This window comes from Paenibacillus sp. 7541, assembly GCF_002276395.1.
GTDB classification, from domain to species: domain Bacteria; phylum Bacillota; class Bacilli; order Paenibacillales; family Paenibacillaceae; genus Paenibacillus_AQ; species Paenibacillus_AQ campinasensis.
Window position 1 is genome coordinate 461,372 of record NZ_NQLZ01000005.1, and the last position, 57,671, is coordinate 519,042.

Sequence of the window (57,671 nt, forward strand, 5' to 3'; positions counted from 1 at the left end):
TCGGCCAGGTTGACCATGTGGAAGCTTTGGTTGATGGTCAGACGGCTGAGCTTCAAAGGGACGAAAACTTGATCGCCCTCAAGATTCCGAAGCTTGGGGTCTATGCCGCCTATCATCTGCAGGGTAACGCGTAGGGCACAGTTGTCACAAAAAGGAGGAACTTATTCATGTCCGCTAACGAATGGTGGTGGCATCAGCCGCTTCGCATCATCCAGCCCAACATGCAGGTGAAGGACACGGCGCGGATTGACCCTGAGCGGCTGGCTAAACAACTGAAAGAGATGTGTGCCAATACGGTTGTTTTTAATGTGGGCGGGATATACGCCTGGTACAGGAGCGAGGTTCCGTTTCACCACGTGAATGAATTTCTGCCGGATCAGGGGGATCTGCTGCAGGAGATGATTGAGTGCTTTCATCGGGAGGGCTTGCGGTTTGTGGCAAGATACGATTTCAGCAAGGCGGATGACTTCGTATATCAGCATCGGCCAGAGTGGTTTGTGCGAAGCAAGGACGGAGAACCGGAGATCATCGGAGCTAAGCGGCCGGGGAATTGGTCGCTATTGATGTCCACCTGCATCAATACCGGATATCGCAACGAAGCGCTGGCTGTGCCGGTACTGCGGGAAACGCTGAATCAATATGATATCGACGGCGTTTTTTTCAATAATCCGGGTACGATTCCTTGCTTGTGCGGAAATTGCCAGGACAAATACCAGGAGCTGTACGGATATCCGATGCCGGAGGATCGGTCCGAGCTGGACCGAACCTGGGGCTCGATATGTCTTCGCCACAATATGGAGCTGCTGAACGGCACGATCAAGGAGATCCGGAAGGAGGTGCCGGTACTCGGGTATTATAATCTGTTTCATGAAAGCTTAGAGGATCGGAAGGCCGGAAGCGATCTGCTATGCACAGAGCCGCAAAATGTCCTTTCTCGCGGGTATCGCCATATCCCGGAATTTTGGAAGCCTGCGCTGAGCATTAAGCTGGGCCGGGGCAAGGCACTCGCCGCTCCGCCGCTCGGCATTGTTCATTCCTGCCCCGGAATGGACTGGAGACATACCGGAATGCCGCCGGCTGAATACGCGTTCTGGTTGGCACAAATTCCGGCATATGGGGGCCAGATTTGGCATTCGTTGACCGGAATTCCTGACACGATTACGGATAAGCGTATTCTGAGAACGGTAAAGGCTCATAACTCCCGGGAAGAGAAGCTGGCAGAAGAGATGCATGAAGCAGAAGCTCTGGCGGAGACAGCCCTGCTATGGCATTCAGGCAGGTCGGTAGGGGGCTGGGCGGACGGGCTTGTCAGCCGCCAAATTCCGTTTGACATCCTGCCGCAGGAAGAAGCCGGCCTGGTGACGTTGAAACGGTATCGCACTGTAATCGTTCCGGAATTGTATCCGATCGGCCAGAGGGAACTGTCCTCGTGGCGGGCATATGTAGAGCAAGGCGGAAACCTCATGGTGGAGGGGAGATTAAGCAGCGGCCCGTTCAGGAAGGAGCTTGCCGACCTGCTTGGCATTGAGCCTGCCATGACGGTTAGCGAGCATTTGACGGCAAGCTACCTGCGGTTCGAAGGAACCGCAAATCCGCTGCAGAAGGGGATGGAGGATACACAGCTGATTCCCCATAGGGGGCATGTTGTTTACTGCAAGCCATCCCCTGACGCTCACGTTCTGGCCACGCTGGTGCCGCCGTTTTCTCCGCTGGAAAGTGTCGGAGCTCCGCCGGAGAGAGCCTCTCTATCCGTGCCCAGAACCGATATTCCACTCGTGGTAAGGCATGAGAAGGGTCTGGGGAGTGTGCTGTTCCTAACGTTTTCGCTCAGTGAATTAATTGATGAATTTAAACTAGGAGAGCATTATCAGCTGCTGGACAATCTGATCGATTTAAGTAACCGGGGGGAACGGCTGCTGCGCGTTGCGCCGAATGCCGGACTTCAGGCTACAATATACCGCAACCGGAACGGCTTCCTGCTTCATTTTGTCAACGGAACGGGAAGAAGACCGCTAGCCCAGCCGGTTCCGCTTCATCATCTTGAGGTGAGGCTTCCTCTCTCGTTAACAGGCGGGATCGCGGAAGTGAATGGCCTGCTGGAGAACGGGAAGCTTCCCTTTACGACAGACGGCGCTGAGCTGCGGTTTACCGTGCCGCAGGTTCAAGTTTGGGAAGCTGTGAAAATCACCTGCGGGCATAAGGAACCCGAGCAGGCACGCTGACAATCGTTCGAATAGCAGGGGCACCTTAGATAGAGGCGGATAATCCTGGAAACCAAGATCAGATTCTATATATAGCAGGAGAGGGGAACAGAAGAATGACTGTACAATTGGACAACGCAAGAATCGGTTTTATCGGAACGGGCGTTATGGGAAGCAGCATGGCCAAGCATTTACAGCAGGGAGGATACAAGCTTTCCATTTATACACGGACCAAAGCGAAAGCACAGGAGCTGCTTGATCTGGGGATGGAATGGAAGGCCTCCCCGGGAGAGCTGGCTGCCGAATGCGACGTCGTGATCACGATGGTGGGTTATCCAAGTGATGTTAGAGCTCTTTATCTGGGTGAGGACAGAGTGATTGATCATGCACGGCCAGGGACATACCTCATCGATATGACAACATCAAGCCCGCTTCTGGCCAAGCAAATTTATGAATCGGCCTGCTTAAAGGGGCTGCATGCGTTGGATGCCCCTGTATCAGGGGGAGATGTTGGGGCAAGGAATGGGACGCTATCCATCATGGTGGGAGGAGATGACCAAGCGTTCAACACCGTCCTCCCGATCTTTGAACAGATGGGCAACCGCATCGTACTGCAGGGAGGTCCTGGAGCCGGTCAACACACGAAGATGGTGAATCAGATCGCCATAGCTTCCAATATGGTTGGGGTATGCGAAGCGCTTGTGTATGCTGCGGAGGCGGGTCTGGATCTGAAAAAGGTGCTGAGCAGCATTGAGACAGGCGCTGCCGGGAGCTGGTCTTTGAGCAACCTTGCCCCTAGGATCATCGAGGGAGACTTCGAGCCTGGCTTTTATGTGAAGCATTTCATCAAGGACATGGAAATTGCGCTGCAGGTGGCGGATGACATGAAGATTGAGCTTCCAGGCCTATCGCTGGCTCGTCAGTTATATGCCCGGATCGCTGAAGCCGGGTTAACCGAGAAGGGAACGCATGCGCTTTATCTGGCTTGGGATAAGAATGAAGGTGCACAAGGGGGCGAAGGAGGGCGTTATCATCCATGAGGCACTTAAAGATAGGTGCCCTAATCAAGGGTGTCTACGCGGAGGAAGTTATTCCCTATTACCTGGATCATGGCTTTGAAAGCTTTGGCATCACTTACTGGCAGACGACAGGCGACATCGATCTTAAAGAGCAAGCCAAGCGAGTTCGCGAGCTGCTGGGCGGCAGCGGAGCTGTTGTGTCCAGCCTGACGGTTTTTGGCAATCCCCTAACCGGTACCGGCGATAATGCCGACACCTTGGCAAGCTGGGAGCGCGCGATCGACCATGCCGCCGCATTCGGCTGCGACGTGGTATCCGGATTTACAGGACGGATTCCGGACGAACCGATCCCGGCTTCTTTGCCGAAGTTCAAGCAGGTATTCGGCGAGCTTGCCCGCAGGGCAGAGGATCGCGGAGTCCGCTTGGCCTTTGAAAACTGCGATATGCACGGCACATGGGACAAGGGCGACTGGAACATCGCCCACAACCCGACTGCATGGGAGCTTATGTTTGACGCGCTGCCGAATGACAACCTGGGACTGCAGTGGGAGCCGTGCCATCAGATGGTCAGCCTGATCGATCCGATTGCCCAGCTAAGGAGATGGGCATCCAAGATTTTTCATGTACACGGCAAGGATGCCACCATCGCATGGGATGTCATTCGGGAGCATGGCATCCATGGTCCTCATCCGTTTGTGTGGCACCGGACGCCTGGCTTCGGGGATACGAACTGGACGGATGTAGTGACGATACTGATGCAACAAGGCTATGAAGGCAGCATCGACATCGAAGGCAGGCATGACCCGGTCTTCAAGGACGAGCTGGAGATGAGCGCGCAGGTAAGCTCGCTTCAATATTTGAAACGATGCCGGGGCGGTGAATATGTCACGAATCCACGGATTTCATACGGCAGCGGAAAGCTGTAGCGGGGAGTGAGGCGTTTGAAATACAAGACGGTATTGGCCGGATGCGGCAGCATGGGGACACGCTGGCTGGAATACGCGCTGAAGCGAAACGATGTGGACCTCGTTGCCCTCGTGGATGTTCAGCCGGAGAAGGCCCTTGAGGCTATGCAGCGCTTCGGCCTGAAGCTGCCGGTGTATGAAGCGGTGGCCGAAGCAGTTGCTTCCGAGGGAGTCGATCTGCTGCTGGACACTTCCATCCCGGAAGCGCATGCCGCCAATGCCATTACGGCAATGGAGCATGGCGCGAACGTGATGATGGAGAAGCCGATGGCACTTTCCATGGAAGATGCCGTTCGTTTGATCAACGTGTCGGATCGTACTGGACGAAGCTGTGCAGTGATGCAAAATCGACGCTATACCAAGGAGATCAGAGCTTTGAAGGCGGAGCTTGACACCGGCCGGATCGGTCCTCCGGGCTTTGTGACAGCCGATTTTTTTCTCGGTCCGCGATTTGGCGGCTTTCGGGAAATGATGGCACACCCTCTGCTCATTGATATGGCGATCCACACGTTTGATGCAGCAAGATATTTAATCGGGTCGGATCCCATGGCCGTGTATTGTCACGAATTTAATCCGGACGGCTCCTGGTATCAGGGTAATTCGTCAGCTGTCTGCATATTCGAGTTCAGCTGCGGAGCGGTATTTTCATACAACGGAAGCTGGAGCGCGGTAGGGCATTCCACCTCCTGGGAGGGAGCATGGCGGCTTGTCGGACCCAAGGGAACGATGCTGTGGGACGGCGATCATGAGCCAGTGTATGAAGGAGCGGATGCATTGGAATCAGCCTCGGCTGCCGGGAGGCAGGGTTCGTGGTATGGGCCAGAACGAAGAGAGGCATGTCTTGACGAGATGTTTGATTCATTGAAGTCCGGCAAACGCTCGGAAACGGATATCAGTCACAATATTCACAGCTTGGCGATGACGCTGGGCGCTGTCGAAAGCGCAAAGCGGCAGGCGAAGGTATGGCTGCCTGAACTAAGCTGTATGTAGGCCGCCGGGACGGGATCATCCATTGTTGCTGATCGTTAGCTTGTGAAGCGAAAGACTAAAAACGAAAGCGACTGGCAGGCCCTAACAAGGTGCCCGTGGCCAGTCGCTTGTTCCTTTTAGACGAGAAAGAAAGAAACACCCAAAATAATATAAACCGCTAGAAGCAGCAGTCCCTCATACCAGTTGGAATCGCCGTCCTGCGTAATGGAGCGGGCGATAAACACGGCTACGCCGATCGCTAACAGCTCCAGGGTCGTAAATACGATATCCATCGTATTGCCGAGGAAGAAGCTGATAAACACAAGCACAGGGGCTACAAACAGGGCGATTTGCAGACTGCTGCCGACGGCGATCTCAACGGCCGCTCCGATTTTGTTCTTCATCGCCAGCATGATCGCTGCGCTATGCTCGGCGGCATTGCCGATGATGGCAACGAGGAAGGCGCCCACAAACAGCTCGCTGAGACCGTATTGATGGCTAATCGGCTCCAGCACCCCGACAAGCCATTCACTGACAAAGGCGACCATCACTGTTGCAATGACGAGATAAACGATCGAGCGCTTTTTGGACCAGGCCGGCTCATGCTCATGCGCAAGCGCATCTTCATCGTTGCTGTCGCTGACATCTGCCAAGTATTCCTTATGTGTAATCATGGAGAACACGAGCCACGCTAAGTAAGCGACAATCAATATGCCGGCGACAATCAGACTGAGCATCTTGATGCCTTCGGTTGTGATGGAATGGGTGTTCAGAAACACAGCCGGGATAAACAAGGCGATGATGGACAGCGTCATCAGGGAGCCGTTAAGGCTTGCCAGCGTGGCGTTGTATCTCTGGATTTTAAATTTCAGCCCGCCCATGAACAGGCTCAGCCCGAGCACCAGCAGCAGATTGCCGATGATGGAGCCGGTGATGCTCGCTTTGACCATGTCGTACAGCCCTTCTCTAATCAGCAGGATCGCAATGATCAGCTCTGCTGCGTTGCCGAAGGTGGCGTTCAGAAAGCCGCCCAGGCGCTGTCCGGCGTAGTGGGCTACGCTCTCGGTCGCCCGGCCGAGAAACCCGGCTACAAAGATGACCGCAATCGCGGACAGCAGAAATTGAACGGTTGTGTTCCAGCCGGCAAAGTGTCCGGCCGCGCTCAGCAGGAAGGTCAGGATGAGCAAGATCGGCTTCAACCGCTTTTTTATCATCGTATGCACCCCGAATCCGATGGTTTTGTAGTAATTTGTCTAAGCTTCGCTGGAGGAAGATGTCGTTCGGTACCATATCCTTCATGTAATATACCCATTTTTTTCGAAAAATTAATGATTCATCTGCGCTTGGCATTTGCTTTTTGGGCCTGTTAGGATTTACAATAACTGATAATGAGGTGAAGGAGGATATGGCATGACGGAACAACTTCAACTGGATAGCGGTTTGATTCGGATATCGGATGATGTCGTCTCGAAAATTGCCGGACTGGCGGCGCTGGAAACACCCGGAATTGCAGCCATGTCAGGCGGATTATCCGAAGGATGGGCCAAGCGGCTGAGCGGAAAGAATGTGCAAAAAGGTGTTACGGTGGAGGTAGGTCAGCTTGAGGCGGCCATCGATCTTCGGATTATCGTGCTCTATGAGACGCCGATTCATGAAGTCTGCCGTATGCTTCAGCAGAATGTCCGCGAAGCGGTGGAAAGCATGACCGGACTTCGAGTCGTCGAGGTGAATGTCAAGGTCGAGGGCGTTGCCTTCAAGGATGACATCATGGATGATGTGCCGCAAAGAACGAAATAGTCATCGGGGAGTACATACCCTTCCCGAAGCATAAAAAAAGACTACACGGATGTCCGGTAGTCTTTTTTTACTACAGATTTTACCTGTTCCTCTTTGACAGGGCGGTTGCTGTCCCTTGAAATGCTCAGCATAATGCCCATGCTCAGCATCATGACAAGCAGGGAAGAGCCGCCGTAACTGATGAACGGAAGGGTAACCCCTGTGATCGGAATCGTATTGGTGACTCCGCCGATATTAATAAAGGATTGAATCGCAATCAGTCCCATAATGCCGACCCCGGTCAATGTGCCGAACGGGTCGGAGCAGCGAAGCGCGATAATGATGCCCCGCAATATAAAATACAGATACACCAGCAGGAAGATGCAGGTGCCGATAAAGCCGAACTCCTCGCCGATGACGGAGAAGATAAAGTCGTTATAAGGGTTCGGCAGATAGTGCAGCTTCTGGATGCTCTCGCCGTAGCCCGCGCCCGTAATGCCGCCTTGGCCAATCGCGATCAAGGATTGAACGAGATTGTAGCCTGTGTTGGACTCGTCCTGGAACGGATCCAGAAACGCCTCGATTCGGCCGACCTTATAATCTTTAGATGCCTCGTCGGAGGGGCCGCTCGAATCGAACAGGGAGCCGACTCCGAGTGTAAGCACCAATCCTAGAACGACAAGGGATATACAGCCCAGAATATGCTTCAGGCTTGCTCCGCCTGCGTAGATCACCAGGCCGCACGTAGCGACCAGGATGAAGCAGGAGCCCAGATCGGGCTGCAGCATGATTAAACCTGCCACGACGCCAACGATGATCAGCACCGGGAAAAATCCGCCTTTCCATTGACGGATCCGCTCCCCTTTTTTGGATATCAGCGCGGCCAAATATACAATGGTGGCGATTTTCGCAAGCTCGGTAGGCTGGATTCCCAGGCTGAACATGTTAAACCAGCTCCGGGCGCCGTTGGTTGCCGATCCGATGATGATCAGCAAGATGAGCAGAATCAGTGTTAGGAAAAACACCGGAATAAACAATTTTTTGTATATCTTGTAATTGATGTTCATTGCGACCAGCATCACGAGCAATCCAAGAGCGGCAAATACCCCCTGCCTCTTGGTGAAATAGAGCGGGTCGTAATTAAATTTCTCGTTGAAGACGGCCAAGCTTGAGCTGGAACTGAATACCATGATCAGTCCGAATCCGACCAGCAGCAGGGTAAGAATAAGCAATTGAAAATCTGGCGTCCCTCTTTTGGTCTGGGGCTGGGGATTGGTCGTTTTCATCATAAGATGTTACCACTTACGCTTCCAGGAGAGCCTTGAGCTCCTGCAGCTTTTTGTTGGCGATGTTCATCACCGGAGACGGTGCCATCGTTTCATACTCAAGGCCGTGCGGGAATGTCGCTCTGCCCATGTATACGGCTTCAATCTTAAGGATGGTGTCCGGCTTCTCCAGCTTCCCTTCAACCACGCGGGTATTGAAGCGGAGGAAGTACTCATCGTTATTTTTTTTATCTTCAATTTTCAAATCATATGTAGCGCGGTAGTATTCCCACTGCCAACGAATAAAGCCGACCTTCTCGGCGCATTCGTCGAGATAAGCCAAATCGCTTTGCATACCGTCCAAGCCTGTATTTTCAAAAATCATGCGGCGTTAACCCCCTTAATATTCCACTAGCAAAGTTCTTTAATATGATAGTATGTTTCAGGAACTTGTGCAAGCCTGAAGCTCTTGTGAGCCTTCAATTTGCAGCCCTTTTATCCGAAGGGTGTTTTCGTGTAGGACAGATCTCTATCTTTTCTGTTAGAATAAAAGTAATTTTCCAGCCCGATCCGTTTGCTGTTTCCCGCTCCGGCAGGGGTATATATTTCATGATGCCCAAATAACTGACGGAAAAGAGGGAAGTCCGATGAATCGAATCGTGTATGATACGGAGTATTATGCGGTGGAGGAGCATGACGGGAAGGAGATCGCGGTGATTGACCATATGCCGGAATCGGCGGCGGTGGTAGTCATTCATGAAGGCTGCCTGCTCATGGTTCGCCAGCACCGGGAGGCGGTGTCAGCGTCGACATGGGAGCTGCCGGGCGGAACGATCCGGCATGACGAGGACAAGGTCACGGCTGTTCAGCGGGAGCTTGCCGAGGAGACCGGCGTGCTGTGCAATGAACTTACATATATGGGAGAGGCTTACCCTGCAGCCTCGCTGACCAATCGCAAGGTGCATTTTTATTATACTGATGACATCAAGAGAGCGGCAGAGCCGGAGCCAGACGATGGAGAGGATGTGGCTGCCATCTGGGTTCCTTTACGTGAGGCCTGTCATACGATCAAGGAGGGAGGCCAAGTGGATCAGATGGTAGGACACGGGCTGTTTCTCTCCATGCTGCATGGCTTGCTGCTGACAGACACCAGCCGATAGGCTAAAGGAAGGATGATCAGAGATGAAGGAAGCGTTCTGGGAGCAGTGGTTCCCGACAATGGTCGCCTGGCGGCGGCATCTACATAGCCATCCGGAGCTGTCTTTTCACGAGCGGGAGACGGCGGCATATGTCGCCGAACGGTTGAGGGAGATCGGCATCGAGGTGAGAACAGGCGTCGGCGGTCACGGTGTGATCGGCAGCCTCAAGGGCGGAAAGCCGGGCAAAACGGTGGTGCTTCGCGCGGATATGGACGCCCTTGCGATTCAGGATGAGAAGGATTGCGAGTATGCATCGAAGGTTCCGGGCGCCATGCATGCCTGCGGGCATGACGGCCACACCTCCATGCTGCTGGGCGCAGCGGCTTATTTTGCATCCCGGCCGGAGGAAGTGGAGGGCGAGATCCGGTTTCTGTTCCAGCCTGCGGAGGAGGTGTGCCCGGGCGGGGCCATCGAGATGATCCGGGATGGCGCGCTTGAAGGAGCTGACGTCATATACGGGCTTCACCTCTGGACCCCGCTGCCGGTCGGCCAGGTGGCGAGCGCTCCGGGGCCATTGATGGCGTCGGCGGATGAATTTTTTATCGATATCACCGGGCGCGGCGGTCACGGGGGCATGCCTCATGTCACATCAGACGCCCTTGTTGCCGGAGCGGCGCTGGTCATGCAGCTGCAGACGATTGTCAGCCGCTCGGTGGATCCGCTTCAGCCCGCGGTGGTCACCGTAGGCACGTTCCAGGCCGGCACCGCGCAGAACGTGATCGCCGGCACAAGCCGGATCACCGGCACGGTGCGCACCTTTGACGAGGAGACGCGTCTGATGGTCCGCAGGAAGATTGAGGCGATGGCGGCATCGGTAGCGGAAACCTATGGTGCGCAGGCGTCGGTATCCTATCTGATGGGCTATCCGCCGCTGGTGAATGATGAGGCGGAGACCGCACGCTTTTTCCGCATCGCACCGAAGGTGTTTGAGCCCGGCGCCATCAAGGAGTCGACCAAGTTGATGCCGGCAGAGGACTTCTCCTACTACCTTCGCGAAATCCCGGGTTGCTTCATATTTATCGGGGCGGGCAACAAGGAGAAGCAGGCGGTATATCCGCATCACCATCCGAAGTTTGATTTCGATGAGGATGCGATGCTCTATGGAGCGAGGCTGCTGACCGAGCTTGTCCGCGCTTATCAGCGTGGGGAATAAGGGAGGAGCCAGCAGCGGAAACGGTCCGGACCCGGACCGATGCATGAACCTTGGCAATTGGGAAATAATATGACATCATAACCGGAAGTTCAGATCCAGCTTAAATGGATGTGAGCTTCTTTTTTTAGCCAAGGAGGTCATCGATGTGGAACAGAAGCCTTGTATTGTCCAGCGGGACCGGACCGTGCTGCTGGAAACAGCTCACCCGTCCTTCCAGAAGGCCCGGGCAGAGCTGGCGCAATACGCCGATCTGGTCAAAAGTCCGGCCGCATACCATACATATCGCATTACCCCACTATCCTTGTGGAACGCCGCTGCCGCAGGACTGACCGCAGATCACATATGCATAAGTCTCCGGTCGCTTTCCCGGTGGGAGCTGCCTGCGGCGCTGGAGGAAGACATTCGGCGTCTCGTTGCCAGATATGGACAGCTGACGCTGAAGATGCATCCGGCGCGTGATGGCCGGCTGCTGCTTCAGAGCCGGAGTGCATCCGTCCTGGCGGAGCTGAAGGGGTATCCTTCGCTGGCCAGCAGCGGTCTCGTCATCCTAAGTGAACTGGAAGCGGAGGCGCCCTCTCGGCTAAGAGGGCTGCTGAAGCAGGAATTGACCCGGCTGGGGTACCCTGTGCTCGATCATGTCGGATATCAGGACGGGCAGTTTCTGCCGCTGGACTGGCGGGACGGGGATCGAAGCGCGTCCGGACAAAGGGAACCGGAGCGGCAGGAGCCGCTGTCGGAGCAGACGGGCACTCCCCGGGCCATATCCGCTGCGGCTTCTGCTCAATCAAGTGGGCAGAAAGGCCGCTCTGCAGAGCAAGAAGGCGCGGAGCGGGTCGACGGGATTCCGGCTGGCAGTGTAGCCGCTCCGAAAGGCAGTTTCCGGCTGCGCGACTACCAGAGGGCGGCGGTGGACGCCTTCAAGGAGTCGGGCGGTGAGGGAGGCAGCGGCGTGCTGGTCCTGCCCTGCGGAGCCGGGAAGACGATCATCGGGCTCGCTGCGATGCGCGAACTCCAGTGCGAGACGCTGATTCTGACCTCAAATGCCACGTCGGTCACACAATGGATTAGCGAACTGCTGGATAAAACGACGCTGCTGCCGGAGCAGATTGGAGAGTATACGGCCGAGCATAAGGCGGTTCGTCCGGTGACGGTGGCTACGTATCAGATTCTGACCCATCGCCACCGGAAAGAGGAGGAGCAGTTTCATATGAAGCTGTTCAACGAGCGCCGCTGGGGGCTGATCATCTATGACGAGGTTCATTTGCTGCCTGCACCGGTGTTCCGGGCTACGGCGGATATTCAGGCTACGCGGCGGCTCGGACTGACCGCGACGCTTGTGCGGGAGGATGGCCGGGAGGCGGATGTGTTCTCGCTGATCGGGCCCAAGCGATACGAGATGCCGTGGAAAGCGCTGGAGGAGCAGGGCTGGATCGCGGCTGTCCGCTGTATCGAGGTGAAGGTGCCGTTGCCGGGTCCGATCAAGGAAAGATGCCGGTACAGCGGCAAGCGGGAGCAGTACCGGCTGGCTGCCGAGAATCCAGCCAAGCTGGAGCTGATCAAAGCGCTTGTCCGGCGCCATCCAGGCGCTCAAATTCTGATTATCGGCCAATATCTGAATCAGCTGACCGCCATTGCCGAGCAGCTGCAGGTTCCGCTCATATCAGGCCAAATGCCGCAGCAGCGGCGCCATGAGCTGTATGCCTCCTTCCGCCGGGGAGAGACGCCGGTCCTGGTCGTATCCAAGGTGGCCAATTTTGCCGTTGACCTGCCTGATGCGTCCGTGGCGATTGAAGTGTCCGGGACCTTCGGCTCCCGCCAGGAAGAGGCGCAGCGGCTGGGGCGGATTCTGCGGCCGAAGAGCGGTGAGAACCGAGCCTACTTCTATACGCTCGTGTCGAGCGACAGCCGTGAGGAGATGTTTGCCATGCGGCGCCAGCTGTTCCTTGTCGAGCAGGGCTACGTCTATGAGGCGATGTCGATCCCCCTGGCTGAAGAACAGGGCCGGAAGCCAGGCCAGATTGGCGCTGCTGCGGAAAGGGAGGTATCAGGCCAGCGATGACCATACGATCAACGGATCACGAAACGATTGCCGGGCTTAAGCCAGGGCAGCGCGCTGTGCTGGATCAGATATGGCGCACATTCGCCGGCACCGGCTTTGATGATGGCAAGCTCCGTGCGCTTCAGGTACAGCGCATGAGCGGGGCTGAAGTCCGGGCGGTCTTTGCCGAGCTGCGCCAGCTTGGATGGGTCCAAGCGGTCATCAAAGCCTGGGGGGAGCGGCTGTATTACATCCCTTTCGACAGGCTGGTCCAGCTTGCGTCGCTTTACGGCGGGCTGGCGGATCGTCCGGATCTGACATCGTCTGTCAGTCTGATCCAGGAGGGAAGGGCCGGCATAGCAACAGATCTGTTCAATGCTTTGGTGTATGCGTCCTTGCATGAGCTGTCACTCACCGCCAAAGGGGTGCTGCACAAGAAGCATATCCAGCGGCTGTCGCAGGTGCTGTCCTTATCCTCTGACGATGTGAGAGGGCTTGAGCTGCCTTACGAACATATTGAAGCGTACCCCCCCCATGTGGCTGTTATGTTGGATTTGCTGCTGGCGCTGGGGCTGCTGCGGCCGGACACAGAAGCGCTTGTCCTGCACAGGCCTTCCCTGGACGCATGGCTGAAGCTGCCCCGAGCGGCGATGGAGAAGCGGCTGTTGCAGTGTCTGATGCAGCGTTATATGAAAAGTGAGCCGGAATTTCAGCACGCGGCATGGCTGCTGTGCAGTCCTCGGCTAGCGGCCGGAGTGTGGCATGCCGACACCCAGCTGCTGCAGCAGCTGGAGGAGAAGCGGCTGCTGCCTGAAGCGAACCGGAGCCGGCTGCTTCAGGCACTGAAGGCGTGGCTTCAGTGCCTGAGCGGAGCGGGCTGGCTGGATCTTGGCGAGAACGAGCGCGGAGACACGCTGTTCCGCTGGCGCATGCGGACAGGCGCACAGCTCTTGGCTGAGGATATCCCTTGGATGGAGGCGGAGGGAGAACCTGCCACGCTGATCGTACAGCCGGATTTCGAAGTGCTGATTCCGCCGGATACGCCGTACACGGTCCGGTATACGGCGGCACGGCTTGCTGAACGGGTAGCCGATGACCATATGTCGGTTTACCGTCTTTCCCGGGAAGCGCTGGCTATGGCTGCGGACGCGGACCTAAGTCCCGGCCAGGCCATTTCCTTTCTGGAGGCGCATGCTGCCGGGGGCATCCCGGACAATGTGGCTGCGGCTCTGCGGCAGTGGTCGGCGGAGATCGGGCGAACGGCCTTTATGGAGCTGACCGTGCTGGCCTGCACGACTTCGGACGAAGCGGATCTGATCGAGAATCATCCTCGGCTCAAGGACGATATCAAGCGACTCGGCCCTCTGTATTTTGCCGTCCAGGCGGACAAGGTCTCGGACATCCGCAAGCTGCTGACGGCAGCAGGACTGCCGCCAAGACGCGGCATGGCGACACTGGAAACGATGGAGCAAGCGGCTGGGATGGCGCATATGAGCCCTATCAGCCCGCCTGTCCCGGCAGTCACCGACAAATATGGCAGCGAAGCGGGGAAAGCGGGCAATGAGAGAGCAGATGACCGCCCTTCCGCGCCTTCTTCCGGTCTTATCCGCATGTCTCATCCTGCGTTGCTGTACAGGCCGGATGAGGCCGAGCCGAAGGAAGACAACAGCCCGGACCTGGCCCAGCTTCCGGTGATGTGGACGCGGGATTACCGTTCATACCATCTGTCTACGGCCAAACAAATAATGGAACAGGCGGTACAGCTGGCCCTCAAGGTCGAAATTTCGCTCGAAGGCAAGAGAAGGGAGTTTATTCCGGTACAGCTGCTGCGGAGCCCGTGGAGGGTCGCTGGCGTCCTCTACGAGCCGGATGCGGATTCCCCTGGCGCCGATGTTCAGCTTGGCGAGGGGCAATGGCAGGAGATGAGGCTGATTGTTCCATAGCAGGCATTGGATTTCCCCCTTCTTAATAGACGTGCGTTATGCTATGATAAAAGAGTCCACCCACCGGGCGGACCAATCTAATAAAGAAGCGGGATGAGTTCATGAGCGTATCGGAAATCAATACGGTCGATATGGCCGAGGTGCTCACCTATGCCTATGAATTGGGCGATATGATCAATGCTTCCGTCGAAGTGGCGGATTATCTATATTGGAAGCAGGCGGTACAGAACGATCCGGAGATTCAGGCTCTGGTCAGAAAGCTTGAGCAGAAGAAAGAGCTGTTCGAAGAGACACAGCGCTTTGGCCATTTCCATCCGAACTACCATTCGGCGAAGGAAGAAGTAAGCGCGGTCGAAGCTGAGCTGGAGGCCTTCGAGGCTGTCAAGCGCTTCAAGCTGGCCGAGAAGAATCTGGACGATCTCCTGCATACCATGTCGGAGAAAATTGCCTACTCCGTATCAGACAGCATCAAGGTTCCAGGCAATGATCCACTGCCGAAGAAGGGCTGCGGAAGCGGCGGCGGGTGTCAGTGCGGCTAGTGCATCTGGCCGGATGACCGAGACGAAAGTGAAGCGAGGGGAAGAGGATGCTGGCGGAACGCACCGGTTACATCATATGGGTAAGCGACGTTAAGGCTGCGAGAAATCTGGAGAAATACGGCAGCGTACATTATATTTCGCGCAGAATGCATTATGTCGTCATGTACGTCAATGCAGACCGTGCTGAAGAGATTATGAAGAATATCCGGAGGCTTTCCTATGTTCGCAAAATTGAACGCTCCTACCGGAATGAGATCAAGACGGAATACAGCAGCAAAGTTCCTGACAAGACCAAATATTTCGGACCGTAACCTGAACGGTTGTCTACGGTTCGCCGCGTCCCATCAGGAATGATGCCAAGCTCGCACGAGCGGCCGAAAGGCCGCTTGTTTTTTTATGCGTCATTTTTTTATCGTGTATTCACCGGTGACTGGCATAATTTGCATTCTAGCGCGATAAAATGATAGAGACACTGGATAAAAATGCAGAAGATTCTAAATTTTACTCAATTGTTCACATCATGTCATGTTTCAATCTTGTGAATATAAGTGGAATGATGTAATATGTTGGGTATATATACTTAGATATAAAGACCCATTTGGTGGAGAGTGATATTCCATGCGCGACAAAGGGACGGAGCGGTGGAGCACCTACGAGCCGTTTTATATAACACTCAATGATAAAAAGGTAGCCGACATCGTCATAACGAACCACGCGAAGAATCGATATACAGACCGGGTGAAGGGCGTTACCACATCGCATGAGGAGATTGGCTCCTGGATGTGGGAGTGCCTGAAGCAGGACCGGATTGTGCCTTACTACCGGAATGAACAGGACGTCTATCTGATCGATGACGACCTGGTCGTTGTGGCCGAATTCGCCGAACTGGAGGAAGAGCGGGATCTGATCGGAAATCCGCTGCACCGGATGATTATTATTACCTTTTTGGGACGGATGTCGGAAACGATTGAGCTTCGTGATCTGAAATCCTATTATTCCTGGCTGCGTCATTCCCGGCGGATGACGTTGATTAAGAACAGCCGCAAACGGAAATAAGGAGCCGCATCAGGGTCATCACCTAAGCGGAATTTAAGCGTAACATATAGGAATCGACATGCGAGCGAAAGCGCGGATGTCTTTTTTGAATGCGCTTGTATGGTAGAATAAACGGTATAGAGGCAGCGAGAGGGGATTGCAGTTATGAATTTTCATCAGCTACATATTTTTTACACGGTGGCGACAGCGGGAAGTTTTTCGGCGGCGGCCCAGGCGCTTCATATGAGCCAGCCTGCGGTGACGATGCAGGTTCAGGCGCTGGAGGAATACTTCGGCACCAAGCTGCTGCATCGCTCCACCAAGCATATGGAGCTGTCCGAAGCGGGGAGGACGCTGCTGCCTTTTGCGCGCAGAAGCTTGGAGCTGTCCCGGGAGACGGATGCGGCGATGGCCGCTTTTTCCAGCAGCTTGCAGGGAAGGCTTCAGCTCGGTGCCAGCCTGACGATCGGAGAATATGTGCTTCCGCGTCTGCTCGGTCCGTTCGGCCGGGAGTATCCGGATATTTCGATCATGCTGAAAGTGATGAACACCACGCAGATTTTGGATGAGATCGCCAGCCATCAGCTGAACTTCGGCCTGATCGAAGCGCCGGTGGATCATCCTGATATGATGCTTGATGCGGTGATGGAGGACGAGCTGAAGCTTATCGTTCCTGCCGATCATCCGCTTGCGCAACAGGATGGTGAGGTCATGCTGGAGGATGTGCTGGCGTATCCTTTTGTGCTGCGGGAGAAAGGTTCCGGAACCCGCCAGGTGATGGAGGATGTTCTGCATGAGCGAGGCATCGATCCCGGCAGCGTCCGCACCGTTATGGAGCTTGGAAGCACCGGCGCGGTCAAATCGGCGGTCGAGGAAGGGCTGGGGATTACGATGCTGTCCACCTCGACGGTCAAGCATGAGACGGCGCTCGGTCTGGTCAAAATGATTGATATCGCAGATGCATCCTTCAAGCGGAAGTTTTATGCCATTCAGCTGAAATCGGCGCTGCTGCCGATGTCGGCGATGACGTTTTTGTCTTATCTTCGCAAGCGGCAGTGGACTTAATAAGAGAATCAGAACAATCTATAAGAGAGGTTGCTGAGCGATGAATATACAGGATGAGATAAAACAAAGGGAATGTGATCTGCATACCCACACCCGTGCATCGGACGGGATGAACACGCCGGAAGAGAATGTGCGGCTGGCGCGGGAACGCGGCCTTGCCGCGCTAGCGATTACGGATCATGATACGGTGGCCGGGATCGAGGAAGCGCTCCTTGCCGGAGAACGTGACGGCCTGACCGTCGTTCCGGGCGTAGAGATCAGCACGATGGCTGGAGGCCAGGACATTCATGTTCTCGGCTATTATGTCGATCACCGGGATGAGACGCTGCTTGCGCGGCTGTCCGAACTTCGTCAGACCCGGGAGCGGCGCAACGACCAGATCATCGCCAACCTGCAGCAGCTCGGGATCGATATAACGATGGAAGAGGTGATCGGCGGTCTTGGCCGACCGCTCAAACCGGACGAAAGCATCGGCCGTCCGCATATCGCCGACGCGCTGGTGCGCAAAGGATATGCGGAGACGATGCGCGATGCATTCGACCGCTATCTGGCCAAGGGAGCCGCTGCCTATGCATCCCAGCCACGCATATCGCCGCAGGAAGCCTGCGCCTGGATTCGCGAGGCTGGCGGCGCCCCTGTGCTTGCCCATCCGGGGTTATATGAAGACGATGAGCTTGTGCGCAGCATCATTGAGCAGGCCAAGCCGGCCGGCATTGAAGTGTACCATTCCGATCACGGGCCGGAGGAAGAAGCACGCTACCTGGCGCTGGCCAAGGAGTTCGGCCTGATCGTTACCGCCGGATCGGATTATCACGGCGTCCGGCAGGGGCAGGTGTTTCACGGTGACATTGGCAGCCGCCGGATTTCGATAGACGTACTGGACCGGCTGCGACAAGCATGCCGAACGACCGGTCTGTAGCGGTTGGCGGCTGTTTTCGTTGTTTCCGCTAGAAGGAGAAGGCAGCTCTATCCTAGCCGCGCATCTGCTGGCGGAGCAGCCGCGAGCTGCCTGGGCGCGAAGGCAGGGACGAAGCCTTTTGAAATACAACGTCCCATTGGAACATAACGAACAGACGTGGAATGCACAGGCGTGAAACGCACAGACATGGAATACACAGACGTGGAATGCACAGGCGTGAAACGCACAGACATGGAATACACAGACGTGGAATACACAGACGTGGAATACACAGACGTGGAACGAAACAAACAGCCCGGACAAGGTCAGAGCCTTGCCGGGCTGTTTGTTGTGGGGACGCAAGATTTGAACTATAAGCCTGGAACACGCTAGCATATTCTCTCGCTATATAAGACAAGCGCAGCATTTACCCGAGTGTCCATGGCAGATTATGGCTGCGAACACCCGGCGTTAGTTCCGGTTGTTTCTGATTACGTTAGGCAGCTGCTTGATCCGCTCCTCGTCCGGGGTCACAAACAGCGTTTTCTGATTGTCGTAGATGACAAACCCCGGCTTGGCACCGCTTGGCTTGCGGACATGCTTGATCAGCGTGTAATCGACCGGCACGCTGCTGGACTCCTTCGCCTGGCTGTAATAGGCAGCCAGCATCGCCGCTTCCTCCAGCGTAGCCTCGCCATATTGCGCGCTGCGGATGACCACGTGCGAGCCCGGAATGTCCTTCGTGTGAAGCCAGGTGTCCGCTGAAGCGGCCAGACGATTGGTCACATATTCGTTCTGGAGGTTGTTTTTGCCAACGTAAATCTCGATGCCTTCGGACGATGTGAAGACGTGCAGGGTCGGCTTGTCGTTCTTTTTCTTCTTTTTGACCTTTTTGCTGCGGTCTCGCAGATACCCTTGCTGGATCAGCTCATCCCGGATTTCGTCAATATCGTTCAGGGAGGCATGGGCAAGCTGCTGCAGCAGATTGTCGATATAACGGATTTCCTCGCGTGTCTTGCCAAGCTGTTCCTCGATGACGGCCAGGCTGTTTTTGTACTTGTTGTATTTCTTGAAATAGCGCTGGGCGTTATCCGATGGCGACAGCAGCGGATCAAGCGGGATCGTCACCTCGGCCTGATTCTCGTCGTAGAAATTCACGAGTCTCGCTTCACGGTCGCCTTTCGCTATGGCATGCAGGGAAGCGAACAACAGCTCGCCGAATATCCGGTACCGGTCCGCATCGTCGGCTTCAGCCAGATCCTCGTGAAGTTTGTCCAGCTTCTTAATGTTTTTCGTCCGCTCGTTCTGAAGGAAGCGAAGCAGATCGCTGACCTTCTGCTTGACCGCATCGCGCTGGGCCTTCTCGCCGTAGAAATTTTCCATGCATGCGCTGACCGATTCGAATTGCGTCGTTTCCCCGCCCAGCATCGTTAGCGGAATGACGGAAAACACCGATTTTCCTTTGGCATTCTCCCCGGATACCGGCGTGTATCGATGCTCTTTCACCTGCTGCATCACATCGTGAAAGGCGCTCCACAAGCTGCCGCAATCCTTCTCGCTTTCCTCCGCCGAATGGCCGCTGCCTTCGCCCGCGCGGTAGGCGATCTCCGATGCAACCAGCGGACTGAGTCCGCTGAACGCGCCGACAAGCCACGAGACGGCCGGCTGCGAATCGAGCAGGCAAGCATCCCGGAAGGACTCCCCATCCACTTCGAGCGGATTCAGCTTGTGCTGCTCGGGCGGCTCCGTGTAGCTGAAGCCGGGCATGACGACCCGATAGCTGCTGATGGCCGGGGTGACGTGATGGATGCCATCCAGAATCGTGCCCGCCGCCGGATCGACAAGGATGATGTTGCTGTGTCTGCCCATAAGTTCAATGATGATCTTCTTCAGGGACACGTCACCAAGCTCGTCGCGCTGCCGGATCGAGATGTGGATAATCCGTTCCATGCCAACCTGTTCGATGTCCTCAATGATGCCGCTCTCACAGTGCTTGCGCATCAGCATGCAGAACATCGGCGCTTCGGCCGGGTTGAGGAAGCTTTCCTGCGTCAGATGGACCCGGGGATAGGTCGGGTTCGCCGACAGCAGCAGCTTCGCATTTCCTTGCTGGGTGCGCAGATGAAGCACGATGTCGCGGTCGTTTGGCTGATATATTTTATTAATGCGGGAGCCTCTGCACATCTGAAGCTCATGCACAATGGCTCTTGTAACAATTCCGTCGAGTGCCATAATCATTCTCCTATCTTCTCGTTGCCCTTCGCTTGAGCACTTCTCTATGATGCCATAATTCCAGCAAAAACTTAAGGGCTATCGTGTGATAATTCAAGACCTGTCCGAATACATTTACGAATGAGAGGGTGGAAAAGCTGTCATCCGCCGGAACTTGCAATCAACCGGGAGGGAAGGGAAGCATGGAACAAAAGCAATGGCACCAGATGAAGACGGAGGAGCTCCAGCAGGCGCTGCAGCTTGATCCGGACCAGGGCCTCACGGAAGAAGAGGCCGGGGAAAGACGCAAAACGAGCGGATACAACGAGCTGTCCGAGGGCGTGAAAATTTCTCCGGTGGCCCTCTTTTTGAATCAATTCAAGGATTTTATGGTGTTGGTCCTCTTGGGAGCGACCTTGATCTCCGGTCTGCTGGGCGAGTACCTGGATGCCGTCACCATCGTGGCGATTATATTCATTAACGGGATCCTCGGATTTATCCAGGAGTTCAGAGCGGAACGGTCGCTGCGGGCGCTCAAGCAGCTGTCGGCGCCGACCACGAGGGTGGTGCGGGACGGCAAGGTGATTCACATTGCAGCCCGGGAGCTCGTTCCGGGGGATGTGGTGCTAGTCGAAAGCGGCGACCGTGTTCCGGCCGATGTGCGCTGGATCGAAACGAACAGCTGCAGCGTCGAGGAATCAGCCCTGACCGGGGAATCGATGCCGGTGAACAAGCATTCGGCCGCAATCCTTGAGGAGGAAGTGCCGCTCGGGGATCAGAAGAACATCGGTTTCATGGGGACGATGGTGACAAGGGGGACGGCCCGAGGTGTCGTCATCCGGACCGGCATGGAGACGGAGATGGGCAAAATCGCTGACCTGATCCAAAATACGGAGTCCCAGGAAACCCCGCTGCAGCACCGGTTGGAGCAGCTTGGAAAGATTCTGATCGGCGTCTCCCTCGGCCTTACGATTCTCGTTGTTGTGGCGGGGATCCTGCATGGACAGCCGGTACCGGGCATGTTTCTTGCGGGCGTCAGCCTTGCCGTGGCGGCCATACCTGAAGGGCTGCCCGCCATCGTGACGATCGCGCTGGCCCTCGGCGTACAGCGGATGATCAAGCGCAAGGCGATCGTGCGCAAGCTGCCATCCGTGGAGACGCTTGGCTGCGCCTCCGTAATCTGCTCGGATAAAACGGGCACGCTCACCCAGAATAAAATGACGGTCACCCGGGTGTGGCTGGGGGGGCGTACGATGGAGGTGACCGGGCAAGGCTATGAGCCTGCCGGACAAATTCTGCTCAAAGGAAAACCGATTGAGCTCCGTTCCGATCAGGCGCTGCGCCGCCTGCTCCAGGTCGGGGGGCTGTGCAACAACGCCGAGATTATAGAAACGGCGCAGGAGGAAAGCCGCAGCCGCCGCAAAGGGAAGGAAGCGGAGCCGGCAGCCGTCTGGGAGCTGAAGGGGGACCCGACGGAGGGCGCGCTGCTGACGCTGGCTTCGAAGATGGGACTAACCCAGACAAGCCTGGCGAACATGTACCAGCGGGACAAGGAATTCCCGTTTGATTCCACGCGCAAGCTGATGTCCGTCATCGTCAGCCATCAGGGAGGCCGCCTGCTGTGCACAAAGGGCGCCCCGGATGTGCTCTTGGATAAATGTACGTATATATTGTGGGACGGCAATGTCGTTCCGCTGACGCCAACGCTGCGTCAAAAAGTGCTCGGCGCCAATGAGAAGATGGCCTCCGAGGCGCTGCGGGTGCTCGGACTCGCTTACCGGGACCTGCGTCCGCATGATAGACCGGAGAGCGAGACGGAAGCGGAATGCCAGCTGATCTTTATCGGGCTCACCGGCATGATCGATCCGCCGCGCAAGGAAGTGCGCGACGCGATCTCCAAATGCCGCCGGGCAGGCATTAAGACGGTCATGATTACCGGCGACCATCGCACGACGGCCGAGGCGATTGCGGCGCAGCTGGGCATCTTGCCGCGCAACGGACTGTCGATGACCGGCCAGGAGCTGGCCCGCCTGGATGACAAGGAGCTTGACGCCAGAGTTGATCAGACCTATGTGTACGCCCGGGTCTCGCCGGAGCACAAGCTGCGCATCGTCAAATCGCTGCAGCGCAAAGGGCATGTGGTGGCTATGACCGGCGACGGCGTCAATGATGCTCCGGCGATCAAGGCGGCCGACATCGGGATAGCGATGGGCATCACCGGCACGGATGTCAGCAAGGAAGCGTCGTCGCTCATCCTGAGCGATGACAACTTCTCCACCATTGTGGCGGCGATCGAGGAAGGGCGGAGCATTTATGAGAATATTCGCAAATTTATCCGCTATCTGCTTGCCTCGAACGTAGGTGAAATTTTGACGATGTTCTTTGCGATGATGATGGGACTTCCGCTGCCGCTCGCCCCGATTCAGATTCTGTGGGTGAACCTGGTGACCGACGGTTTGCCGGCGATGGCGCTCGGCGTGGATCAGCCGGAGAAGGATCTGATGGAGCAGAAGCCGCGCGGCGCCAAAGAGAACATATTTGCCAGACGTCTCGGCTGGAAAATTATTAGCCGCGGCTTCCTGATCGGACTCTGCACGCTCGGCGCGTTCTGGCTGACGCTCCGCATTGCCCCGAACGATCCGGCCCAGCTGGCCAAAGCACAGTCAGTGGCCTTTGCCACCCTTGTCATGGCGCAGCTGATTCATGTGTTTGACTGCCGCAGCTCGCGTTCGATCTTCCATCGCAACCCGCTGCAGAACAAGTCGCTGGTGCTGGCCGTCGCCTCCTCGGTGCTGCTGATGCTCGGCGTCATGTATATCGAGGCGCTTCAGCCGATCTTCAAAACGGTGCCGCTCGGCCTGAAGGAATGGGCGCTTACCCTTGTGGCCGCAGGCATTCCTACCTTCCTGATGGGCGCTGGCAGCATCTGGGGCGGCAGACGCAACCGCCGCCGGAGCATGATGACGAAGAGTGCAAATATTTCGGCATAAAATGAATTGGATGTCCACTCGAATCTGCGGTATGCTAAGTCCATAAGCAGCAACCGCAGAGGAGATGGATGTAGGATGGAATTTACGAAAATGCATGGCTTGGGCAATGACTTTGTCGTTGTTTACGGCGAGAAGGAGCTTCCGCAGAATGCCTCCGACCTGGCTGTGAAATTATGCAATCGATTCTTCGGCATCGGTGCCGATGGGCTTGTCTATATATTGCCTTCCGAGAAGGCGGATTTCATGATGCGAATTATGAACTCGGACGGCTCCGAGGCGGAGCAGTGCGGCAACGCCATCCGCTGTGTCGCGAAGTACGTCTATGATCACGGGTTGACCACCCGCGAGGAGATTACAATCGAGACGATTGGTGCAGGGGTGCAGAAGCTGCAGCTGACCGTCAGCGGCGGCAAGGTAAGCAGCGTGCGCGTGGACATGGGCGAGCCGGTTCTCGATGGGCTGAGCGTGCCGACTACGGTGGATGCGAATCCTGTCGTCGACCATCCGGTCGAGGTGGACGGACGCGAATTCCGCTTTACCGCGGTGTCGATGGGCAACCCGCACTGTGTGATCTACGTTGACGATGCCGTCAACTTCGATCTGGCTGCGTGGGGGCCGAAGCTGGAGGTTCATCCGTTGTTCCCGAAGAAGATCAACGTGGAATTTGCGACGGTGAACGCGAAGGACCAGGTGGACATGCGGGTATGGGAGCGCGGAGCAGGGCCGACGCTGGCCTGCGGTACAGGCGCTTGCGCAACGCTGGTATCCTCCGTTCTGAACGGGAAGACGGATCGCTCGGCCACGATCTCGCTAAAGGGCGGGGATCTGTTCATCGAGTGGGACGAAAGCGACAATCACGTGTACATGACAGGGCCGGCTGAAATCGTATATAAAGGTACGGTAGCTGAGTAGAACGTGCCTTGCACGACATTTGTATAGAAGTCTTTCCTCGGCGTTGACGAGGATCGGCTCCCAAGCATGAGACAGGGGTCTCGCACCTCGCGCTGTTCTCATTCAGACAGGAGCGATCCATCAGGGCAGCTTCCGGGGAAGGGCTTCTTTTTCGTTATCGGTGGTTTCGGATCATGGGTGGAAAAGGCCTCAAGCAGGAGGGGAGCAGGCTTCGGTTTTTTCGCGTCCGAACTCGCTTTTGTCCCTTTATCTTTGGGAAGGTTTTATGATACATTATTGAAAATAACAATCAGTTGGAGGGGAATGCAGTGAAACCGGATCTGCGACAGGCATTGGAGAAAGAGGTACTGGTCGGCGACGGCGCGATGGGTACCTATTTGTATCAGCAAGGCTTCCCCGTCGGAATTTCTTATGAAGAGTTGAATCTGACCTCCCCGGAGGTCATCAGAAATGTTCATCGCCAATATATCGAAGCGGGGGCCCGGGTGATTGAGACGAACACCTTCTCCGCCAATTACGATAAATTGTCCAAATACGGTCTGGAATCCAAAGTGGCTGAAATTAACCGGGCCGGTGCCATGATTGCGCGCGAGGCAGCGGGCGAGCAGGTCTACGTCGTCGGCGCAATAGGCTCGATTCGCGCCGGGCGGCGGCGGGATCTGTCTTCATCGGAGCTGAAGCGGTATTTCGAACAGCAGCTGGACGTGCTGCTGTCGGAAGGGGTTGACGGCATTCTGCTCGAAACCTTCTATGATGTGGAAGAAATTCAGCTGGCCTTGAAGGAGATGCGCCGGCTGAGCAGCCTGCCGGTCATCTGTCAATTTGCTGTCGAGGATGTGGCGCGCACGCTGGACGGGTATACGATGCCGGAAGCTTGCCGTATACTCAGTGATGAGGGCGCAGATGTTATCGGATTCAACTGCCGCACTGGGCCTAACGGCATCAAGCGCGCTTTGGAGACGCTGGAAGGGGAACTGAATCTTCCGGCTTCGGTCTTTCCGAATGCCGGGATCGCCGATTACGTGGACGGGGAGTACCGCTATGGTGCCAGCCCTTCCTATTTCGGTAGCACGGCTGTTCCTTTTGCCGATCTGGGCGCCAGAATTATCGGCGGATGCTGCGGAACGACGCCGGCGCATATTTCGGAGATTGCCAAGGCGCTGTCCGGCTATACGCCTGTGCCGCTGCCGAAGCGGGATGAAGCTATTCCATCGCGAATTGTGGTACAGGAGCCGGGTTCAAGCGATGCCTCAAGGGGCGATGACCTGAATCAGAGCCCGAGCCTGGTGGATCTGGTCAAGGAGCGCCATACGGTCATCGTGGAGCTTGATCCGCCGCGCGACCTGGACATCACGAAGTTCATGAAGGGGGCAGAAGCGCTCAAAAAGGCCGGGGCCGATGCGCTGACGCTGGCGGACAACTCGCTGGCCGTCACCCGGATGAGCAACATGGCGCTTGGCCATCTGGTGCAGGAGCGGGTAGGGCTGCGGCCGCTTATTCACATTGCTTGCCGGGACCGGAATCTGATCGGCACCCAGTCTCATATGATGGGCTTTGATGCGCTTGGCATCGACCATGTGCTGGCTGTCACCGGCGATCCGGCACGGTTCGGCGATCTGCCGGGGGCAAGCTCGGTGTATGATATGACATCGTTTGAGATCATTCGGATGATCAAGCAGCTGAACGAAGGGATCGCCTTCTCCGGCAAGCCGCTCAAGCAGAAAGCGAAGTTCGTGGTTGGCGCTGCATTTAATCCGAATGTGAAGCATCTGGACAAGGCGGTTCAGCGGCTGGAGAAGAAGATTGCCTCTGGCGCGGACTACATTATGACCCAGCCCGTATATGATCCGGAGCTGATCGTGAAGCTGAAGGAAGCGACCGCGCATCTGGATATTCCGATCTTTATCGGCATCATGCCGCTGGCCAGCGGCCGCAACGCCGAATATCTTCATAACGAGGTGCCGGGCATTCAGCTGTCGGACGCCGTCCGTGAGCGCATGGCCGGGCTTGAAGGCGCTGAAGGCCGGGCGATGGGGGTTCAGATCGGCCAGGAGCTGCTGGAGGTAGCAATGGAGCATTTTAACGGTATTTATTTGATGACGCCGTTCATGTTCTATGAGATGAGTGTACAGTTGATGGAGCATGTATGGGAGAAGTCGGGAAGGCCGACCCCCCACTTGTTTCATTAATAATTTTCAATTACAATAGTGTAATGGATGTGATTTCCGATGTCATTGAGCATGACCGGATATGGCCAGTCCGTTATCGATTTTCAGGGCTATAGCGTGTCGTTTGAGGTGAAGTCTGTCAATCACAGATACTGTGAGGTTGTGTTCCGGATGCCCCGTGAATGGACATGCTTCGAGGACAGCTTCAGAAGGGCTGTTCAGTCCAGAATCGGGCGCGGTCGGGTGGATGTATTTATTAACAGGGAGCACAGCGGCGACAACGCCGATGCGGTGCTGAACCACGCCCGGGTCAAGGCCTATCTGCAGGCCGCCGAGGAGCTGAAAGCCTACGGTATCGAGGGAAGTCTGACGGCGAAGGATATTTTGTCGCTGCCCGACATTCTGGTCAGTCCAAGAGGCAGCCTGCCGATGGACGACAACGGCCAGGAAGCGTGGGAGAAGGCGCTGCTGGGCGGGCTGAACGAGGCGCTTGACGGACTGCTGCAGATGCGAAGCAGGGAAGGGGCGTTTCTGGCCGCGGATATCGAGCACAGGCTTGAACGCATTGAGGCGCTGCACCGTGAGATGACAGAGCTTGCACCGACGGTTCCGGAGGAATACCGGAAGCGTCTGCGACAGCGTATCGAGGCGCTGGATGACGGGTCACTGGCTGTAGATGAACATATATTTGGAATGGAAGTGGCTTTGTTTGCCGAACGCTCCAATGTTGACGAGGAGCTCACGCGTCTTCGGAGCCATCTGGAGCAGAGCAGGAAGCTGCTTCACCATGAAGGACCTGTCGGCCGAAAGCTGGATTTTCTAATTCAGGAAATGAACAGGGAAGTCAATACGATTGGATCGAAAGCCAATCATCTGACTCTGGTAAACCGTGTTGTCGAAATGAAAGCGGAACTGGAGAAGATTCGTGAACAAGCCGCCAACGTGGAATGAGCTCGGCTTGAATCGGCAATAGAGTCAAATGTATAGGGGGAACAACCGCAAAATGGCAATCAAACTCATTAATATTGGCTTCGGAAATATCGTATCGGCCAACCGAATCATTTCTATCGTGAGCCCGGAGTCGGCTCCGATCAAACGGATTATTCAAGAAGCACGAGATCGTCATATGCTGATTGATGCTACATATGGCCGCAGGACTAGAGCTGTTATTATCACCGATAGCGATCATGTGATTTTATCGGCGGTACAGCCTGAGACGGTAGCACACCGTCTGTCCAGCAAAGATGACGACAACGACGAATAGAATGAGGAGTATTATGTCTAAGGGATTATTGATTGTATTGTCCGGTCCGTCCGGAGTTGGTAAAGGAACCGTATGCACGGCGCTGCGCAGCCAGGTTCCGGATCTGGTGTATTCTGTATCGGCCACGACGCGTTCTCCGCGTGCGGGGGAAGTGGATGGCGTCAACTACTTCTTCAAGACGCGCGAGCAGTTCCTTGAGATGATCGAACATGATCAGCTGCTGGAATATGCTGAATATGTCGGGAACTATTACGGAACTCCCCGTGATTTTGTGGAGAAGACGCTGGCTGAGGGCAAGGATATTATTCTGGAGATTGAGGTTCAAGGAGCACTGAAGGTGAAGGAGAAGTTTCCGGATGGAATCTTTGTATTCCTGATGCCGCCGTCTCTGGATGAACTGAAAGACCGGATCAAGGGCCGCGGAACAGAGAGCCAGGATACGATTGACCACCGGATGTCCGTCGCGGTTGACGAAATCAATCTGCTGCAGCATTATGATTATGCGGTAGTGAATGACAAGATTGAGCTGGCTTGTGAACGAATACAATCGATTATTACAGCCGAACATTGTAAAATAAGAAAGTAACCGCCGCTGACCATGTGCAGGGTGAGGTTTTTTTGTGGGTTAAAGAAAGCATGCTTCTCAAGAAGGAGCTGCGCTTTCTTTAATCGCAAGGTAACTTCGGTGTTAGGCGGTTTTGTTTTCCCTTACTTGGAATGAATGGACCTACCCCTCTCACAACGGGGACTTTAAGTATGATGAAAGAGGTGCTGTACTGTGTTATACCCTTCCATTGATGAAATGATGAACAAGGTTGACAGTAAATACTCGCTGGTTGTGGCTGCATCCCGCCGCGCGCGCCAGCTGCGTGAAGGGGCTCCGAGCGAACTGGAGGATCCGAAGTCTCACAAATTCGTAGGCGTTGCGCTTGAGGAGATTTACGGCGACTACATCAAGGTTGAACGGGGAGAAGCGTAAGCTTCCCCGATAGCTGAATAGGACGCTTGTATAAGCACAATGTGACAACCGAAAGGTTGTTATTTTTTTGAATTGAAGTTGTTTGGTATAGGACGGCAAGCTTGTTACGAACGAAAGCGGGGGATAGTTCATGTTAAGCGGAAAAGTGATCGTGGTTGGCGTTACTGGCGGCATTGCTGCCTATAAAGCGGCGACGTTATGCAGCAGGCTCGTCCAGAGAGGGGCGGATGTTCATGTCATCATGACGGAATCCGCGAAACAGTTCATCACAGAGCTGACGCTGCAAACTTTAACGAAAAACCCTGTATACAGCGATACATTTGATGAGAGAGATCCTGCGGTTGTCTCGCATATTCATCTGGCGGATATGGCCGACCTCGTGCTTGTAGCCCCTGCTACAGCCAATGTGATTGCCAAAATGGCCCATGGCCTCGCGGACGACATGCTGACGACGACATTGCTGGCTACAACAGCTCCAGTAATGATCTCGCCTGCGATGAATGTGCATATGTACACCCATCCGGCTGTCATGGCGAATATGGAGACGCTGGTATCCCGGGGCGTGCAGATGATTGAACCTGGCGATGGCCTGCTGGCCTGCGGCTATGTAGGAAAAGGCCGGATGGAAGAGCCTGAGACGATTGTTGAGGTTGTGGAGCAGTTTTTCAGGGACCGGGAGACGAGCCTGCAGGCCGACCAGGACGCTGGGGGAGCGCTCAACGCGGCATCTTCTGACATATTGAAAGGTAAAAAAGTGGTTGTAACCGCAGGAGGGACGATGGAGCGGATCGACCCGGTGCGTTATATCACCAACGATTCCTCCGGCAAAATGGGGTTTGCTATCGCCAAAGCGGCCCAAGCGCTGGGCGCTGATGTTCATCTGATCGCCGGCCATACCGATGAGCCGCCTCCGCAGGGGATCTCCGCCGAACAGGTGGAGTCTGCCGAGGAGATGTATCAGGCGGTGCTGCGCGTCTTTGACGACAGCGATATTGTGATTAAGTCGGCTGCCGTAGCCGATTACCGGCCTGCGCAAGTAGCTACGTCAAAAATTAAAAAGCGCGGGGATACGATGACGCTTGAGCTGGTCAAGACGACAGACATTCTGGAGAGCCTCGGCCAACGCAAAAGCTCTCAGTATCTGATCGGCTTCGCCGCCGAGACAGATTCGCTCGAGCAACATGCCAAGGATAAGCTGAAGCGCAAAAACTGTGATCTTATCGTAGCCAATGATGTGACAGCAGCGGGGGCGGGCTTCGGTACGGATACGAACCAGGTTCATATCTATGACGCGGAAGGTCTTGTGCTTGAGCTGCCGCTGATGTCCAAGGAGGAAGTTGCCCGCAGGCTGCTGCTGCTCGCCGCCGAGCGGATATCCGGGAGGTCTGTCTGATGGAAATGGCCAAAGTCATTGTGGACGTGCCGTCCAAGGATACGGACCGGCCGTTTGACTATTTGGTCCCTGCTTCGCTGCGGCCCTGGATTGAGGTAGGGAGCCGGGTCGGTGTTCCTTTCGGGCATCGGACCTTGCAGGGATTCGTTGTGTCGCTGCATCCCCGTCCCGAGATGGACACCTCGAAGATGAAGCCGATCCAGGAGGTGCTCGATGTGCTGCCGCCGCTGTCCCGGGAGCTGGTGCAGCTCGGGGAATGGATGAAGGAGCGGTATGCGTGCAGGCAGATTACAGCGCTGCAGTCGATGCTGCCGACCGCGCTGAAGGGGAAGGCTGAACGATACATTTCACTGCCGGAGCGTTCTGACACCCCTGATGAGACCGAAGGGCTGTTCTCTCTTCAGCCTGAAAGCGAAGAGGAGGAGCGGATTCTCGGCTTTGTCGGCCAACGGGGCGAGGTGACGATCCAGCAGCTGTCCCGCGCGTTTCCGGATCAGGCGGATGTGATCAAGACGCTGCTTGCGCGGGGAATGCTGAGCGAGCACCAGCAGATCAAGGACAAGCTGCAGAAGAAAACGATGAAGGCCGTCGAACTGGCGGTAGAGAAAGCGGCGGCGGAAGCGGCGCTGGGGGATTTCCCGGCGAAAGCCCAGCGCCAGAGAGAGGTGCTCTCTTACCTGCTGGAGATCGAGCCGCTGCTGCCGATCTCGCAGAAGGAATTGCTGCAGACGCTTGGCGTGACGGCAGGCACGGTGAAGGCGCTAGCGGATAAAGGACTCATTGCGATCAAGGATGTGGAAGTGTTCCGCGATCCGTATCGGGGCCGACATTTCAAGCCGAGCGAGCCGCTTGTTCTGACGGAGGAACAGCAGCGGGTATACGACAAGATCGTGCACAAGCTGGACGAGCGCCAGCACGGCGTGTTTCTGCTGCATGGCGTTACGGGCAGCGGCAAGACGGAAATCTATCTGCAGACGATCCAGCGCTGTCTTCAGCAGGAGCGTCAAGCGATTGTGCTCGTGCCCGAAATTTCGCTGACACCGCAGATGGTGGAGCGCTTTAAGGCCCGCTTCGGTGATCGGGTGGCGGTCATGCACAGCCGCCTCTCGGACGGAGAGCGGTATGACGAGTGGCGCAAAATCCGGGAAGGCAGAGCGTCGGTTGTGGTCGGCGCCAGATCGGCGGTCTTCGCGCCGTTTGACCGTCTTGGCCTCATCATTATGGATGAGGAGCACGAAACGTCGTACAAACAGGAAGAAACGCCGAAGTATCATGCAAGGGATGTGGCGATCCACAGGGCTGCTTTAAGCGGGGCTGCCGTCATACTCGGCTCGGCCACCCCTTCGCTGGAGAGCTATCATGCGGCCCGTTCCCAGGCCCAGGATGATTTTGCCCCTGTGCTGCTGGAGATGCATTCCCGCGCTTTGGGCAACCGGCTGCCGGAGGTTCGGGTTGTCGATATGAGGGAGCAGCTGCGCGAAGGGAATCGCTCTATGTTCAGCATCCCTCTTCATGAAGCGATTGCAGCGCGTCTTGAGCGAGGGGAGCAGACCGTTCTGCTGCTGAACCGGCGGGGCTATTCGACCTTTGTCATGTGCCGGAGCTGCGGCTATGTTGCAGGCTGCCCGGAGTGTGACATCTCGCTGACGTATCACCAGAAGTCTAATAATCTCAGATGCCACTATTGCGGTTATGCCGCTCCTTCGCCCGACGTTTGTCCGGATTGCGGAAGCGAGCATATCCGTTATTTCGGCACGGGTACACAGCGGGTAGAGGAAGAGCTGGCCAAGCTGTTTCCGGGCATTCGGGTCATTCGGATGGATGTGGATACCACGACGGAAAAAGGGGCCCACGAGAAGCTGCTTCAGCAGTTTCGGGACAAAAAAGCGGACGTGCTTCTGGGCACGCAGATGGTCGCCAAAGGGCTTGACTTTCCGGATGTGACGCTGGTCGGCGTCATTACGGCCGATTCGGCCCTGAATCTCCCGGATTTCCGGGCGGCGGAGAAGACCTTCCAGCTTCTGACGCAGGTGGCCGGTCGAGCCGGCCGCCATCAGCTGCCCGGCGAGGTGGTTATCCAGTCTTATACGCCGGAGCACTATTCCATTATCCATGCGAGCGGGCATGATTATTTATCCTTTGTCAAAGATGAGCTCAAGCATCGGAAGGCGCTGCATTATCCGCCGTATTGCCGGCTCATTCTGGTGACCCTTTCCCATGAACAGCTGCCGCTGCTTGTGCGAACCGCTGAAAATTATGCCGCGATGGTGAAGAAAGAAGCAGACCGGCGGGGATGGTTCGGGAGCCTGGACCGATTCGCAGCCGATGCGCTGGATATTCTCGGGCCTGTCGCTTCCCCGATTCCCCGGCTTAAAAATAGATACAGATTTCAATGTATGATAAAATGGCGTGGGACGATGGATGCCGTCTCGCTGACCCGGGACGCTGCGGAGCAGCTGCAGGAATCGGTACGGGACAGCGGGCTTGCCATCAGCATCGACGTTGATCCGCAAATGCTAATGTAAATCCGCATATAATGTTGAAAAGTCCAAGGAAGGTGTGTAGCGTAAATGGCAATTCGTATTATCGTAAAGGAACCGGATGAGGTTCTTCACAAAAGAGCCAAGGAAGTAACGAAAATTACCCCGAACGTGCAGAAGCTGCTGGATGATATGGCAGACACGATGTATGACGCGGATGGTGTCGGGCTGGCGGCTCCGCAGGTCGGCATTTTGAAGCGGTTGATCGTTGTTGATGCCGGGGACGAGAACGGATTGATCAAGATGATCAACCCCGAGATTATCGAGAGCGAGGGCGAGCAGTTTGGTCCGGAGGGCTGCCTTAGCATCCCGGGCTGGAACGGAGACGTGCGGCGCGCAGAGAAGGTTACTGTCAAGGGACTGGACCGCGACGGCAACGAGATTGTTGTAACGGGGACAGGACTGCTGGCCCGTGCCTTCCAGCATGAGATCGATCATCTGAACGGCGTGCTGTTCACCGATATCGCGGAACGGGTGTATGAATATACGCCGGAGCCGCCGAGAAGCGAGCTGGAGAACCGATGAACATCGTATTTATGGGAACGCCGGCTTTTGCCGTACCCAGCCTGGAGATGCTCCTGTCCGAAGGTTACCGCGTGGTTGCCGTCGTTACGCAGCCGGATCGACCGCAAGGGCGCAAGAAAGTGCTGACGCCTACACCGGTTAAGGAAGCGGCGCTTCGCCACGGCATCCCGGTGCTGCAGCCTCAGCGGCTGCGCAGTCCGGAGGCGGTGGCTGAACTGGCCAAGTATGAGCCGGATATGATCATCACGGCAGCTTACGGCCAGATTTTGCCGAAATCGGTGCTCGATATGCCGCGGCTTGGCTGTCTGAATGTGCACGGCTCGCTGCTCCCCGCCTATCGCGGGGGCGCGCCGATTCAGCGCTGCATTATCAACGGCGAGAAGGTCACCGGCATCACGCTGATGTATATGGCCGAGGGGCTGGATACCGGCGATATGATTGCGAAGCTTGAGGTCGCGATCGCGGAGGAGGATACGGCCGGAAGCCTGTTCGAGAAGCTGAGCGTTGCCGGGGCGGAACTGCTCAAGCAGCAGCTGCCCCGGCTCATGCAGGGTAAGGTGGAGGCGGAGCCTCAGAACGAAGCTGAGGCGACCTATGCGCCTAACCTGACCCGGGAGGATGAACGGATTGACTGGTCCCGCTCCTCGCGCGACATTTACAATCAAATTCGCGGACTGGTCCCGTTCTCCGGCGGATTTACCCTGTGGAACGGCGAGGTGTTCAAGGTGTGGGCCACCGCCAAGCCGGAGGGAGCGGCAGGACCGGCGGATGCAGCGCCAGGCACGGTGCTTGAGCTGACGGAGCAGGGCGTGGTGGTGAAGACCGGTGACGGGACGATCAAGCTGCTGACCGTGCAGCCAAGCGGGAAAAAGGCGATGACTGCCGAGCAGTTTGTCCGCGGGACAAGCATGACGGTCGGGACGGTACTCGGATGAGCGGCAGCGGCAAAGCTAAAGGGCGTCCGGCATCCCCAAGGGAGCTGGCGCTGAATGTGCTGACCGAAGTTGAGCAGGAGGGGGCTTACAGCAACCTGCTGCTCAACGCTGCCCTTCAGAAGGCTTCTCTAAGCCGCGCGGATGCCGGCCTGGCAACGGAGCTGGTGTACGGGACGATTTCGCGCCTGAACACGCTGGACTATTTTCTGGACAAGTTCGTGAACAAAGGGGTGGCGAAGCTCCAGCCGTGGGTAAGGGCGCTGCTTCGTCTCAGCCTTTATCAGCTCACGTACCTTGACCGGATTCCGGAGCATGCAGCGGTGAGCGAAGCGGTGAATCTGGCCAAGCGCCGGGGGCATCAGGGCATTTCCGGCATGGTCAACGGCGTGCTGCGCAGTGTACTGAGGCAAAAGGATGAGCTGAAGATTCCGGACGCTCTGCCTCCGGCCCGCCGGATCGCGCTGCGCCATTCTCACCCGGAATGGCTTGTTGAGCGCTGGATGCTGCAATACGGCGAGGCGACGGCCGAAGCGATATGCGCCGCCAACAACACCCCGCCTGCTGTCAGCGTTCGGGTGAACACCACGATGATCAGCCGGGACGCGATGCTGGAAGAGCTGCGGTCGCATGATCTGACAGCAGAACCCTCCGCGCTGAGCCCCTATGGCATCGTGGTGCAGGGCGGCGGCAATATGGCGCTCACCGAATGGTACCGCGAAGGAATGATCTCGATTCAGGATGAGAGCTCGATGCTCGTGGCCGAGGCAGTTGCGCCGGAGCCGGGCATGCGGGTGCTGGACTGCTGCGCCGCCCCGGGGGGGAAGACGGCTCACATGGCTGAGCTGATGAAGGATGAAGGCGAGATCGTTGCGAACGATATTCACACTCATAAAGGCAAGCTTATCCGTGAGCAGGTTGCCAGACTGGGTCTCGACTGTGTGACGACGATAACTGGCGATGCGCTGGAGCTGTCTTCCCGGTTCGAGCCGGCATCCTTCGACCGGATATTGCTGGATGCGCCGTGCTCGGGGCTTGGCGTCATCAGACGAAAGCCGGATCTGAAATGGGGCAAGTCGCCGGAGGATATCGCCGAGATCGCCGCTTTGCAGAGAAGGCTGCTTCATACCGCAGCCGAATTGCTGCGGCCAGGCGGGCTGCTCGTATACAGCACCTGTACGATCGAGCCTGCCGAGAACGAGGAGGCCGTGGCGGATTTCCTCGCGGATCGCGCGGACTTTGCCCTTGCCGAAGACGCTCTCGGCCCGCTTTCTCGCTTGCGTGAGGCGGCGCTCGTGCGAGGGGGAGGCATTCAGATTCTGCCGCAGCATTTTCATAGTGACGGATTCTATATTGCGAGACTCCGGAAGCTTCCCTAAGCGCTGGAGAGCGGTCCAAGAATCCTGTTATCCCGCCGCTTCGGCGGGTTTTCTCTTTTACGGTGCCTTTTATTTATGTTAAAATAGGAAGAATGAAAAAAGATGTGCATATGAATGAAATTAGACAGGTGTGGTGAAATGAAGCCTTTTATATACGACTATTCATTGGAAGAACTTCAAGCATGGGCTCAGGAACAGGGCGAGCCTGCGTTTCGGGGCTCCCAAATATTTGACTGGCTGTACGTGAAGCGTGTGAACGCCTTTGAGGAGATGACAAATCTGTCGAAGGAGCTTCGCCGCAAGCTTGAGGACGAGTTCAGCTTTGTGACGCTGTCGGAGATCACGCGGTTTGAGTCCAAGGACGGAACGGTCAAGTTTCTGTTCGGCCTTCACGACGATCACGCGATCGAAACGGTCATCATGAAGCATAACTACGGCAACAGCATCTGTGTTACGACACAGGTCGGCTGCCGTATCGGCTGCACGTTCTGCGCCTCTACGCTCGGCGGACTGAAGCGGAATCTGACCCCGGGAGAAATTGTGGCCCAGGTGGTTCAGGCTCAGAAGATTCTGGATCAGAGCGGCGAGAGGGTAAGCAGCATCGTGATCATGGGCTCCGGGGAGCCGTTTGAGAACTATGAGGCCACGATGAAGTTCCTGCGGATCATGATCCATGAGAAGGGGCTGAACATCGGGCAGCGTCACATTACCGTCTCGACCAGCGGCATTGTGCCTAACATTTATAAATTTGCCGATGAGGATACACAGATCAATCTGGCGATTTCCATCCACGCGCCGAACGACAAGCTTCGTTCGAAGCTGATGCCTGTCAACCGCAGATTCCCGTTTGATAATGTTATCGAGTCGCTTCGGTATTATCAAGCGAAGACCGGCCGCCGCATCACGTTTGAATATGCTCTGATCGGCGGGGTGAACGACCAGGTTGAACATGCGGAAGAACTGGCGGATGTCATTAAAGACATGAACTGTTTTGTCAACCTGATTCCGGTGAACCATGTGCCGGAGCGGAAATATGTCCGCACATCGCGAAATGATATTTTCAAATTTCAGCGCGCGCTTGCGGATAAAGGAGTCAACGTTACCATCCGGCGCGAGCAAGGCCACGATATCGCTGCCGCTTGCGGCCAGCTTCGGGCCAAGCATATGGAGTTGAGGTGAGAAAACATTGATCAAGACGGTTCATGTAAGCCATGTTGGACGGGTCCGTCCTGTAAACGAAGATTCAGTATTCGTTCGAAATATGGAGCATGGCTACACGCTTGGCGTTGTGGCCGACGGCATGGGCGGCCATCAGGCCGGCGATACCGCCAGCAGGCTCGCTGTTGACACCGTGGCCGAGGATTTGTCCTCCCTGGACCCGGACATGTCGATGGAAGGCGTTCGCGCCGCGCTCGGCGATGCGATACTGCATGCGAACGAGGTCATATACCAGGAGGCTGCTTCCGACGAGCGTCTGCACAATATGGGGACGACGATTGTCGCGGTGCTGTTCCGGGGGAACGAAGGGTATATCGGTCATATCGGCGACAGCCGGGCATATAAGGTTGCGCCTGAGCAGGTTATTCGACTGACCGAGGACCATACGCTGGTCAATGAGCTATATAAGAGCGGCCAGATTACGGAAGATGAACTGGAGACGCATCCCCGGAGGAATGTGTTAAGCCGGGCGCTCGGAACCGATATCGACGTATCGGTTGAACTGACTCCGGTGTCGCTCGGCGACGGGGAAGTGCTGCTGTTATGCAGCGACGGGCTTAGCAACCGCGTCAGCCGGGAACGAATCGGCCAAATTGCCGGCGCACTGGACATTCCTCTTGAGGAAAGAGCGGATCGGCTGCTTCAGCTCGCGCTTCTTGCCGGCGGTGAGGATAACATTACCGTGGCGATGTTTGAACATCAGGAAGAGGCCGCCGGGCAACGTATAAAGGGGTGGGATTCATGATCGGACATGAATTGGCTGGTCGTTACAAAATTATAGAGCGAATTGGCGGCGGCGGGATGGCGCTCGTCTATCAGGCGCAGGACATTTTGCTGAATCGTTATGTGGCGATCAAAGTTTTGCGGCAGCAGTTTGTGCATGACGAGGAATTTATCCGTCGTTTCAGGCGGGAAGCGCAGTCTGCGGCATCCCTATCGCATTCGAACGTGGTCAGCATCTATGATGTGGGCCAGGAAGACGACATTCATTATATTGTTATGGAGTATGTGGAAGGGAATAATCTTAACGAAATCATTAAAGAACGGGCGCCGCTGCAGGTCGAGGAAGCGGTCCGAATTGCTACGCAGATCTGCGATGCCCTTGGACACGCCCATCAGAATCAGATCATTCATCGCGATATCAAGCCGCACAACATTCTGATCGGCCGCAACGGCCGGGTGAAGGTGACGGACTTCGGTATTGCAAGAGCGGTCACCTCGACAACGATTACGCAGACGGGTTCGGTGGTCGGGTCGGTTCATTATTTCTCTCCGGAGCACGCCAAAGGGGTGGCCACAGGGGAGAAATCGGATCTGTACTCGCTTGGCATCGTACTGTATCAAATGCTGACCGGCCGGCTGCCGTTTCTCGGTGAAAGCCCGATCAGCGTTGCGTTGAAGCATCTGCAGGAGGAATTTGAGGAGCCGCGGGAAGTGAATCCGCTCATTCCTCAGAGCGTGGAGAACGTCATTCTGAAATCGATGCGCAAAAATCCGCAGGAGCGGTACCAGTCCGCCGAGGAAATGATGGAGGATCTGGAGACTTGCCTGCTGCCAAGCCGCATCAATGAACCGAAGATGGAATTTGAGGAAGATGAGGATTCCACGCTGGTTATGCCGGCGATCAAAAGCATGGAGCGCAGCAGCCGTCCGAAGGACGAGCCGGATGCGGAAGAGGACGGGCCGGATGAGAAAGCCGCCGGCAGACGTAAGCGCAAATGGGTGAAGCCGACGGTGATCATCGCTTCTGTACTGTTGTTCTTGGGGATTATGGCCGGGGTGGTTGCCTATGTTAACAAGATGCTTGAAGTGCCTGAGGTGACGGTGCCCGGCGTAGTGGATATGCCGGAAGAGGACGCGATTCGTCTGCTGGAGGAAAGCGGCCTTGCGGTTGATCCGGAAGTCATCCGGGAGTACAAGCCAGGGGTGGATGAAGGGATCGTATTTGGTCAGAGCAGACCTGAAGGCACTGTGGTGAAGAAGGATTCGCTGATCCAGCTGTCCGTAGGCGCGGCCAAGCCGCTCAGCGTCATGCCGGATTTAAGCGGCAAAACCTACGAAGAGGCGCTTGCGCTGCTGAAGGCGCAGAACGTGAATGAGGAGACGATCAAGCAGAACACCGAGCACAACGATGAGGTGGATGCAGACAAGATCATCCGGCAATCGCCAGCTGCTGGTGCGGAGTTCGATCCGGACCAGGTGGAGATTGTGCTGACGATCAGCCGCGGCAAGCAGACGGTGAATATGCCGAGTCTGATTGGCATGTCCAGGGACGAAGCTGTCAAGACGATTGAGTCGCTAGGCCTTGAAGTAGAGGCCGTGAAGGAGAAATCGAGCTACGATGTCGAGAGAGGCAAAGTAATGGAGCAGTGGCCGTTTGAAGCGAATGAAGCGGTATCTCCCGGAACGAAGATTACGATTACGGTAAGCTCCGGACTGCCGGATGACATCGTCAACTATCGTTATAACGTACCGGTTGCTCCTGCCTATGAGGGTGAGCCGAGCCGAATCCGTGTTGTATTCACAGATGCGCTTGGCGAGAACAAGGAAGCCGTGAACAAAACGATTACAACGATGGAGACGATACCGGTCGATCTTGTCCTCGCGCCAAACAAAGATGCAACCGTCATGGTTCACCGTGACGGGCGGGTCATTGACACTTATGTCGTATCCTATACGGATGCCAAGAATGGCACCGTGACGGAGCCTACGATTGAACCGCCGCCGGTGCGGGATGTTCCGGTTTCCGGAGGCGAAGGTGAGGGCGGTTCCGAGGAGGGCGGCTCTGAGGATGAAGGCGAAGGCCATGATAATGGCAATGGAAACGGCAATGGCAATGGTAACGGCAGAGGAAACGGTCGCGGAAATGACGACTAACGATGACTAGCCGAAGCTGACATAACCGGCCGGACACTACAAGCACATGCTTTCGGATGAGTTCGTCTGTCCGGCATGTCGCTTGCGGTAGCCGGTTCTTGAACTTCATTATAAATCTAAATCCAACAGGAAAGGTGAGGCCTATTATATGCTAGAGGGACTGATCGTGAAGGCGCTAAGCGGATATTACTATGTCAAACCATTTCGAGATGACCGGTCGATATCCGGGGAAGACCAGGCGGTTCAATGCAGAGCCCGCGGCATTTTCAAAAAAAGAGGCATCTCTCCGCTCGTTGGAGACCATGTAAAGTACTCGCTAACTGAGAATGGGGAGGGGACCGTGGATGAAATTCTTCCACGGTCTTCCCAATTAATTCGTCCTCCGGTAGCGAATGTGAATCTGGCTGTGCTTCTGTTTTCTGTGAAGGAGCCGGATTTGAATCTGGTGCTGCTGGATAAATTTCTTGTACATATCGAACATTCCGGATTGGATGCGTTAATATGCCTGACTAAGCAGGACCTGGCTGACGAGAACGATACACAGGTTCAAGAGGTCAAGGCGCTGTATGAAAACATCGGTTACGAGGTGCTGATTACCAGCTCCTTGGAAGGGATTGGTGTTGAGCAGATCAAGCAGCGGCTGGCGGGCGAAATCAGCGTGTTTGCCGGACAGTCCGGCGTAGGAAAGTCCTCGCTGCTGAATTCCCTCCAGCCAGGGCTGTCGCTGACGACAAGCGAGATTAGCATGCGTCTTGGACGGGGCCGGCATACGACGCGCCATGTGGAGCTGATTGAGCTGGATAATGGCGGATTCGTTGCCGATACGCCGGGTTTCAGCCAGCTTGATTTTCTGGAGCTGGGGGTTGAGGAGCTGTCGAGCTGCTTCCGCGAGTTCGTTCCTTATGCGGCGGATTGCAAGTTTCGTGGCTGCAGCCACATGCACGAGCCGGGCTGTGAAGTGATCCGGGCCAAGGCAGAGGGCCGCATTGCAGAAAGCCGCTATGTTCATTACACAGAGTTTTTTGCAGAAATGAAAGACAAGAAGCGGAGGTATTAATATGATCATAATAGCGCCATCGATATTGTCAGCTGATTTTGCCAAGCTGGGGCAAGAGGTGCGGGAGGTTGAGGCAGGCGGAGCCGATTGGATCCACGTCGATGTGATGGACGGGCACTTCGTCCCGAACATTACCTTGGGGCCGCCGATTGTGCAGGCCATCAGACCGCATACTTCGCTGCCGCTTGACGTTCATCTCATGATCGAGCAGCCGGAGCGTTATATCGCGGATTTCGTGAAGGCGGGAGCGGACTATGTTACCGTTCATGCTGAAGTCTGCCCTCATCTTCATCGTGTCGTTCATCAGATCAAGGAGCTTGGCGCGAAGGCAGGGGTAGCCATCAATCCGGGCACGCCGGCGCATGTGCTGCAGGAGGTGCTTCCGGATCTGGATCTGGTGCTTGTCATGACGGTGAATCCCGGATTTGGCGGACAAGCCTTTATTGAACGGACCGTGAACAAGATTCGTCAGATCCGCGAATGGGCGGAGCAGTCGGGCCAAGCCGATCTTCACATTGAGGTAGACGGGGGCATTACGGCGGAGACAGCGCCGCTGGTCGCTACAGCCGGGGCGAATGTGCTGGTGGCAGGAAGCGCTGTGTACGGCCAGGCCGATCGCGCTGCCGCAATCGCCGGCATTCGCAGCAGCGTATCCTAGGCCAGCAACGAGGCAACCTAACATGATTTTTGCTGATTGCACCACGTGCGCCCCTCACTGCGCGTGGTGTTTTTCTCAGGGAGCTGCCCGGTTTGACCACATGCGATGCATAGGGCGGGGCGTTACCGCATAAGTATGGTTACATGAGCTGGGTTCTCATGTAGCCTTTTTTTGTCTGTGTTCACATCTGTAGGCTTGGTGCATACGATATTATAGGAAGGCATGAGAATGATTGGGGAGGGTGAGACATGAAATTCTATACGTTCAAGCTGCCGAAGTTTTTGGGAGGTTTTGTGAAAGCCATTTTAAATACGTTTCACAAAGGCTGACAGCTTGTCACGGCCAACCAACCTTTCGACTGGGGCGGCACCGCCAGGGGTGCTTTACTGGATGAAGAACATAAGGAATCACGATGTGATGCGGGTATACCGGATAGGGGAGACATACCGAGGCCCCGCGGAAGGTTTTTCTTGTGATATAAGAGAGTGCTCGGGTGTAGCTGCAGCTGCTTTGGGGCTTTCTTATATCTGAAAAAGCACCTGGCTGCGCAAGGTGCTTTTTGTTTAGATATGTATGTATCCAAAAACAAGAAAAACTTCCTGCCCCGGACCGCTCCCCGAAAGGTGCTGGAGATTAAGAAGTTTTTCTTCATTATAACATGAGATGATTATACGCGAGTCACTTTACCGGATTTCAAAGCACGAGTGCTGACGTATACACGTTTTGGCTTGCCGTTCACGAGAATGCGGACTTTTTGAACGTTAACGCCCCAAGTGCGCTTGTTGTGGTTGTTTGCGTGGGAAACATGGTTTCCGCTGCTTGGTTTCTTGCCAGTTACATAACATTTGCGAGCCATTTATTACACCTCCTTGTTCACTAACCCTGCATAAAACAATACTTAAATATAATATCACAGTAAAAATTGCTCCGTCAACTGCCCTAAAAACATTTATTTCTCTTACTTCTTATAGTACAATGTTGTTTAGTCCATAATATTTCGAATGACGGAAAGTTATGGATCATCGGCATGTTTGGGCGGGGCCCGGTTCATGTCGAACGAAGGGACGAGATTTCAGCCCATCATGTCCGTGATCCTAGGTCATTGACTTAGGTATATTATAGAGTGTCTATATATGGCTTGGGCATTTCGTTTCGGCTGGTGAGCTTTGAAATAGAATGTGATTGATGTTAGGGTATCAAGTCAGGAAGGGGAATTCTCATTGAGTAAGCGTTCTTTAAATGGAACAGAATTTACCGCGATGGTTCTAGCCGGAGCGGAGCGGCTTCAGCAGCATGCGGAGCACGTTAATTCCTTGAATGTGTTTCCAGTGCCGGACGGTGACACAGGAACCAACATGAATTTGACGATGACTGCCGGTGTGACTGAATTGAAGAACAAATATTCGGAGTCGGTAGGACATAGCGCTGGTGTGCTGTCCAAGGGGCTGCTTATGGGCGCGCGCGGCAACTCGGGTGTTATTCTATCCCAGTTGTTCCGGGGCTTTAGCCGATATGCGGCACCGCATGCGGAGCTGACGCCTCAGCAGTTTGCAGCCGCGCTTCAGACCGGCGTGGAGGCGGCATACAAAGCGGTCGTTAAGCCGGTTGAAGGTACGATTTTGACGGTCGCCAAGGAAGCGGCCAAGCATGGTGTATACTATTCCCGCCGAACGGCAGACATTGTGGAACTGATGGAGCAGGTGCTGGCGAAAGCGAAGGAAACGCTGGCCCAGACACCGGACATGCTGCCGGTACTCAAGCAGGTGGGCGTTGTCGATTCGGGCGGACAGGGGCTCGTTTACATCTACGAAGGTTTCCTGGCTGCTTTAAGAGAAGAGACGACGGCTGGTCCGGTAGGTGTGGCGTCGGTTGATACGGCACAAGCAGTGTCCCGTTCCGCCGAACCGGTACAGCAGACAAGCCCGTTTGCAGCGGCAGAGATCCCGCTTCCAACCTCGGCGCAGTCCAGGCTTGCAACTGAAGATATCGAATTTCTGTATGATATGGAATTCTTTATCAATCGCCAGCTTGGCGGGGGACAAGACGCAGATTTCGATGAAGATAATTTCCGGAAAGCGCTTGCAGTGAATGGGGATTCCATTATTGTCATTGCGGATGACGAGACGATCAAGGTTCATGTTCATTCCAAAGCGCCGGGGGAAGTGCTGAACCTGGCCCTGCAATATGGCGAGATTACCCAAATTCATATTCTGAATATGCGCGAGCAGCATCGCGAGCTGCTCACGACGGGGATGGATATCGCCCCGATGCCGGAGCTGTTTGCCGATATTCCGGCAGAAGCCCGCACGCCTGAAGCTCCGGCGGTTCCGCCGGCAGACGAGATAGCGCCATTTGGATTCATCGCGGTATCGTCAGGTGACGGCATCTCCGAGATTTTCAAAAGCCTCGGCATCGATGTCGTTCTGGCAGGCGGTCAAACGATGAACCCGAGCACGGAAGATTTCGTGAACGCGGTGTCTTCGATTTCAGCGCAGCATGTTTACATTCTTCCGAACAACTCCAACATCGTGCTCGCGGCTCAGCAGGCCAGAGAGCTGCTTGAGGATGAGCGCAGCGTAACGGTCATTCCAAGCAAGACGATTCCGCAGGGAATTGCGGCTGCCTTCGCCTTCCAGGAAGACGAGAGTGCTGATGTGAACACGGAGAACATGCTGGATGCGATTGCGCGGGTGCAGTCAGGCCAGGTGACCTATGCCGTACGCGACACAACCATCGACGATTTGGAGATCAAGGCCGGCCAGTTTATTGGCATTCGGAACTCCAACATTGTAGCGGCAGCGGAGGATCTGCTGTCAGCGAGCAAACAGCTGCTTGGCAAGATGATGGAATCCGGCGATGAAATCGTGACGCTGCTTACAGGGGAAGATGCTTCCGAGGAAGATACCCAGGCGCTCACGGGCTGGTTAGGGGAACAATATCCGGACGCTGAAGTGGAAGTGCACTATGGAGGTCAGCCGATCTATTCGTACCTGTTCTCTGTGGAGTCTTAACCGAATCATTCAATTTGATTGTATGGATTAGGAGGGGTTACGGTGAATAAAACCGTGATTGTAACAGACAGCACCGCAGATATTCCGGCAGACCTGGTGAAGCAATATAACATTCATATTGTGCCGTTAAAAGTGATGTTCGGCGAGTATTCATATTTGGATGGCGTAGATATATCGGCCGGGGAGTTCTATAAGCGGCTTGTGGAATCTCCGCAGCTTCCAACGACTTCCCAGCCGTCTCCTGCTGATTTTGTGCAGGCTTACGAGTCAATTTTCAAGCAATATCCGGAATGCTCCATTCTGTCGATTCATATTTCGTCAGGGCTGAGCGGCACCTATCAATCGGCTAAGCTGGCCACCTCGCTATTAGAGGAGAAAGCGGACCAGATTACGGTATGGGATTCCAAATCGGCTTCCTACGGATTCGGGCTGTTTGCAGCCCATGCAGCCAAGCTGGCAGCCGACGGCAAGCCAGTCGAGGAGATCATAACCGCGATTGAGGAGCTGCGCAGCAAGCGCCGCCTCTACTTCCTGGTTGATACGCTGGAGTATCTCCAGAAGGGCGGACGAATTGGCAAAGCCTCGGCTGTTCTGGGAACGCTGCTGAATATTAAACCGATCCTGTCTATCGATGAGGAAGGCATTATTTTCTCGGTGGAAAAGGTTCGCGGCCGCAAAAAGGCGACAGCTCGCATGGTGGAGCTGTTCCAGCAAGATCTGACAGGTGTGACGAAGGTTCATGTCGCGGTAGGCCATACGGCCGATCGGGGGCTGGTGGAGGATTTCCTGCAGCAGCTGTCCGCAGTGTTTACGGTGGAGGATGTGGTGTACTCCGACATCGGGCCGGTTATCGGCACCCATGTCGGGCCGGGCACGATCGCGGCTTATATATGGCCTGCTTAAGTGAGGTAGATGTTATGAGTTTGGAACTCGATCAAATATCCGTCAGACAGATCAACGGCGTGAGCGCCCTCAAGGAAGGGGAGCTTCACGCCTTTGGCGTCTCTACGGTCAAGGATTTACTCGAATATTATCCGTTTCGTTATGAGGATTATCGGCTTCGCTCCCTGAGCGAGGTGAAGGACGGGGACAAAATTACGATTCAAGCCAAAATCGCCGGCGTACCGGTGCTCCAGCGCTACGGACGCAAGTCTCGTTTAACCTGCAAGATGCTGGCGGAGAGCTGGATGTTTACGGCAACCTGGTTCAACCGTCACTTCTTGAAGGATCAGCTTGCTGCGGGCCGGGAAATTGTGCTGACAGGCAAATGGGATCAGCGCAGAATGCAGCTTACCGTTTCGGAATCGGAGTTCCCGGACAAGGGCGCGTTCCGCAGCGGAACGGTGCAGCCGGTCTATTCGGTCGGAGGCAAGATTACCCAGGCCTGGATGCGGAAGACGATGACCCAGGCGCTGCAGCAGTATGGGGATATGATTCCTGAAATTTTGCCAAAGACGCTGCTGCAAAAATATGATTTTATGCCCCGGAAACAGGCGATTCGCACGATTCATCAGCCGGTGGATACGCGAGAAGGCCAGGAAGGGCGCAGGCGGATGGTGTATGAGGAGCTGTTTCTGTTTCAGCTCAAAATGCAGGCATTCCGCGCCCTGAACCGGAAGCGAATGGACGGCGTGGTCCATACGGCGGACAATGCCACGATCCGGGAGTTTGTTCGCAGCCTGCCGTTTGAGCTGACCGATGCACAGAAGAAGGTGGAGCTGGAGATTTTGCACGATATGCGCTCACCCTACTGCATGAATCGGCTGCTCCAGGGTGATGTCGGCTCCGGCAAAACGGTCGTGGCTGCGATTGCGCTGTTCACGACGGTGCGCTCGGGCTTTCAGGGGGCGCTGATGGTGCCGACAGAGATTTTGGCCGAGCAGCACACTCGCTCGCTCCAGAAGCTGTTCGAGCCCTTCGGGATTACGGTAGGGCTTCTGACGGGAAGCGTCAACGGGAGAAAGCGCAAGGACCTGCTCGCTTCGCTGCAGATGGGCTTGACGGATGTTGTTGTCGGCACGCATGCGCTGATCCAGGAGGATGTGTATTTCCGCCAGCTCGGCCTGGTTGTCACCGACGAGCAGCACCGCTTCGGCGTCAACCAGCGCAGCATATTGCGCCGCAAGGGGTATAACCCGGATGTGCTCACGATGACGGCAACGCCGATTCCGCGCACGCTGGCTATTACCGCTTTTGGCGATATGGATGTGTCTACCTTGTCGGAGCGGCCGAAGGGACGGATTCCGATCACGACCTACTGGGTCAAGCATGAGATGATGGAGCGCGTGCTCGGCTTTATTGCACGAGAGGTGGATCAGGGGCGCCAGGCGTACCTCATTACACCGCTGATTGAAGAATCGGACAAGCTGGATGTTCAAAATGCGATTGACCTGCATGTTCAGATGCAGCAGGCGTTTCCGAAATACCGGGTCGGGCTGCTGCACGGCCGGATGACCCCGGGCGAGAAGGATGAAGTGATGCGGCAGTTCTACAGCAATGAGGTGCAGCTGCTCATTTCCACCACCGTCATTGAGGTAGGTGTTGATGTGCCGAACGCTACGCTGATGGTGATTATGGATGCGGACCGGTTTGGCCTCTCCCAGCTGCACCAGCTTCGGGGCCGGGTTGGCCGGGGCGAGCATGCCTCCTACTGCATCCTGGTAGCGGATCCGAAATCGGAGGTAGGCCAGGAGCGGATGCAGGTTATGACGGAGACCGATGATGGCTTTGAAGTATCGCGGCGTGATCTGGAGCTTCGGGGACCCGGGGATTTCTTCGGCACGAAGCAGAGCGGGCTGCCGGAGTTCAGGCTGGCGGATATGACCGCCGATTTCAAGATCGTCGAGGAATCTCGCGATGATGCCGCAGCGCTGGTGAGCGACAGCGCCTTCTGGACATCGCCCGAGTATGCGCCGTTGCGGAATTACTTGCAGCAGGAGAACATTTTTCAAGGCGATATTATGGATTAGCTCCCGATTGGTGTAAATGATCGAGCGGTGGAAGCGATGGAGTCTGGCTGAAGCTCAGGCTACCCGCGTTTACAGCGTCGCTCGGATTGGCGCTCATTTAACAGCGTAAGGCCCGTTTCGCCCGGACAAGTGACTGAATCTATTAGCACAATGGACAGGCTTTCGTCATATACTCAAAAAGCGACAGCAATTATAACGGGAGGTGCCTGAATATTGAGCTATCAGCAGTACGGCATTAGTCCTCAGCTGGTGGAGCGGATCAAGCTGAAAATGAAAAACCCGGCGGTCAAGGAGAGAATTAAAGGGCTGACTCAACATTTGACGAAATCCGATCTCCAGAACAGTTTAAAGGTGCAGCAGCTGGTGCGGACAGCCAGCGGCATTCTGAATGAAAGGCTTACGGCAACGCAGGAGCAGCAAATCGTTCAGTTCGTGCTTGCCCAGCGGATTGATCCGAAGAATACGTTCCATTTGATCAAGCTGTGGGGCATGTTCCGTTAGAACGATCGAACATCTCATCGCAAGGTAAGCTGGAATTGAAGAAGCCCCTGCGGGAGGGTCTCCTCCACAGCCGGGGCTTCTGCCGTGACGAGATCAGCGAGACGGCGCGGTGTAGACAGAGCTGAGTGCTAGGTGATCGCTCAAGCATCGGCGATCGACTGGATGCATGCTTCGGTATCGTTTCTGACCGAATTGACGGCCGTGCTGACCGGCTCGGCTTGCATCTCGCTGGCGGGATACGGCCGCAGCAGCTCCCGAAGCGCTTGGAGCATGGCCTGCGCATCGCCGGCTGCGGAGGCGTCCTCACGGCGCAGCCACAGCGCTTCATCTTCCTTCCGCAGAATGACCGGCATCCGGTTGTGAATGGGCGCCATCAGCGCATTCGGCTCGGTTGTAATGACGGTGCAGGTGCTGCGCTTCTGACCGTCCGGCGTCACCCATGTATCGTACAGTCCGGCCATGCTGAAGATGCCGCCGTCCCGAAGACGAATGCGGAAGGGCTGCTTGCCATGTTCGTTTTTTTGCCATTCGTAAAATCCGTCGGCAGGGATGAGGCATCTTTTACGATAAAAGGGTATCTTATAAGCAGGCTTGTTCTCAAGCGTCTCGCTGCGAGCGTTGATCATTTTGCCGGCCATGGACGCGTCCTTGGCCCAGGAAGGGACAAGCCCCCACTGCAGCTGCCCGATCCGGCGGCGTGTACCGTCATGAATGATGGCGGTCACCTGCTGGCTGGGCGCAATGTTATAACGGGGTATATGGAACGGGGACACCGAGTCCGGGTCAATCAAGTAGCGCATGAGCAGCTCTTCCCAGGTCACGGTCAATGTATAGCGTCCGCACATCGTTTCTATGGCCTCCTTGGATCGATATCATCGTTTGTGTTAGAGTATACCATGCATGAGTCTGCATGCCCAAGAGGGGTGCAGCGGTTACAGCAACAAGCATTAGAAATGGAGGATATGGTTTGTGTTTGATTTAAAAGCAAGCGGCACCTCGGCCAAGACTGAAGTGGTAGCCGGTACGACGACTTTTTTTACAATGGCTTATATTATGGTGGTGAATCCGCTCATTCTGTCTGAAGCGGGGGTTCCGTTTGAACAGAGCTTCACGGCTACGATTATTGCGACTGTTATCGGGACGCTGCTGATGGGGCTCGTGGCGCGGTATCCGATTGCGGTTGCGCCCGGGATGGGGCTGAATGCGTATTTTACATACTCGGTTGTCCAGGGCCATAACGGGCTTGGATACGTCGAGGCCTTCTCGGCGGTGTTCGTGGCGGGGATTCTGTTCCTGCTGCTCTCGATGACCACGCTTCGGCGCAGGTTGATCGAGATGATCCCCGGAAATCTGAAGCATGCGATTACGGTCGGGATCGGGCTGTTCATCGCCTTTATCGGCCTGCGAATGAGCGGCATCATTACGGCCCATCCGGACAATCTGGTTGCTCTTGGCAATCTCCATGAGCCGACCGTTGTACTGGCGCTGGCAGGTTTGACGGTGACGCTTGTGCTGCTGGCCCGGGATGTGAAGGGGGCGCTGTTCATCGGCATGATTATTACGGGGATCATCGCTTATTTTGCGGACATGCTGTCGTTTACGGGCGGAGTTGTGTCGCTCCCGACGCTGCCTGAGGGGATTCTGGTATGGAATCCGGTCACTTCGATTGCTGACGTGATCTCCCACGGCTTGTATGCCGTCGTCTTCTCTTTCCTGCTCGTGACGCTGTTTGATACGACAGGGACGGTTGTCGGCGTGGCTGAACAGGCCGGGCTGATGAAGGATAATAAGCTGCCGCGCGCCGAGCGGGCGATGTTCTCGGACTCTGTGGCCACGGTGGCTGGCTCGATGGTCGGCACCAGTCCGACTACCGCTTATATTGAATCGGCAGCCGGTGTCGGCGCAGGCGGCCGGACTGGCCTCACAGCGGTCGTGGTGGCGCTGCTGTTCATGGTGGCGGCATTCTTCAGCCCGCTCATCGGCGCTGTTGCCGGATTGTCGGCTATTACGGCGCCATCGCTGATCGTGGTTGGCTGCCTGATGCTGAGCAATGTCCGCCATATCGAATGGAAGGACTTTGATGAGGCGTTCCCGGCTTTTCTCGTCATTCTGACGATGCCGCTCACCTCCAGCATCGCGACCGGCATTGCGCTCGGCTTCATTTCCTACCCGCTGATGAAAATCGTGAAGGGCAAAGGAAAGGCCGTGCATCCGCTGATGTATATTTTTGCAGTGCTGTTTGTACTTCAGCTCGTTTTTGTTCCGCATTGATTCATCTGTACGGTTGATGTTATGGAAAAATCCCCTGGCAGTCCGCATTTCGCGGATGACCCTGCCGGGGGATTTTTTTGTGGATGCATGCATTGGTTAGCGAGGTCGAGATCCGCTTCCACATACCAGCGGTATAGGCTGTGCGTGCTAATGTTTGTTTATCGCTTCTGCTGCAGCAGCGTTTCGATTTTCTGATCAAGCTCCTTCAATTGACGATCATAATGGCGGTAGGTTATGTACCCGATCACAGCTTTGACAGCAAAAAAGAGTACAGCTGCGACAGCGATCAAAAGATAATTGTGGCTTGCGGAATGCAGCCATTGCTCAACTCCATGCATAGGGGGACATTTCCTCCTTCGGTTTCAATCACGAATTTTGGTTGCAGCTTCGCAGTATGCCGCCTGATAAGATCGATAACTATATCCTGTTCCAATCCGGTTATTCTTATGAATCTGGCGCGTATTTCATCGGTCCTCCAGAGCGATCAGCCAATAGGATTATATTTACATTGATAATAAAACGTATGTTCGCATATAATACAAACAAACGTTCTCATTATGAGGTGGGATTGTCATGTTGAGTATAGGTCTCAAACCGGAAGAAACGAGACTGGTGAAGGATTATGCTGTATTGCCGTTATTGCTCGACGTGCTGGAGAATGACGGGGAAACGCTGTGCCGATGCGATGCCAGAACGCCGGAATTGACCCGGATGATGATCGATCAATTGCAGCTTGCGGCGATGGCGGATCTGACGAAGGCGCGCCGGAAGATGCGGGAAAGCGATCTGAAGGTTTACGACAACCGAAGGTCAAGCCTTGGGATTGAGGTTGATTTTGTATGCCGGGGCTATCATCACAAGCTGTCCATGCTGTGGGGGCTGATCGAGGCGGAGATTGAGCAGAGGGCGTATGCTTACCTCGGGCTTAAGCCGGAAGACAAGGGGTGTCTGATGTGAAGGCATCGAAACGGGTGATCATGCTGGCCGATTGCCAGTCTTTCTATGCAAGCGTGGAGAAGGCGGAGCATCCGGAATATCAAGACCGGCCGCTGGTCGTTGCCGGCGATCCGGAGCGACGCTCGGGCATTGTCCTTGCAGCGTGTCCGAAGGCCAAGGAGAAGGGGGTAAAAACGGCAGAAAGGCTAGGGGAGGCCATGGCGAAGTGTCCGGAGCTGGTTGTCATCAAACCCCGGATGCAGCGGTACATTGACGTCTCCATGAAGATTACGGATATCTACAAGTCCTTCACCGATTTGGTGGAGCCTTACAGCATTGATGAGCAATTTCTCGATGTGACCGGCAGCTTGCATCTGTACGGCTGTACACCGGAGGAACTGGCCCGCATGATTCAGAATTACGTCCAGGAAGCGACAGGGGTGTACACCCGTTTCGGCATTGCCGACTCGAAGATTCTGGCGAAGATGGCCTGTGACAACTATGGCAAAAAATCGCCGTCAGGGATCTATACCTTGTCCAAAGATCATCTGGACGGGACGCTGTGGAAGCTGCCGGTCAGCGACATGTTTATGGCCGGCAGCCGGATGACCCGGCATTTCATGGCGATGGGGCTGCCTACGATCGGCAGTGTGGCGAGGACGCCTCTGGCCAAGCTGAAGCAGATGATGCGCCGGAAGTTTGGCAGGAACTCGGATATTCAGGCTGAGCTCTACTGGCGAATCGCCAACGGCATCGATGACAGCCCCGTGCGTCCGGGGACGCATCAGGTGGATCCGAAGTCGGTGGGGCATATGATGACGCTACCCCGCGATTACGGCAGGCTGGAAGAGATCAAGGTGGTGCTCTTGGAACTGACGGAGCTGGTATGCCAGCGGTGCCGCGGGCTTGGATTCATGGGGCATGTCGTTTCCGTCCACTGCACGGGTGCCGATTTCGACCGGCCTTCGGGATTCTCAAGACAGATGAAGATGGATGATCCTTCCAACGTCACCAATCAGGTGTACCGCTGGGCGTGCAGGCTGCTGGAGAAGCATTGGGACGGCCTGCCGGTCCGGCAGGTGGGCATCAGCCTGTCGCAGCTGACCCCGGACCAAGAGTATCAATTATCGCTGTTTGATATGGACCGGGAGAAATGGATGGCGCTTGAGCGCACGACCGATGCGCTGAAACGGAAATACGGGGATGCCATCATTATTCGGGCTGTTTCTATGACAGAGGCAGGCCAGGCACTGGATCGCTCAACGAAGATAGGAGGTCATTACAGATGACAACACGAAAAAAACTGGAAGGCAACGGGCTGTGGGAATCGAGCCGGATGATGCTGCCGGAGCATAAGGAGTCCATTATTCGCCGTCAGCTGGAAGAGGGGAGAAAGGTTAAGCCGATGCTGGACGCACAGGAGATGGAGCTGATTGAACATGCGCTGGCGGAATCTTTTTACGATCACCGGACGATTACGCTGCGGCTGTACGATGAATACGAAGAGGTGGAGCGGACCGGCGTGGTTACGATCGTCCTGACCCACCGGCGGGAGATCAAGCTGACGACTGGACCCGGGGAGTGGGAATGGATCAGGATTGACGATATCCTGTCGGCCGGCGTTTCCTGATACAGGAGCGTTGCCGGTATTGCGCCGATTCGTCGCCTCTTTGTCATGCAGTTCAACGATGATCTGCAAAACAGGGCTGCCCGCAAAGGACAGCCCTGTTGAAAGAGTTATAAAATTTGAGCGACAACGGAAAAGATAATAACGACCAGAAACAGCAGCGTGAGGTGATTGAGGGAGAAGATGAACATCTTCTTCGCCCACGAGGCCGGATCTGTCTCGCGGTAGCTCGCCAGGCTAAGGATGAGCCAGCCCAGGCTCATCAGCACGGCCAGCGCTGCAATATACGGGTTCAGCGACCAGAACAGGAGGCTGGACAGTACGAGCAGCACAAGATAGACGTTGGTGCGGTGATACGTTCTGCGGATTCCTCTGATGACCGGATACATCGGAACGCCGGCAGCCTTGTATTCATCCAGTCTGCGGATGGCGATGGCATAGAAATGGGGCATCTGCCACAGCAGCATCATGATGACGATCGCCCATATTTCCATGCGGAGCATGTCGCTGGATATCGCGGCCCAGCCGATCAGAGGCGGCACGGCGCCGGAGATGCTTCCGACTTCGGTGTTGTACACCGTCGTCCGCTTCGTCCACATCGTGTAAGGCACCACGTAGAAGAACAGTCCGAGAAATCCGAACAGGGCCGCCAGCGGTGAAGCGGCGTACAGGACGATGAAGCCTGACAGGCTCATCAGAATCCCGATGGTCAGTCCAATCGGCGTGTCCACCTGTCCGGTGACGGTCGGCCGGTTCTTGGTGCGTTCCATAATCGCGTCGATATCCCGGTCATATAGGTTGTTAAACGCGCCTGCCGAACCGATCACAAGGGACGATCCGAGCAAAGCCAGGCATATCTTCGTTATATTGTCCATGAACGAGGTGTCAAACACGTACAGTGCCATACACAGCCCCGCAAACATGGCAATGAGGTTGGACTTGATAATTCCGGTTTTAATGGTATCAAAAAAAACTTTGGTCAGAGAGTTGTATCCTACGGCATGATTCGGTTCCTGATTATTGATAGTATTCATGACCCACTCACTTCTATATTTTTTTACTATCATCTTACCATGAAGAAGCTAAAAATTAATCCTCTATTAAGGAAAATTACGAATACTGTCGAAAAGAGACGGTGAAACCTGCCAAAAAACCAGCAGGCTGGATCAGGCGGATGTCGTAATTTTATACACATCATGTCGCATTGTTATACTAAAAAAAGCTGCAAAATATGATACCTTAGAGATGGCTGTCAGGATATTACATACTTATCATGCCGGAACAGAAATTTGAGAAAGTGAAGGTGACGATCAACATGGGCAAAGTATATCGTGTAGGGATCATCGGATGTGGTGGAATCGCGAACGGCAAGCATCTGCCAAGCTTGAGCAAGCTGAACAATGTAGAACTGGTAGCGTTCTGTGACATCGTTCAGGAGCGGGCCGAGCAGGCGGCCGGGAAGTACGGAATCGAGGGAGCTCAGGTAACCACAGATTACAAGGAGCTGCTGAAGGATAATACAATTGACATTATTCATGTGTTGACTCCGAACGATTCTCACGCGGAGATTTCCATTGCTTCGCTTGAGGCGGGCAAGCATGTAATGTGTGAAAAGCCGATGGCCAAAACAGCCGCTGACGCGAAGCGGATGATGGAAACGGCGAAACGGACAGGCAAGAAACTGACGATTGGCTACAACAACCGTTTCCGGAACGACAGCCAGTATCTCAAGGAGCTGTGTGATGCCGGAGAGCTTGGACATATTTATTTTGCAAAAGCCCATGCCGTGCGGAGAAGAGCCGTACCAACCTGGGGTGTGTTCCTGGACGAGGAGAAGCAAGGCGGAGGTCCGCTGATTGATATCGGTACTCACGCGCTTGATCTGACCCTCTGGATGATGGACAACTATAAGCCGAAGGTTGTGCTTGGTTCGACCTATCATGAGCTGGCCAAACGCGAGAACGCGGCTAACGCTTGGGGACCATGGGATCCTAAGAAGTTTACCGTTGAGGATTCCGCTTTCGGGATGATCGTGATGGAGAATGGCGCAACCATTATGCTGGAATCCAGCTGGGCGCTCAATACGCTCGAAGTGGATGAAGCGAAGTGCACGCTGAGCGGCACCGAGGGCGGAGCAGACATGAAGAACGGTCTGCGGATCAACGGAGAGAAATTCAGCCGTCTGTACACCAAGGACATCGAGCTTAGCTCTGGCGGCGTTGCTTTCTATGAGGGCGGTAAAGAAGAAGCTCCGGACGTGGAAATGAGAAAATGGATTGAAGCGATCGAGAACGATACCGATCCGGTAGTTACGCCGGAACAGGCTTTTGTCGTTTCGCAAATTTTGGAAGCTCTTTATGAGTCTGCACGTACCGGAAAGGCCGTGTACTTCGATTAAGTCGCTTCGCATGAACACGCTGTGCCGTGGACGGCTGCAGCTCCAGTTGCTATAATGGGGTTACGGTTGGACCTGAGATGGATGTTGCGTGCGGAAGATCGCTATGTTCCGGCACTGAGACGATCGGGTCTACAGATACGAGCCGACGTGTGCGGAGGAATGGCGATGAGTACGATGGATAAGCTACAAACACTGATTATTATAGCGGCGGTTGGGATTGGTTTAGCGATTGGCCAAATCCCGGCCGCTCTTTATTATGCCGAGATGATCATTCTGCCGTCGCTGCTGCTGATGATGTACGGCCTGTTTCTGACGATTCCGCTCAGGCAGCTGCGGCAGGCTTTCGCCAACCTCCGATTTCTGTCGGCCAGCGCGGTCATTAATTATATGTGGACCCCGCTGCTGGCATGGGGGCTTGGCGCCATCTTTCTGTCAGAGCATCCTGCCCTGTGGATCGGGTTTATGATGCTGATGGTGACCCCGTGTACAGACTGGTACTTGGTGTTCACTTCGATTGCCAGAGGCAATGTGCCTCTGTCGGCTTCGATTCTGCCGATGAATTTGATGCTGCAGCTTCTGCTGCTTCCGGTATATCTGCTGGTATTCTCCGGAACAGTGGGCACATTCGACCTGAGCTCACTGGCGGAAAGTGTGCTGCTTGTTCTGGCGCTGCCGTTCGGGCTTGCCTTGCTCACGCGCGCGCTGCTTCGCAGAAGACCGGCCTGGCTGGAGCGGGGCATAACCCCGTTTTTTGCTAAAGCCCAGCTGTGGTTTCTGTCGCTGGCCATTGCGGCCATGTTTGCGTCGCAGGGCTCGCAGCTGTTTGCCCATATGGAGACGGTGTACATTTTGCTGGTGCCCGTGCTGCTGTTTTTTTCCATTAATTACATCGTTGGCGGACTTGCCAGCAGGCTGCTCGGGTTCTCCTACGAGGACTCGGCCAGCTTGCGCCTGACGATCCTTGCCCGCAATTCGCCGGTGGCGTTGGCCATTGCCGTCACGGCATTTCCGGACGAGCCGCTGGTGGCGCTGGCGCTCGTTGTAGGGCCGCTTATTGAGCTGCCGGTGCTGGCGCTCATTACCCAGCTGCTGCTGTCAGGCACGAGAAGGCGCCCCGTATCAGGGAGATCATCCATAGATAGATAGCCTCGAAGAAACCGTAAGGCATGGAGTACAATTTGCAAGTGAGAGCAGCTGCTCAGAAGCAGCAGCGATCCGGCTAGAAGACGGGAGGCTACCGGGAAGAGGAGCGAAGACAAGGGAAGAAGGTGGCGGCTTGGATAACGGCGGCCGGAGTTTGGGGTCGAAACAAAACACCCCCTGAAGGTACAGCCGCAGATCGTCGTAGAATCCGCAGCTGCACCTCAAGGGGCATATCCTGCACCAAGCGATTACTTCACTGTTTTGTTGTAAATCTCGATTTTGGAGGTGATCTCCTGAGCTGCCTTGTCCAGCGCCTCCTGAGGGGTCTTCTGACCGTTTAATACTTCCTCGATCGCAGTCTCCGTAAGCTGACGCGCCTCAGGGAATACGCCCATAACCGCCCCTTGGGTAGCCAGGTTCTCTTCAGTCTGATGCAGCTGGTCAACGGCTGTCTGGAATTGCGGATACTTCGCCAGATTTTCCTTCACGATAGGCTCATCATAGGCCTTTGTAGTTACCGGGAAGTAACCGGTGTTCACATGCCAGTAGGCTTGGGTCGTTGGGTCAGCCAAAAACTTCATGAATTCCCAAGCGGCCTTCTGTTCTTCTTCAGGCTTGTTGTTCATCAGCCACAGGCTTGCCCCGCCGATGATCACGCCGCCCTTGCCGCCATCGGATGGACGTGGCAGGAAGCCTGTCCCTACCTCGAATTTGCCTTCGGCCGCATTGACAATACCGCGCAGGGAGGCCGTTGAGTCGAGCATCATGGCAATCTGCCCAGCTGCAAAAGCCTTCTTGGTATCATCCGTTTTCCGGCCCAGATTCAGCAGCACCTTGTCGTCGAGCATTTGCTTCCACCATTCCAGTGTTTTCACACCGGCAGGGCTGTTGAGCTGGGAAGCGGTGGCCAGATCATTCCGTCCGTTGCCGTTGTTCAGCAGCTCCGCACCTTGATTGGAGAAGAACTGTTCCATGAACCATCCGTAGATGGCGAAGGAAGCGCCGGTCTGATCGCCTGTTGTCAGCGCCTTGGCTGCTTCGGCTACCTCTTCGTAGGTTTGCGGCGGATTTTCCGGGTCCAGCCCGGCCGCTTTGAATGCATCCTTGTTATAATACAGAATCGGATTGGACGAGTTGAACGGCATCGAATGAAGCTTGTTGTCAAAGGTATAATAGCTCTTGATGTTAGGTTCGAGAGCAGAGATATCATACTGTTCTGCATCCATAAAGTCCTGCACCGGACGAATCGCCTTCGTATCCATCATGAAACGGCTGCCGATTTCGTAAACCTGAATCATCGTCGGACCACTGTTGGAGCCGAGGGATGCTTTCAGCTTGTTCAGGCTTTCATCATAGGTTCCTTGAAACACGCCTTCAACCTGAATGTCCGAGCGGGACGAGTTAAATTCAGCAATCAGCTGGTCAACGGCTGTTCCGAGTTCACCACTCATGGAATGCCACCATACGACTTTGATAGGTTCTTGCGTTTGCTCGTTGTTACTTGCAGACGCGGGTGAAGCGCTGCTCGGAGTTTGTCCGGAATCGCTTCCGCTGGCAGTTGTGCCTGCGCCGCAGGCGGCTGTGAACATCATCATGCAGCTCAGAAGAAGCAGGCTGAAGGATTTTTTGCCAAAACGTTTCATGATC

53 protein-coding genes (1 of these 53 cut by a window edge) are annotated in these 57,671 nt (G+C 55.4%); 44 read left to right on the top strand and 9 right to left on the bottom strand.

The window, feature by feature from the left end; genetic code table 11:
• The 5 genes from CHH75_RS04360 to CHH75_RS04380 form a co-directional block, all read left to right on the top strand.
• Positions 1-134, top strand: partial view of an alpha-amylase family protein gene (locus CHH75_RS04360; RefSeq protein ID WP_095397513.1) — the final stretch only. It extends 1,867 nt beyond the left edge of the window; 134 of the gene's 2,001 nt are visible here — the last part of the coding sequence; the start codon falls outside the window, past its left edge; it ends in the stop codon at positions 132-134.
• A gap of 33 nt (positions 135-167) precedes the next feature.
• Positions 168-2,222 carry an alpha-amylase family protein gene (locus CHH75_RS04365; protein ID WP_095397514.1) on the top strand — a complete coding sequence of 685 codons (2,055 nt, stop codon included), beginning with the start codon at positions 168-170 and terminating at the stop codon, positions 2,220-2,222.
• Between the two features lie 95 nt (positions 2,223-2,317).
• On the top strand, positions 2,318-3,241 hold the full coding sequence (locus tag CHH75_RS04370; protein ID WP_095263285.1) for an NAD(P)-dependent oxidoreductase: 924 nt from the start codon (positions 2,318-2,320) through the stop codon (positions 3,239-3,241).
• Positions 3,238-4,146, top strand: coding sequence for a sugar phosphate isomerase/epimerase family protein (locus CHH75_RS04375; protein WP_095263286.1), 909 nt, complete (start codon positions 3,238-3,240; stop codon positions 4,144-4,146). Before CHH75_RS04370 ends, CHH75_RS04375 begins: the two co-directional genes overlap by 4 nt.
• A 6-nt stretch (positions 4,147-4,152) precedes the next feature.
• Positions 4,153-5,175: a Gfo/Idh/MocA family protein gene (locus CHH75_RS04380; RefSeq protein WP_095263287.1), complete on the top strand. Its 1,023-nt coding sequence runs from the start codon at positions 4,153-4,155 to the stop codon at positions 5,173-5,175.
• Between the two features lie 116 nt (positions 5,176-5,291).
• Here CHH75_RS04380 and cax read toward each other — a convergent pair whose 3' ends face one another.
• Positions 5,292-6,365 (bottom strand): calcium/proton exchanger, encoded by a 1,074-nt coding sequence (cax, locus tag CHH75_RS04385; protein ID WP_095263323.1) that lies wholly within the window; start codon positions 6,363-6,365, stop codon positions 5,292-5,294.
• A 199-nt stretch (positions 6,366-6,564) separates the two neighbouring features.
• On the opposite strand from cax, the gene CHH75_RS04390 reads away from it, so the two are divergent.
• Positions 6,565-6,951, top strand: a complete 387-nt coding sequence (locus tag CHH75_RS04390; protein WP_095263288.1) for an Asp23/Gls24 family envelope stress response protein — start codon at positions 6,565-6,567, stop codon at positions 6,949-6,951.
• Between the two features lie 41 nt (positions 6,952-6,992).
• On the opposite strand, the gene ftsW is transcribed toward CHH75_RS04390, so the two are convergent.
• Positions 6,993-8,216 carry a putative lipid II flippase FtsW gene (gene ftsW, locus CHH75_RS04395; protein WP_095263324.1) on the bottom strand — a complete coding sequence of 408 codons (1,224 nt, stop codon included), beginning with the start codon at positions 8,214-8,216 and terminating at the stop codon, positions 6,993-6,995.
• Positions 8,217-8,232: 16 nt separating this feature from the next.
• Positions 8,233-8,580, bottom strand: a complete 348-nt coding sequence (locus tag CHH75_RS04400) for a YugN family protein (protein ID WP_095263289.1) — start codon at positions 8,578-8,580, stop codon at positions 8,233-8,235.
• 262 nt (positions 8,581-8,842) lie between these two features.
• Here CHH75_RS04400 and CHH75_RS04405 point away from each other — a divergent pair, with 262 nt between their 5' ends.
• The 10 genes from CHH75_RS04405 (at position 8,843) to CHH75_RS04450 (ending at position 18,458) form a co-directional block, all read left to right on the top strand.
• A complete protein-coding gene (locus CHH75_RS04405) occupies positions 8,843-9,355 on the top strand; it encodes an NUDIX hydrolase (RefSeq protein WP_095397515.1) in 513 nt (170 codons plus the stop codon).
• A 22-nt stretch (positions 9,356-9,377) separates the two neighbouring features.
• Entirely contained in the window at positions 9,378-10,547 is a 1,170-nt protein-coding gene (locus CHH75_RS04410) for a M20 family metallopeptidase (protein ID WP_095397516.1), read from the top strand.
• A 145-nt stretch (positions 10,548-10,692) separates the two neighbouring features.
• Complete coding sequence (locus CHH75_RS04415) at positions 10,693-12,606, top strand: DNA repair helicase XPB (protein WP_095397517.1); 1,914 nt, start codon at positions 10,693-10,695, stop codon at positions 12,604-12,606.
• Positions 12,603-14,528 carry a helicase-associated domain-containing protein gene (locus CHH75_RS04420; protein ID WP_095397518.1) on the top strand — a complete coding sequence of 642 codons (1,926 nt, stop codon included), beginning with the start codon at positions 12,603-12,605 and terminating at the stop codon, positions 14,526-14,528. Before CHH75_RS04415 ends, CHH75_RS04420 begins: the two co-directional genes overlap by 4 nt.
• 101 nt (positions 14,529-14,629) lie before the next feature.
• Positions 14,630-15,067, top strand: coding sequence for a YlbF/YmcA family competence regulator (locus CHH75_RS04425; RefSeq protein WP_095397519.1), 438 nt, complete (start codon positions 14,630-14,632; stop codon positions 15,065-15,067).
• Between the two features lie 47 nt (positions 15,068-15,114).
• Positions 15,115-15,378 (top strand): YlbG family protein, encoded by a 264-nt coding sequence (locus tag CHH75_RS04430; RefSeq protein ID WP_095263294.1) that lies wholly within the window; start codon positions 15,115-15,117, stop codon positions 15,376-15,378.
• 307 nt (positions 15,379-15,685) lie between these two features.
• Positions 15,686-16,123 carry a hypothetical protein gene (locus tag CHH75_RS04435; RefSeq protein WP_095263295.1) on the top strand — a complete coding sequence of 146 codons (438 nt, stop codon included), beginning with the start codon at positions 15,686-15,688 and terminating at the stop codon, positions 16,121-16,123.
• Positions 16,124-16,267: 144 nt separating this feature from the next.
• The gene (locus tag CHH75_RS04440) at positions 16,268-17,167 is read left to right on the top strand and encodes a LysR family transcriptional regulator (RefSeq protein WP_095397520.1); all 900 of its coding nucleotides are present in this window, start codon (positions 16,268-16,270) and stop codon (positions 17,165-17,167) included.
• Positions 17,168-17,213: 46 nt separating this feature from the next.
• Entirely contained in the window at positions 17,214-18,086 is an 873-nt protein-coding gene (locus CHH75_RS04445) for a PHP domain-containing protein (RefSeq protein WP_095397556.1), read from the top strand.
• Positions 18,087-18,272: 186 nt separating this feature from the next.
• Positions 18,273-18,458, top strand: coding sequence for a hypothetical protein (locus CHH75_RS04450; RefSeq protein ID WP_176475457.1), 186 nt, complete (start codon positions 18,273-18,275; stop codon positions 18,456-18,458).
• Between the two features lie 78 nt (positions 18,459-18,536).
• On the opposite strand, the gene CHH75_RS04455 is transcribed toward CHH75_RS04450, so the two are convergent.
• Entirely contained in the window at positions 18,537-20,297 is a 1,761-nt protein-coding gene (locus CHH75_RS04455; protein ID WP_095397522.1) for an Rqc2 family fibronectin-binding protein, read from the bottom strand.
• A 182-nt stretch (positions 20,298-20,479) separates the two neighbouring features.
• Between CHH75_RS04455 and CHH75_RS04460 the strand changes: the two genes are divergently transcribed.
• The 18 genes from CHH75_RS04460 to spoVM all read left to right on the top strand — a co-directional run bounded on the left by CHH75_RS04460 (position 20,480) and on the right by spoVM (position 41,497).
• A complete protein-coding gene (locus tag CHH75_RS04460) occupies positions 20,480-23,266 on the top strand; it encodes a calcium-translocating P-type ATPase, SERCA-type (protein WP_095397523.1) in 2,787 nt (928 codons plus the stop codon).
• A gap of 75 nt (positions 23,267-23,341) precedes the next feature.
• Complete coding sequence (gene dapF, locus CHH75_RS04465; protein WP_095263299.1) at positions 23,342-24,178, top strand: diaminopimelate epimerase; 837 nt, start codon at positions 23,342-23,344, stop codon at positions 24,176-24,178.
• 308 nt (positions 24,179-24,486) lie between these two features.
• Positions 24,487-26,367, top strand: a complete 1,881-nt coding sequence (locus tag CHH75_RS04470) for a bifunctional homocysteine S-methyltransferase/methylenetetrahydrofolate reductase (RefSeq protein WP_095263300.1) — start codon at positions 24,487-24,489, stop codon at positions 26,365-26,367.
• 39 nt (positions 26,368-26,406) lie between these two features.
• A complete protein-coding gene (locus CHH75_RS04475; RefSeq protein WP_095263301.1) occupies positions 26,407-27,297 on the top strand; it encodes a YicC/YloC family endoribonuclease in 891 nt (296 codons plus the stop codon).
• A gap of 52 nt (positions 27,298-27,349) precedes the next feature.
• Positions 27,350-27,610, top strand: a complete 261-nt coding sequence (remA, locus tag CHH75_RS04480) for an extracellular matrix/biofilm regulator RemA (protein WP_006209218.1) — start codon at positions 27,350-27,352, stop codon at positions 27,608-27,610.
• Positions 27,611-27,623: 13 nt separating this feature from the next.
• Positions 27,624-28,196 carry a guanylate kinase gene (gene gmk / locus CHH75_RS04485; RefSeq protein ID WP_095263302.1) on the top strand — a complete coding sequence of 191 codons (573 nt, stop codon included), beginning with the start codon at positions 27,624-27,626 and terminating at the stop codon, positions 28,194-28,196.
• 192 nt (positions 28,197-28,388) lie between these two features.
• Positions 28,389-28,589 carry a DNA-directed RNA polymerase subunit omega gene (gene rpoZ, locus CHH75_RS04490; RefSeq protein WP_095263303.1) on the top strand — a complete coding sequence of 67 codons (201 nt, stop codon included), beginning with the start codon at positions 28,389-28,391 and terminating at the stop codon, positions 28,587-28,589.
• 130 nt (positions 28,590-28,719) lie between these two features.
• On the top strand, positions 28,720-29,982 hold the full coding sequence (gene coaBC, locus CHH75_RS04495) for a bifunctional phosphopantothenoylcysteine decarboxylase/phosphopantothenate--cysteine ligase CoaBC (RefSeq protein ID WP_095397524.1): 1,263 nt from the start codon (positions 28,720-28,722) through the stop codon (positions 29,980-29,982).
• On the top strand, positions 29,982-32,507 hold the full coding sequence (priA, locus tag CHH75_RS04500) for a primosomal protein N' (protein ID WP_095397525.1): 2,526 nt from the start codon (positions 29,982-29,984) through the stop codon (positions 32,505-32,507). Before coaBC ends, priA begins: the two co-directional genes overlap by 1 nt.
• A 45-nt stretch (positions 32,508-32,552) precedes the next feature.
• On the top strand, positions 32,553-33,047 hold the full coding sequence (gene def, locus CHH75_RS04505) for a peptide deformylase (RefSeq protein WP_095263306.1): 495 nt from the start codon (positions 32,553-32,555) through the stop codon (positions 33,045-33,047).
• Positions 33,044-33,982: a methionyl-tRNA formyltransferase gene (fmt, locus tag CHH75_RS04510; RefSeq protein ID WP_095263307.1), complete on the top strand. Its 939-nt coding sequence runs from the start codon at positions 33,044-33,046 to the stop codon at positions 33,980-33,982. The genes def and fmt overlap by 4 nt, the downstream gene beginning before the upstream one ends.
• Entirely contained in the window at positions 33,979-35,358 is a 1,380-nt protein-coding gene (gene rsmB, locus CHH75_RS04515; RefSeq protein ID WP_095263308.1) for a 16S rRNA (cytosine(967)-C(5))-methyltransferase RsmB, read from the top strand. Before fmt ends, rsmB begins: the two co-directional genes overlap by 4 nt.
• Positions 35,359-35,496: 138 nt before the next feature.
• The gene (gene rlmN / locus CHH75_RS04520; protein ID WP_095397526.1) at positions 35,497-36,537 is read left to right on the top strand and encodes a dual-specificity RNA methyltransferase RlmN; all 1,041 of its coding nucleotides are present in this window, start codon (positions 35,497-35,499) and stop codon (positions 36,535-36,537) included.
• A gap of 7 nt (positions 36,538-36,544) precedes the next feature.
• The gene (locus CHH75_RS04525) at positions 36,545-37,321 is read left to right on the top strand and encodes a Stp1/IreP family PP2C-type Ser/Thr phosphatase (protein WP_095263310.1); all 777 of its coding nucleotides are present in this window, start codon (positions 36,545-36,547) and stop codon (positions 37,319-37,321) included.
• On the top strand, positions 37,318-39,453 hold the full coding sequence (gene pknB, locus CHH75_RS04530) for a Stk1 family PASTA domain-containing Ser/Thr kinase (RefSeq protein ID WP_095397527.1): 2,136 nt from the start codon (positions 37,318-37,320) through the stop codon (positions 39,451-39,453). The genes CHH75_RS04525 and pknB overlap by 4 nt, the downstream gene beginning before the upstream one ends.
• Before the next feature lie 148 nt (positions 39,454-39,601).
• Positions 39,602-40,510 (top strand): ribosome small subunit-dependent GTPase A, encoded by a 909-nt coding sequence (gene rsgA / locus CHH75_RS04535; RefSeq protein WP_095397528.1) that lies wholly within the window; start codon positions 39,602-39,604, stop codon positions 40,508-40,510.
• Position 40,511: 1 nt separating this feature from the next.
• Positions 40,512-41,168, top strand: coding sequence for a ribulose-phosphate 3-epimerase (gene rpe / locus CHH75_RS04540; RefSeq protein WP_095397529.1), 657 nt, complete (start codon positions 40,512-40,514; stop codon positions 41,166-41,168).
• Positions 41,169-41,416: 248 nt separating this feature from the next.
• Positions 41,417-41,497, top strand: a complete 81-nt coding sequence (gene spoVM / locus CHH75_RS04545; protein WP_095263314.1) for a stage V sporulation protein SpoVM — start codon at positions 41,417-41,419, stop codon at positions 41,495-41,497.
• A gap of 338 nt (positions 41,498-41,835) precedes the next feature.
• Here spoVM and rpmB read toward each other — a convergent pair whose 3' ends face one another.
• Entirely contained in the window at positions 41,836-42,024 is a 189-nt protein-coding gene (gene rpmB, locus CHH75_RS04550; protein ID WP_095263315.1) for a 50S ribosomal protein L28, read from the bottom strand.
• A gap of 364 nt (positions 42,025-42,388) precedes the next feature.
• Here rpmB and CHH75_RS04555 point away from each other — a divergent pair, with 364 nt between their 5' ends.
• From CHH75_RS04555 to CHH75_RS04570, 4 genes are all read left to right on the top strand, one after another.
• Positions 42,389-44,179 (top strand): DAK2 domain-containing protein, encoded by a 1,791-nt coding sequence (locus tag CHH75_RS04555; RefSeq protein ID WP_095263326.1) that lies wholly within the window; start codon positions 42,389-42,391, stop codon positions 44,177-44,179.
• Between the two features lie 42 nt (positions 44,180-44,221).
• Positions 44,222-45,082 carry a DegV family protein gene (locus CHH75_RS04560; protein WP_095263327.1) on the top strand — a complete coding sequence of 287 codons (861 nt, stop codon included), beginning with the start codon at positions 44,222-44,224 and terminating at the stop codon, positions 45,080-45,082.
• 14 nt (positions 45,083-45,096) lie between these two features.
• Positions 45,097-47,148: an ATP-dependent DNA helicase RecG gene (recG, locus tag CHH75_RS04565; protein ID WP_095263328.1), complete on the top strand. Its 2,052-nt coding sequence runs from the start codon at positions 45,097-45,099 to the stop codon at positions 47,146-47,148.
• Between the two features lie 213 nt (positions 47,149-47,361).
• A complete protein-coding gene (locus tag CHH75_RS04570; RefSeq protein WP_095263329.1) occupies positions 47,362-47,649 on the top strand; it encodes a stage VI sporulation protein F in 288 nt (95 codons plus the stop codon).
• Positions 47,650-47,789: 140 nt separating this feature from the next.
• On the opposite strand, the gene CHH75_RS04575 is transcribed toward CHH75_RS04570, so the two are convergent.
• Positions 47,790-48,494, bottom strand: coding sequence for an SOS response-associated peptidase (locus CHH75_RS04575; RefSeq protein WP_095263330.1), 705 nt, complete (start codon positions 48,492-48,494; stop codon positions 47,790-47,792).
• A 124-nt stretch (positions 48,495-48,618) separates the two neighbouring features.
• Between CHH75_RS04575 and CHH75_RS04580 the strand changes: the two genes are divergently transcribed.
• Positions 48,619-49,920, top strand: a complete 1,302-nt coding sequence (locus CHH75_RS04580; protein WP_095397530.1) for an NCS2 family permease — start codon at positions 48,619-48,621, stop codon at positions 49,918-49,920.
• Between the two features lie 158 nt (positions 49,921-50,078).
• On the opposite strand, the gene CHH75_RS04585 is transcribed toward CHH75_RS04580, so the two are convergent.
• On the bottom strand, positions 50,079-50,258 hold the full coding sequence (locus CHH75_RS04585; RefSeq protein WP_095397531.1) for a hypothetical protein: 180 nt from the start codon (positions 50,256-50,258) through the stop codon (positions 50,079-50,081).
• Positions 50,259-50,493: 235 nt separating this feature from the next.
• Here CHH75_RS04585 and CHH75_RS04590 point away from each other — a divergent pair, with 235 nt between their 5' ends.
• Genes CHH75_RS04590 through CHH75_RS04600 form a run of 3 tightly spaced genes read left to right on the top strand, consistent with a single transcriptional unit; the run spans position 50,494 to position 52,486 of the window.
• A complete protein-coding gene (locus tag CHH75_RS04590) occupies positions 50,494-50,877 on the top strand; it encodes a YhjD family protein (RefSeq protein WP_095263332.1) in 384 nt (127 codons plus the stop codon).
• A complete protein-coding gene (locus tag CHH75_RS04595; protein ID WP_244908057.1) occupies positions 50,874-52,145 on the top strand; it encodes a DNA polymerase IV in 1,272 nt (423 codons plus the stop codon). Before CHH75_RS04590 ends, CHH75_RS04595 begins: the two co-directional genes overlap by 4 nt.
• Positions 52,142-52,486 carry a YolD-like family protein gene (locus CHH75_RS04600; protein WP_095397532.1) on the top strand — a complete coding sequence of 115 codons (345 nt, stop codon included), beginning with the start codon at positions 52,142-52,144 and terminating at the stop codon, positions 52,484-52,486. Before CHH75_RS04595 ends, CHH75_RS04600 begins: the two co-directional genes overlap by 4 nt.
• Positions 52,487-52,593: 107 nt before the next feature.
• Here the strand turns inward: CHH75_RS04600 and cyoE are convergent, their stop codons facing one another.
• A complete protein-coding gene (gene cyoE / locus CHH75_RS04605) occupies positions 52,594-53,517 on the bottom strand; it encodes a heme o synthase (protein WP_095263334.1) in 924 nt (307 codons plus the stop codon).
• Positions 53,518-53,798: 281 nt separating this feature from the next.
• On the opposite strand from cyoE, the gene CHH75_RS04610 reads away from it, so the two are divergent.
• Together CHH75_RS04610 and CHH75_RS04615 are read left to right on the top strand one after the other, a co-directional pair.
• A complete protein-coding gene (locus CHH75_RS04610) occupies positions 53,799-54,881 on the top strand; it encodes a Gfo/Idh/MocA family protein (RefSeq protein ID WP_095263346.1) in 1,083 nt (360 codons plus the stop codon).
• A 165-nt stretch (positions 54,882-55,046) separates the two neighbouring features.
• Positions 55,047-56,027: an arsenic resistance protein gene (locus CHH75_RS04615; RefSeq protein WP_095397533.1), complete on the top strand. Its 981-nt coding sequence runs from the start codon at positions 55,047-55,049 to the stop codon at positions 56,025-56,027.
• Between the two features lie 245 nt (positions 56,028-56,272).
• Here the strand turns inward: CHH75_RS04615 and CHH75_RS04620 are convergent, their stop codons facing one another.
• A complete protein-coding gene (locus CHH75_RS04620) occupies positions 56,273-57,667 on the bottom strand; it encodes an ABC transporter substrate-binding protein (RefSeq protein ID WP_095263336.1) in 1,395 nt (464 codons plus the stop codon).
• Positions 57,668-57,671: the final 4 nt, after the last annotated feature.

What these genes read in the sequence shown, in the direction of transcription:
- CHH75_RS04365 (WP_095397514.1), top strand. Translation starts at nt 168, where the DNA reads ATGTCCGCTAACGAATGGTGGTGGCATCAGCCGCTTCGCATCATCCAG.
- CHH75_RS04370 (WP_095263285.1), top strand. Translation starts at nt 2,318, where the DNA reads ATGACTGTACAATTGGACAACGCAAGAATCGGTTTTATCGGAACGGGC.
- CHH75_RS04375 (WP_095263286.1), top strand. Translation starts at nt 3,238, where the DNA reads ATGAGGCACTTAAAGATAGGTGCCCTAATCAAGGGTGTCTACGCGGAG.
- CHH75_RS04390 (WP_095263288.1), top strand. Translation starts at nt 6,565, where the DNA reads ATGACGGAACAACTTCAACTGGATAGCGGTTTGATTCGGATATCGGAT.
- ftsW (WP_095263324.1), bottom strand. Translation starts at nt 8,216, where the DNA reads ATGAAAACGACCAATCCCCAGCCCCAGACCAAAAGAGGGACGCCAGAT.
- CHH75_RS04400 (WP_095263289.1), bottom strand. Translation starts at nt 8,580, where the DNA reads ATGATTTTTGAAAATACAGGCTTGGACGGTATGCAAAGCGATTTGGCT.
- CHH75_RS04405 (WP_095397515.1), top strand. Translation starts at nt 8,843, where the DNA reads ATGAATCGAATCGTGTATGATACGGAGTATTATGCGGTGGAGGAGCAT.
- CHH75_RS04410 (WP_095397516.1), top strand. Translation starts at nt 9,378, where the DNA reads ATGAAGGAAGCGTTCTGGGAGCAGTGGTTCCCGACAATGGTCGCCTGG.
- CHH75_RS04420 (WP_095397518.1), top strand. Translation starts at nt 12,603, where the DNA reads ATGACCATACGATCAACGGATCACGAAACGATTGCCGGGCTTAAGCCA.
- CHH75_RS04425 (WP_095397519.1), top strand. Translation starts at nt 14,630, where the DNA reads ATGAGCGTATCGGAAATCAATACGGTCGATATGGCCGAGGTGCTCACC.
- CHH75_RS04430 (WP_095263294.1), top strand. Translation starts at nt 15,115, where the DNA reads ATGCTGGCGGAACGCACCGGTTACATCATATGGGTAAGCGACGTTAAG.
- CHH75_RS04435 (WP_095263295.1), top strand. Translation starts at nt 15,686, where the DNA reads ATGCGCGACAAAGGGACGGAGCGGTGGAGCACCTACGAGCCGTTTTAT.
- CHH75_RS04440 (WP_095397520.1), top strand. Translation starts at nt 16,268, where the DNA reads ATGAATTTTCATCAGCTACATATTTTTTACACGGTGGCGACAGCGGGA.
- CHH75_RS04450 (WP_176475457.1), top strand. Translation starts at nt 18,273, where the DNA reads ATGGAATACACAGACGTGGAATGCACAGGCGTGAAACGCACAGACATG.
- CHH75_RS04455 (WP_095397522.1), bottom strand. Translation starts at nt 20,297, where the DNA reads ATGGCACTCGACGGAATTGTTACAAGAGCCATTGTGCATGAGCTTCAG.
- CHH75_RS04460 (WP_095397523.1), top strand. Translation starts at nt 20,480, where the DNA reads ATGGAACAAAAGCAATGGCACCAGATGAAGACGGAGGAGCTCCAGCAG.
- dapF (WP_095263299.1), top strand. Translation starts at nt 23,342, where the DNA reads ATGGAATTTACGAAAATGCATGGCTTGGGCAATGACTTTGTCGTTGTT.
- CHH75_RS04475 (WP_095263301.1), top strand. Translation starts at nt 26,407, where the DNA reads ATGTCATTGAGCATGACCGGATATGGCCAGTCCGTTATCGATTTTCAG.
- remA (WP_006209218.1), top strand. Translation starts at nt 27,350, where the DNA reads ATGGCAATCAAACTCATTAATATTGGCTTCGGAAATATCGTATCGGCC.
- gmk (WP_095263302.1), top strand. Translation starts at nt 27,624, where the DNA reads ATGTCTAAGGGATTATTGATTGTATTGTCCGGTCCGTCCGGAGTTGGT.
- coaBC (WP_095397524.1), top strand. Translation starts at nt 28,720, where the DNA reads ATGTTAAGCGGAAAAGTGATCGTGGTTGGCGTTACTGGCGGCATTGCT.
- priA (WP_095397525.1), top strand. Translation starts at nt 29,982, where the DNA reads ATGGAAATGGCCAAAGTCATTGTGGACGTGCCGTCCAAGGATACGGAC.
- def (WP_095263306.1), top strand. Translation starts at nt 32,553, where the DNA reads ATGGCAATTCGTATTATCGTAAAGGAACCGGATGAGGTTCTTCACAAA.
- fmt (WP_095263307.1), top strand. Translation starts at nt 33,044, where the DNA reads ATGAACATCGTATTTATGGGAACGCCGGCTTTTGCCGTACCCAGCCTG.
- rsmB (WP_095263308.1), top strand. Translation starts at nt 33,979, where the DNA reads ATGAGCGGCAGCGGCAAAGCTAAAGGGCGTCCGGCATCCCCAAGGGAG.
- rlmN (WP_095397526.1), top strand. Translation starts at nt 35,497, where the DNA reads ATGAAGCCTTTTATATACGACTATTCATTGGAAGAACTTCAAGCATGG.
- pknB (WP_095397527.1), top strand. Translation starts at nt 37,318, where the DNA reads ATGATCGGACATGAATTGGCTGGTCGTTACAAAATTATAGAGCGAATT.
- rsgA (WP_095397528.1), top strand. Translation starts at nt 39,602, where the DNA reads ATGCTAGAGGGACTGATCGTGAAGGCGCTAAGCGGATATTACTATGTC.
- rpe (WP_095397529.1), top strand. Translation starts at nt 40,512, where the DNA reads ATGATCATAATAGCGCCATCGATATTGTCAGCTGATTTTGCCAAGCTG.
- spoVM (WP_095263314.1), top strand. Translation starts at nt 41,417, where the DNA reads ATGAAATTCTATACGTTCAAGCTGCCGAAGTTTTTGGGAGGTTTTGTG.
- rpmB (WP_095263315.1), bottom strand. Translation starts at nt 42,024, where the DNA reads ATGGCTCGCAAATGTTATGTAACTGGCAAGAAACCAAGCAGCGGAAAC.
- recG (WP_095263328.1), top strand. Translation starts at nt 45,097, where the DNA reads ATGAGTTTGGAACTCGATCAAATATCCGTCAGACAGATCAACGGCGTG.
- CHH75_RS04575 (WP_095263330.1), bottom strand. Translation starts at nt 48,494, where the DNA reads ATGTGCGGACGCTATACATTGACCGTGACCTGGGAAGAGCTGCTCATG.
- CHH75_RS04585 (WP_095397531.1), bottom strand. Translation starts at nt 50,258, where the DNA reads ATGCATGGAGTTGAGCAATGGCTGCATTCCGCAAGCCACAATTATCTT.
- CHH75_RS04590 (WP_095263332.1), top strand. Translation starts at nt 50,494, where the DNA reads ATGTTGAGTATAGGTCTCAAACCGGAAGAAACGAGACTGGTGAAGGAT.
- CHH75_RS04600 (WP_095397532.1), top strand. Translation starts at nt 52,142, where the DNA reads ATGACAACACGAAAAAAACTGGAAGGCAACGGGCTGTGGGAATCGAGC.
- cyoE (WP_095263334.1), bottom strand. Translation starts at nt 53,517, where the DNA reads ATGAATACTATCAATAATCAGGAACCGAATCATGCCGTAGGATACAAC.
- CHH75_RS04610 (WP_095263346.1), top strand. Translation starts at nt 53,799, where the DNA reads ATGGGCAAAGTATATCGTGTAGGGATCATCGGATGTGGTGGAATCGCG.
- CHH75_RS04615 (WP_095397533.1), top strand. Translation starts at nt 55,047, where the DNA reads ATGAGTACGATGGATAAGCTACAAACACTGATTATTATAGCGGCGGTT.
- CHH75_RS04620 (WP_095263336.1), bottom strand. Translation starts at nt 57,667, where the DNA reads ATGAAACGTTTTGGCAAAAAATCCTTCAGCCTGCTTCTTCTGAGCTGC.